Source organism: Methylomicrobium sp. Wu6, assembly GCF_035916875.1.
Classification (GTDB): Bacteria; Pseudomonadota; Gammaproteobacteria; order Methylococcales; family Methylomonadaceae; genus Methylomicrobium.
This window is the reverse complement of sequence record NZ_JAXUHN010000092.1, coordinates 114,404-172,074: the sequence shown is the minus strand read 5'-3', so window position 1 is coordinate 172,074 and position 57,671 is coordinate 114,404. Positions and strand designations below refer to the sequence as shown.

Genomic DNA, 57,671 nt, shown 5'->3' with positions numbered 1-57,671 from the left:
AGCTTGCCATCGCGGGACAACGTTACGTTAGTCGTATCGGCTTCTTTGGTCACGCCGCCGGCGCGGCTGATGGCTTCCGCAATTGTTAAAGGCGTCTCATTCATGGACTGGATTCCCGGGTGTTCGACTTGGCCGACGACGGCGGCTCGATGGCTCTGGAAAGACAGCACACGGACATCGAGCTTGACTTTCTTGAAGTATTTGGAAAGCCCCGCGGTCAATAACTCCCGAACCTCATCGACGGTTTTCCCTCCCACCGGGACGTTGCCCACGTAGGGGTAATAAAGCGTACCGTCGTCTTGAACCATCTTGCCCGCCAAATCGGGGTTGATTTTCTCACCGCCCGGATCGTTTAGCTCTGGATGCTCCCACACCGTGATCTGCAGCCTATCGTGCGGGCCGATCTTATATGAAGTCATTGGATCATTATCAGCCGGAAGATTGCTGCCTCCCTGCTGTTTGGAATTTTCCCGATCGATAATCAAATCCGCGGTAATCGGGATGATCTTGGCTTTTTCCTTGACCAACTTGCCGTCCCTCATCGTGGGAACCTCTATATGCGACAACGGGCTGTTGGTCTTCATCTCCATGCCCGGCACCAAGGCGCACGCCGACAACAGTAAAACCGGTATCAGAGAAATTGATCTAAACATGGCAAGAGTTTCCTTAATAGGCGTTTTTATTGATAAAACCGGTTAAAACGGTTCGCAGTGCAATTTCAAGGTCGAACCAAACCGACCAATGCTGAATGTAATACAAATCGTGTTCGATGCGTCGATTCAGATCGGTGTCGCCGCGCCAGCCGTTCACTTGTGCCCAGCCGGTAATGCCGGCCTTGACCATGTGTTTTTTCATGTAGTTCGGCACCTGGTCCTTGAACACTTCGACAAAATCCGGACGTTCGGGGCGCGGCCCCACCAAGGACATGTCGCCCTTCAGCACATTGATCAGCTGCGGCAACTCGTCCAGGCTGGTTTTCCGCAAGAAACCGCCAAATCGGGTCGCCCGATTCTCGCCAGGCTTAGCCCAAACCGCGCCGGTTTTGGCTTCGGCATTCACCGGCATCGAGCGGAACTTCAACATCGTGAACTTGCGGTTATTCCAACCGACGCGTTCCTGACGATAAAACACCGGTCCGCGCGAACTCAGTTTGACGCCGATGGCGATCAACATCATCAACGGAGTGATCAACAGAAGCAGGATGAATGCCAACAATCTATCCTCAATCTCCTTGATATAACGGTTAATGCCATGCAGCGGCGAAACCGAGACATCCAGAGTCGGTATGCCGGCAACCGTGTTCAGGCTGAGGAACTTGCTTTGCTTGAAGGCAAAACAGTCTATGACCAACCGGATACTGACCGGCAAATGCCGCAGTTCATATTGAGCGCGTTCAGCCAGCGATTCGCCGGGGAACGCAACCCAGACTTCATCAATCGCTTCCTTGCTGACGATAGCGGCAAGGTCTTCCACTTTTCCAAGCCGCGGCAGCGAAAAATCGCTATCCTTAACCCTCGCCTCAGTCCGATCATCGACATATCCGATCACGTGCAGACCCGCCCAGGATGAATGGCTTAACTGGCGGCTGACCGCAACCGCCATGTGGTTTAACCCGACCAGAACAATGCGGCCTTGGGACCAGCCGTGCGCGCGCATCCATTGCAGCACGCGGGAAAGCAAGCTCCGGGCAGCCAGGACGGACACCAGTCCCAGCACCCACCAGGTGATAATCCAGCGATAACTGGAGCCAAACCAGAAATGCAGACGAATCAGGGCGACAATGGAAATTACCGATAAGATGGCGGATACCCAGGCTCTGACGATACGAGGGATTTCTCCACGCATCGCATCATTGCGCCAGGGTCGGTAAACCTGGCCGATTTCGAAAAAGATAATGGCCGCCAACACGCCCAGCGCTATCACAATCCGATAGTCCTGATCGATGACGAACTCTCTAAGCCAAAAATAATGAGAAACCCAAGCGGCGCCAATTAACATGGCTATGTCGATAAACCGCAGCAATAGGATCACCGTGTGTCCATATTGCTTGAAGAGTCCGTTGAAGATGTTACCTAAACCGAGCGGCATATTCCCTACTCCCCTATTCTGTCTGTATTCAATGATGTCCGGTAAAGCCATTGACTCTCAAAACCATCGCGACCGGCGTTACGCATAAGTCACTTCGATGGCGTCAAGCATACAGAGGCAACATGAGAGGAAACCGCAAGGTTTGATTAAAATTGGATGAAGCTTGAATTAATTTTGGATGAGGATTTATGGCGAACCCTCACGCCCGGCGTGAATATTTCGCTCAGGGAGCTGCCTAACGCGGCAGACAGACCACCTAAGGTCGTCATGCCGAAAATTGACTGGAAACTCGTTATCGATCGAGACTGCCGGGATAACCCGGCAATCTCGTGTTAATGATTGTTAATCTGATAGAACCGCAATGCGCCGGCAAAGGCGCATTGCGCACGCAACCGGGCGTTGATGCGCTGCCTGCCTATCCGCCCGTCAACCGCTCATAGTCGGCACGTGCCAACACATAAACGGGGCTGGCGGAGACGGGGATGTTCGCGTAACCCGAGGCGTCAACCCGAAGATCTTGGCGCTGTCCCACGACGTTCACCAGCACCCAGCGTTTACCGGGATCAAGCCGTAACGGCCAATCGCCGCTCGTCTCATCAGACCGCCATATCATCAAGGTTTCGCCGAAGTAGGCCGCCTGGACATCGGCGTTCTTGGTATCAACAGCTCGATAAGGCAAACCGTCGATCAAGGCGCTCGCCGTATACAGTGCTGCCTCGCCGGGCTTGTGGCCCATCGAATAATCCCAGATCCGGCCATAAGCCAAGTCGTATTCGTGGCCTATACAGAACGCCAATCCCAGATAGTCGCTGCGGCTATTGACCCAGGCGATTATTTTCGCGACCTGTTCGGCCTGCCAGCGGCGTCCGGTCAGGCCATGCATGGTCTTTGCGCCGGTCTCGCCCAACCAGAAAGGCAGCTTGTTTTTCCTGCCCAGGCTCGCGTAAGCGGCCAGCACGCCGCGCTCATCCTCGCTTTCCCCATTACCGATGGAGCCGCCGAAACGCGGCGCTTGTTGCGGGTAGGCATGCACATCCCAAGCGTCCTGATAACGATCCAGGCCCAATTGCAACACCTGTTTGAACCACGCGTCCCCGCCCGGCCGCACTAGACTGCCGCCGACATAATGGGCATCGCTGCGCGCCTTGTGCGCCTGCTCAAATTCCCACTTGGCCCGTTCCACCCAATGCGAGGGTTCGCGCAGCTTTTGCCATTCCCCCTCACGACGAATGTCGATTTCGTTGGTCGACTTGAAGAAGCGGGTAAATTCTGCAGCGGCGTTAATGAATTTTTGTCCGTCCGCAGGATTGTCGTTCAACCAAAAGCTATCGCCCGACGCATCGGCAAACAACCGCAAGTCGCGCTGCTTCGCCCGCTCCCACTGTGGCCGATACTGCGGATCGAACCCCGGATAGCTGCCGTAGCTTTGGTAAATCCCCATCCGTTCCAGCCAGGTAAAATAGCCGCCCTGTCGACGAAAGCTCTTGTCGCCTTCGGCCAGGGCGTAATAGTCGTTGTTCCAGAGTTTTTTGCGATCCAAACGCCGTTTTTGCTCGGCCGCTCCCCGAACTACCGAAAAACCGTCCGCAGGATAGTTCATAATCAACTGGCCGGCGGACGTATACAAGGACGGATAAACCGCGTAATAACCGGATTCTTTAATCTTGCCGAAATCCACTTCGACTTGCCCTGGAAACAGACCGCCAACTTCCTTTACCTCCACCTCGTTGCCGCCGTAATCCACCAGACGCAAGCGCAGTTTAGCCTGAAAACGCGGTAAAGGCGCCGGCAAACTCGTTTCCTCCAGAATCGGATGCCAGCGCATGTCCACGCCCAGTTTGAGCGAATCGCCCGGATACGGGAGATTCGCCGGAGCATCCACGAAGATCAGCGGCCGCAACCTGGCGGCGATGCTGTTAAGCTTCGGATCGGCCGAGGGATCGGTCAGTTGCGTCTTGAGCGAATCCAGCGGCCGGCCGGAGGCATCGGTAAACTTTGCGGCGAAATAAAACCTTTGCCCCTGATCATGCTGCATGACCAGCTTAACCAGCAGGCTATGCCAGCCTGGCGACAGATTCAGCGTCGCGGCTTGCGGCGCTTCGGGGCGATCCGACAACGCCGTTTCCGCCAAACCTTCGGTGGTCAGTCCGTGCAGCAGGGTTTTTAGGTGCTCCACCGCAGATGAAAATCCGGCTGGCGGATGCGGATCATCATTCAATTCGAAAGGCCGGCCATCCAGCCAACCCGTAGTTCTGATGCCGGACTGTTTGAGATGCAGCAGCGCCTGCGAGGCTTGATCGGCATGCAGGTAGAGCTGCGCATAGCCGCTGCCGCGTGACCAGCCGTAGGCATGGTCGGTGCTGGCAGCGATGTCGGCGCTGCCGTCGGCTTGTGTAGCTGCCGCCTGCCAGGCCAGCATTTTGCCGCCCATCATTTGCAGGCTGAGGTAGGGCTGGCCGGGATTCGGCCGCAACACGGTTTCGCTATCCAGCCCGACCGTCGAAAGACCTGCCAAGCCATCCTGCAATCCCCCCACCAGCCAAGTTTCCGGGATGCCGGCCTTAAGCGGTTTAGGAACATCGGCCGCGGCCGCGGTCGGTGCAGGCATCAGGCCGACTTTTTCCGGATCGGCAAGAAACCTGGCCACCTCCGCTTCGCTGCCGGGCCTCGCCAGCACCCCTAGCACAGCGTAATGATCGTCGGTCATCACCGCGGCAGGCAATGCCGGCAGGTTCAAGTCGCGGACCAGCGCATCGGCGTCCGGCCCCATCAGATACGCGACCGACAGTTTTTCATAGCGCGCGCGCACGGCATCGGCCGCCAGCCCCCGAAACAGGATGTCATTCTGTTCGCCTTGGCCGTCAAGCAGATACAGGCGGCGCTCGGCATTCGGCAAAGGCTTGGTCAAGGCCAGAAAGCGGTTTCTGGCCTGAGCTTGGTCGGCGGTCATCCAGTCGCCCAACGGCGTTTCCAGTTTCAGCAAGAAAGCGTCAAAGACCTTGGCTCTGTCGGCCTTGCCGGTGTTGTGGATTGTCAGCCAACGATCGCCTGGTAATACGGTTACGGTGACTGAAGCTTCCAACCACTGATAGTCCCAGGGCGTCGTATTGGTCAGCACGAAATCGCCGCGAATCGCCAATTGTTCGGGCTGCGCCCCTGCCCTGACGGTAAAGTTTTGTGCCACCTGGGAGACCTCGCCGCCGCTTTTGTAACGGGCGAAAATACGGTACTGCCCCGGCGTAATCGCCGGATCGAGGGCGAAACGAAAATCGGCATCCCAACTGCCGAACCCCTGGTGAAAAACCTGAACCTCATCCTTCTCGGTCAATACCGACTCGGCGCCGGAGCCCGCAGTGGCCTCGCCATGCCGAACTTGCAGCGAATTATTTTTTTCGTCAGCGGCAAAGGCGGGCGACTTGCCCAGATCCAACAGTATCAAGGGTTTATCCGCCGTGCCGCTGGCCGGCAGCACCGCTAATGGCGAAGCCAGGATAAAGGCGTCGAAAACCTTGGCGTCATGCCCCGCGCCGCTATCCGTGACCTCAATGACCGCGTCATCTGCCTTCAGGGTGATCGGCGTCTCGGCTGCTATCCAGGCGTAATCCCAACCCTTGGGTCTCATGGACAGCGTGCCGCGCAATTCCAGCCTGGAGGTATCCGGTCCGGCCCGAACTTCGAAGGTTTGCACACAGACAGCAGGGTCTCCGCCCTGCCGCCAGCGAGCCCAAAAAGTGTACGGTCCGGCCGGAAAGCCGGATCCGGACTTGAAGCGAAAACCCACTTTCCAGCTGCCGAAGCCGGGATGCAAAGAGCTGATTTCATCCTTGTCAGTGTGAATCGAAGTGTCGCCTTCATGGCCTGAGATTTCCCCGGCGAACACTCTCGTGGTCTTATCGTCAACGCCCGCCGACGGCGGCCCATTGCCCAGCTCAAGCAACAGAACGGGCCTCTCGGCGCTGCCTTGTACCGGCAATCCCGCGATGACGCCGGCATGACCAAGAGACGAGCAGGCCAGCGCAAAGAGCACCGCTTGTGCGATCAGAATAAATACGGTTAATGGCTTCATAACTTAGAAAAATTTGGATATGGAACAAACCGATACGCTCGCAAGAGGGTGAGCGCTGCGATACAAAGCGTGTATAATAGTGGATATTCTGTCGGGTTAGCCAGCAAATGCGGCTGATGAACATATGGATTTTTCGATGCCGAAATCGAATTTTCATCCAGCGCGCCATCCCAAATAGATTGTTGGAAAGGGACTTTTGACGATCAAACATGTCAAATTATGAAAGAACTGATTACCAACTTTGTTCGGGATATGTTCAGAAAGCCGGATTCGTCGAAACTTTTATCGGCATTGTCGGGGCGACTGAGTTCCCTTTTCGGCCGGATCAAATTCAAAAACAGCTTATCATTAAAATCCCTCATCCTTCTAGGATTTGTCATCGCCGTTATCCCTCTGTTTCTAGCCGTGCTGTACGCGGCTTTCGGCATGCGCGAGACCTCGGCTTTGGGCAGAACCATTAACTCGCAGATCTTCGAACAAACTAAAACCGTACGCCTGGTTTTGCAAAAGACTGCCGATATTGAACGCAAAGCCAGACTATTCATTTTGCTGTCGGACCCGGCCCTACGCCAGCCGTATGAACGGCAATCGTATGAAACGGCGCGGGCATCGTTCAAACAAGCCTTGGACGCCCTGCTCAAGCTCAATGTGGCAAACAAAATCGCTCTGCTGGTCAACGAATTAGCCGAAAAAGAAAAACTGATTTATCAGCAGATCATCGGCTCGATGATCGACAGTAACCCTCCCTTGCCGGTCGATGAGGCGTTCCAGGGGCTGCGCGAGGCTTCCAACACCCTGTCACGCGAATTCGAGAGTCACGTCGATCATGAGTTCACCGAATTGCGTCTGCAGTCGGAATCCCTGGAACAGGGTCTGTTAACCAAGGCCGCGGTCCTGTTATTCATCTCATTCGTTTTCATCGCAGCGCTGCTGGTCGTCCTGTCGCGCTCCCTGCGCCAACTGGATGCATCTATCCGTCAGTTAGGATCAGGAGAACTCGAACACCCGATCAGCGTAACTGGCCCTGCGGATCTGCGCTATCTGGGCGACCGTCTGGAATGGCTGCGCACGCATTTAAAAGAACTGGAGGTTTCGAAACAACAGTTCATGCAAAACGTGGCCCGCGAAATCGAACTGCCGTTAGCGAGTATACGCGAAGGCGCCGAACACCTCGTGAACGAGGCGGATAAAGAAGCCGATAGCGCACAACAGACTCTCGCACTGAATCTGAGCACCAATGTTGAAAAGCTGAAAACGGTGTCCGACGAATTGCTTCGTTACAGTCAAATCAGCATAAAACCGGAAATGAACCGCAAGCAAACCATCAATATGAAGGACTTGCTTGAATCGGTCATCAAAGATTTTGAAATGTCGCTTCAAGCCAAATCGATTACGCTGAAAAAACTGGTCAGGCCAGTCGAAATTTCCGGCATTCACGAACAGTTGCGAAACATTATCGAAGAGTTGATGTCGAATGCGGTGAAATATTCACCCCCGGGCGGCGAAATACGCATCATGCTTCGCGATGCAGGCACCCAGATGGAATTGGAAATCGAAGATGAGGGCCCGGGTATTGAACCCGACGAACGTTCGCAGGTATTCGAACCTTTTTTCCGCGGCAAGGACGCCGAAGGCGGCGATCATGCCGAGGGAACCGGCCTGGGGCTGGCTATCGTCAAAGAATATGTCGCCAACCACCAGGGTAAAGTCGAGGTGATCGACTCAAGACAAGATCAACAGGGAGCCCGCATCCGCGTTCAAATACCGCTGACCGGAGAAGCCTGAACAATACGGAACCACTATCTCTATGTTTTCATTATTTTCTATTCGCCGCATCAACTTAATACTCAGCCTATTGCTGCTGACCGGATGCTATCATTATAATTCCAGCTGGAACGCTTTTTCACCCACCTATTACAACGACCCCTATTCACAGCCGGACTTTGATGAACTGCTCGGTTTCGGAGCGACCCTGGCCAACATCCCCCCCTCTTCACGTGCCGAGACATGCCGCACGTTATTGAAACGCCAAAAAGATTCTCGCTATCCCGAACCGGGAATTCAGTTGCACCTGATGGCAGGCCGCTTGCTTTCCGATGCCTGTGGCGACATTCCGAGAATTCTGAATGCCGTTGGCGCTATCCCACCGCGACAGTTGTCCGATGATCGGACACGGAAACTTGTCGCCATTTACACCGAAGCCTTAAAACGTTTGAACAACCAGTCGAGAAGACTCGGCTCCGTGGAACGCATACATAAAACGGTGCCGAACGGACTCGAACCGAAAGAAACAACCGGATCAAAGACCGATGAAAACCGTCTTTTGAGAGAAAAACTGGAAGCCATCCGCTCTATGGAAAAACAAATGGATCAGAGCAGCGGTACAAACTAGAACGCATGTTTCGTTTCCGTTTGGCGATTGCGATCGCCGTTTCTTTCGGCTTTGTTTTGTTTTTAGGAGTCGCACTGTATTGGGGATCAAACCAGGTTGCCCGCCATTTTCAGCGCAGCCAAACAGCCTATGAAGCCTTTGACCATTATGAGCGCTTGTCCCAGGAAGCCTATCGCCATTTCAAACAACGCATGGACAGACTGATCACCGCAAATCCGAGCGCTGAAGCCGGCGTGGCATCTTCCAGGCAGCGGCTCTACGAAGCGATGCAGGTGCTTAGAAACACCGCGGTAATGACGACAAATGCTGACAGTCAGGTTGTCAATGAACCGGCCCAAACCGCCGAACTGGGAAGAGTTGCCCATTTCACCGCCTTTCTGGATGCCAGCGAATACCGCTTCGACGAAGTCGAACGCCTGCGTCAGCAGGGTAAGCTCGAAATAGCGGTTCAGGCACTTTCGAAATTCTCGGAAGAAGAAATCGACGGAAAATTCCAGCCACTAATCGATGCCGCGATCGGCGCGGAACGTGAAAAGGCTGGCAAGGCAAAGCGGGAACTGGAAAATCTGGTGGCGCAGTCGCGTTGGATCGCCATTCTGGCATCGTTGCTTGCAGCGCTTTTCAGCCTTACGTCCGGCGTATTACTGCTTCGCGGCGTCAGGAAGCCTATTGAAGCATTGATGAAGGGTACCGGCGAAATCGCTGCCGGCAATCTTGATTATCGCATCGATCTCGATAGCCGCGATGAATTCGCCTATCTTGCCAGCCACTTCAATCAAATGGCGCAAGAACTGAAAGTTCAGCAAGATAAACTCCGTGAGGGGCGTGCCGTGCTGGAAAAAAGAGTGGCCGAACGGACCTTCGAACTCAATCGCCTGAATGAAGAATTAAAAAGCATGGATATTGCGCGGCGGGAGTTTTTAGCCGACATCAGCCACGAGTTGCGCACGCCGATTACTGTGATACGCGGGGAAGCCGAAGTGACCCTGCGCGGACAGGAACGCGAGGCTGACGAGTATAAAGACGCTTTACAACGCATCGTCGAACTGTCGATGCAATTGGGGAAATACGTCAACGACCTAATGTTTCTGGCCCGTACCGAAACCGCCAACCTCCAATTTGAATGGGATAGCGTGGACCTGTCCGAACTCGTGGCCAGCGTCGTCGAGGATTTTCAGGTGATGGCCGAGGAAAAGACGATTTCGGTTGCTCTGGAGGCCCCCACCGGCCCCGTCAGGGTGCGCGGCGACAAACAACGGCTTCGACAGGTGCTCTTCATTTTAGGCGACAATGCCTGCCGCTATTCGAATCCTGGAGGACACATTACTGTCGCCTTAGGGATGTGCGAAAACGAAGCCAGTTTCAGCCTCACGGATCAGGGCATAGGCATCCCCGCCCAAGATTTGGAGCGAATTTTCAATCGCCACTTCCGTAGCCAGAATGCCCTCCGTTCACGGGAGGATGGCACGGGCCTGGGCTTACCGATGGCCAAGTCAATCCTAAAGGCTCACGGCGGACGCATCACAGTAACCAGCGTAGAACACGCCGGCTCAACATTTACTGTAACTCTACCCCTGTTTTCGCCCGGGCCGGATGACTATCCAGTCAATGCGTCATAACTTAATTCCAACCATTTTATAGGTATCGCCTACATGCGAGTTCTGCTAGCAGAAGACGATGAGCGAATTGTCGATTTTATTCAGCGCGGGCTGAAAGCCGAAGGCTATGCCATAGAGGTGGCCCATAGCGGGCCGGAAGCCATAGCGCTGGGTACCAAGGGTCAGTTTCAGGTCATCATTCTGGATTTGGGCTTGCCCGTCCTCAATGGCCGACAGATTTGCGAGCACTTGCGCAGCAATGGCGTCGACACCCCAATTCTGATGTTGACGGCCAGAGATACTGTGCAGGATAAGGTGGCCGGCTTGCGCTCCGGCGCCGATGATTATATGACCAAACCCTTCGCATTTGAGGAACTGTTGGCCAGAATCGAGGCACTGATGCGTCGCCGGGGCGGCGAGATCAAAACAGAAATCAAGGAATTGCGGATAGCCGACCTGGTATTGAACGGGGAAACGCACGAAGTGAGGCGGGGCGACACAGTTATCGATCTAACGCCGAAGGAATTTGCTTTATTGGAATGCCTGATGCGTATGCAGGGCAAGGTGTTGAGCCGTACCCGAATTATTGAACAAGTCTGGGGCTATAGCGCCGATCCCTTGACTAATGTGGTGGATGTCTATATTCGCCAGCTGAGACGAAAAATCGATGATGATTTTGATCTAAAATTGCTCAAAACTGTACGTGGATTCGGCTACAAACTGGATGCCTCCTAGGTTCTGCCGACATTTTGTAATCATCCTACAACTTTGCTGTCGATTTTGGACGAAGATGCGTTATAAACCGAGTTGAACTACACTTCGGCGGAGATACTGTACGCCCTGCTGCCGGATCAAGGCCGGGTCCAGATTGGGCCAAAAGAAAAATGTCGCGTTTTACTGAACTCTGCGTACCGGATTTTGCGATATGCGGTGCGCGATGGCGTATATTGCCGACTCCATTGCGCAAATGGAATTCTGTTTTTAAACGCTTCTCCGCGCCGGCGCCATTCAAACCTTGCTCGGCGCTGCCAGGCTTAATGGTCTAAACCCCGCTGTTCGGATAACCGAGTCGCAGGAACATTGTCGGCCTCGCCCACTGAACAGCTTACACGGTAGCGTTGGACGCTTGTGATGGTACCCGCGGCGGACTCAATCCAGAATCTTCAGCTTGAGCAACTGCACGCGCCGGGTATCGGCCCTGACCACCTCAAAGCGCATATTATCGACGGTCAGATTTTCGCCCTTCTTCGGCATATGTTCGAGTTCGTTGACGATAAAGCCGCCGACAGTGTCGTACTCATCGGTCGCCAGATGCGTATTGAAATACTCGTCAAATTCCTCGATCGGCGTCAGCGCCTTGACCATGAACTCTTTTTCATTGCGCTGCAGGATGTAGCTTTCGTCTTCTTGCTCGTCGTGCTCGTCCTCGATCTCGCCAACGATCTGTTCCAGCACGTCCTCGATCGTGACCAAGCCCGCCGCCTGGCCGTATTCATCGACCACGATCGCCATGTGGTTGCCCTTGGTGCGAAGTTCTTTCAACAGTACATTCAAGCGCTTGCTTTCCGGCACCAGAATGACCGGACGCATGATTTGCTCGACTTTCAGCTGCTTGTTTTCGAGTGAATGCGCAAACAGATCCTTAACCAACAAGACGCCGACCACTTTGCTGCGATCTTCTTCGATAACCGGGTAGCGCGAATGGCCGAATTGGGTAACCAATGGAAACAAGGTATCGAGCTCCGCATCCTTCGGTACCACGACCATCTGTATGCGCGGAATCATGATATCCCTGACCCGCAGTTGCGATACCTGCAATGCGCCTTCGATCATGCTCAAGGCGTCGGTATCGAGTAAGTGATTTTCCCTGGCATCGCGGAGAATTTCCAACAGATCATCCAGGTCCTGAGGCTCCCCGCTCAGCAGCTGGCCGATTTTTTCGATCCAGCTTTTCTGCGAGGAGTGCCTACTCGGGGGTTGCCCTTCACTCATTCGTGTATGACCTCTATATAAGGGTTTTCTATATGCAATTTTTTTAGAATCGCGATTTCTTTCGTTTCCATTTCTTCGGCTTCACTCTCTTCGATATGATCATAGCCCAATAAATGCAAAAGGCCGTGAATGATCATATGCGCCCAGTGATCCAAAAGCGGTTTGTGCTGTTCCAAGGCTTCCCTCTCGACCACCGGGGCGCAGACGACCAGATCGCCGAGCAGAGCGGCTTCCCCGCTTTCGGCCTCGTCCAGACCTTCCGGCCATTCGAACGGAAAGCTCAGTACATTAGTCGGGCCTTGCTTGTGCCGGTATTGCAAATTCAGTTCGGCGCTTTCCTGTTCACCGACGATACGAATCACGCAGGCACAACTCTGGCCGCTTTCTTCCAAGGCCGTATCGATCCACTTGACAACCTGCCGACGGTCGGGCTGGCCCGGCGATTTGAATACGCGCTGAATGTCGACGTTATGACTTGGGCGCTTTGGCGGTTTTATCATAGGCTTCATAGGCGGAAACAATGCGCTGCACCAAAGGATGCCTGACCACATCGCGAACGCCGAAATAAGTAAAGCTTATGCCTTCGACATCTTTCAACACGTCCAGTACTTGCCGTAAACCGGACATTTTTTCGGAAGGCAAATCGATCTGCGTTAAATCGCCGGTCACCACCGCGGTCGAACCGAAGCCGACCCGGGTCAAAAACATCTTGATCTGTTCGGTGGTGGTGTTTTGCGCTTCGTCGAGGATGATGAACGCATCGTTCAAGGTCCGTCCGCGCATGAACGCGAGCGGCGCCACCTCGATGATGCCGCGCTCCATCATTTTCTCGACGCGCTCGAAGCCGAGCATTTCGTACAATGCATCATACAACGGACGCAGATAGGGATCGACTTTTTGCGCCATGTCGCCCGGCAGAAAACCGAGTTTTTCACCCGCTTCGACCGCCGGACGCACCAGGATTATCTTACTGACCTTTTCGTTCTGCAACGCCTCGATCGCGCAGGCGACCGCCAGATAAGTCTTGCCGGTGCCGGCGGGGCCGACGCCGAAATTGATGTCATGGCTGACGATCTTCCGGAGGTAATCCTGCTGGTTGACGCCCCGCCCCCGAATCAGACCGCGTTTAGTCTTGATCGCGATGATCGGCTGGCTCGGTTCCTCAGGCGCCGACAGGATCGCATCAATCGACGCATCCTGCATCGCCAGATGGATCGCTTCGGAGGTCAGAATTTCCTTTTCGGTTGTTTCAAACAGTTTGTGCATTAGCGCACAGGCGGCCTTGACCGATGTATCGACGCCGGTCACTTTGAATTGATTGCCGCGATTCGAAATTTCGACTTGCAGACGCGCCTCGATCTGACGCAAATGTTGATCGAGTTGCCCGCATAAATTGGCTAGCCGGACATTGTCGTCCGGCATCAGGAGCAGTTCCTGGACTGTCATGGATACTAAATCAGCTGTTGGCGACGATTTTATCGATACTGGAATCAACGATCCGGCCTCTAAGCGAATTCGGTAGCGCCTCGGTAATCAGCACATCGACAAACTGTCCGGCCAGCCGCGGATGCCCGATAAAATTGACGACCCGGTTGTTTTCGGTGCGACCCTGCATCTGCAAGGGGTTCTTTTTCGATTTGCCTTCGACCAGCACGGTCTGTACGGTGTTGATCATGCTAAGCGCAATCGCGGCCGCATTTTGATTGATGCGGTTCTGGAATCGCTCCAGACGTTGTTTTTTGACTTCCATCGGCACATCATCGGGCAAATCGGCCGCCGGCGTGCCGGGGCGCGCGCTATAGATGAAGCTGAACGACAGATCGAAGCCGATCTCATCGACCAGCGCCAGCGTATCAGCGAAATCCTGCTCGCTTTCGCCAGGAAAACCGATGATAAAATCGGAAGACAAATAAATGTTCGGACGCACCTCTCTGAGCTTCCGAATCTTTTCGATATAGTCTGCACGCGTATGTCCACGCTTCATCATTTTCAGAATATGATCGCTGCCTGATTGTACCGGCAGATGCAGATGATCGACCAGCGCCGGAATTTCGGCAAACGCTTCGATCAGGCTGTCTGTAAATTCGACCGGGTGCGAGGTAGTAAAACGAATCCGGTCGATGCCGTCGATAGCGGCCACGTGATGCAGCAGCAACGCGAAATCGGCAATATCGCCATCATCCATTTGGCCGCGGTAGGCATTCACGTTTTGGCCGAGCAGATTGACTTCGCGCACGCCTTGTTTGGCCAAGGTAGCGATTTCGGCAATCACGTCGTTAAGCGGACGGCTGATTTCCTCGCCGCGGGTATAAGGCACCACACAAAAGGTACAGTATTTGCTGCATCCTTCCATCACCGAGACAAACGCCTTCGGCCCTTCGGCGCGCGGTTCGGGAAGCGCATCGAATTTTTCGATTTCGGGGAAAGAAATATCGACAACCGGTTTGTGTTTATTGCGAACCTGATCGAGCAATTGCGGTAAACGGTGCAGAGTTTGCGGGCCGAACACGATATCGACAAACGGCGCGCGCTTTTGAATCGCGTCGCCTTCCTGACTTGCCACGCAGCCGCCGACACCGATCACGACTTCGGGACGTTTTTCTTTCAGGATGCGCCACTGACCCAGCGCGGAAAACACCTTTTCCTGAGCCCTTTCGCGGATCGAGCAGGTATTCAACAACAGGACGTCTGCCTGTTTAGGGTCGTCCGTCAATTCAAAACCATGTGAAGCGTGCAGCACATCCCGCATTTTGTCGGAATCGTACTCGTTCATCTGGCAACCGTTGGTTTGAATATAAAGCTTTTGCGTCATATTGTTGAAATCATTTAACATCGCTAAGACTATGTTCTCAAAAGAAATAACCCGCGAGATGAAATAATGCTCAAAGCCTCCAATGTATCAATGACTATGCTCAGGGCGATTATCGAGAACCCTATGGGGTTGATATTATACCCTGAATCCCGGCTAAACAAAGAATCGACCGGCAATTTTCTTTTTTATTTTCAAGGAATTTTTGCGGTTTCTATTGCTTGGATGCGGATATTGCCTGATCAACGCCACTTTAAATAGGTTAAAATAGCGGGCTTTCCTTAGGATACAACATGCGCAGCCCTACCCACTTTGGCATACCATTACAATAACAAAATCAACGTGCAAAAGCCTTCTCCCCAATATCTCGTCGGCATCGATCTCGGCACGACCCATACCGTGGTCGCTTACGCGAAAATCGGCGAAACGCCCGCCCCAATTCAGATCTTCGAAATCGAACAATTAACTGCTCCGGGACAGGTTGCGGCTAGAAGCTTGTTGCCCTCGGTGCGGTATCATCCGGCCGACGGCGAACTGGCCTTGGCGGATATCGTATTCACCGCCGAAGCAGACAGCGCGGTAATCGGAGAAGCCGCTCGCATGCTTGGGGCCAAAACCAAGGGCCGCTTGGTCGCGAGCGCAAAAAGCTGGTTGTCGCATCCCTCTGTCGACCACAACGCCGACATTCTGCCCTGGGGCGGCGGAGAAGATGTAAACAAGGTGTCGCCTATCAGCGCAAGCGCGAGCTATCTGGCGCATGTCCGTAAGGTTTGGGGCCATCGCTTTCCGGAGGCTCCGCTCAAGGATCAAGACATTGTAGTTACGGTGCCGGCCTCGTTCGACGAAGCTGCGCGCTCCTTGACGCTGGAGGCGGCGCGTCGCGCCGGCCTGCCGCAGATCCGTCTGCTCGAAGAACCGCAGGCAGTCTGCTATGACTGGCTGCGGCGCAATGCCGGCAACATCGGCGGCTTGCTCGCCGACGTACATTTGTTACTGGTCTGCGATGTCGGCGGCGGCACCACCGACCTGACTCTGATCAAGGTCGAACACGGAGGCCCGGAACCGAAGCTGACCCGGATCGGCGTCGGCGACCACCTGATGCTCGGCGGCGACAATATCGACTTGGCGCTCGCGCATCTGGCCGAAAGCCGTCTGCTAGGCGGCGAACAGCGCCTGTCCGCGGCCGAATTGTCGCAATTGCTCGAACAATGCCGAATCGCCAAAGAACGCCTGCTGGCTGACGACGCGCCCGAACAGGTCAATGTAACGCTGCTCGGCGGCGGCTCGAAACTGATCGGCGGTTCGCGCGTCGCCACCCTAAGCCGCGAGGAAGTGAGGACGATCGCGCTGGACGGTTTTTTTCCGTTATCCGGACGCGACGACCTGCCCGACCGCAAACGCAGCGGTGTCGTCGAATTCGGCCTGCCCTATGCAGCCGAACCTGCGGTCAGCAAACATATCGCCGCATTCTTGAAGCTTCATGAAAGCGCCGCGCGCGAAGCCACGCGCGGCCAGGGCAGCGCGCCCGACGCGCTGCTGGTAAACGGCGGCGTGTTCCGCAGCCAGACCTTGAGCCGGCGCATCGAGGAATTGTGCAAATCCTGGAACGCCGGCAAACTGACCGTACTCGAAAACCGCCACCCCGAACTCGCGGTCGCCTTCGGCGCGGTCAGTTACGCACTGGCCCGGCGGGAGAAAAAACTCAAAATCGGCGGTGGCGCCGCACGCAGCTATTTCCTGCTGATCGACACCGGATCGAAGGCAGAGCAGCAGCAAGGCGTCTGCATCCTGCCGAAAGGCAGCGAGGAAGGCGACGAAGTGATCCTGAAAGACCGCCGCTTCGCGCTGCGCCTTGGCATGCCGGTGCGCTTCCATCTGTGTTCGATGTCCGGCGATACACCCTATAAGCCCGGCGATATTGCCGACATCACCGAGCACTTTCATTCCCTGCCGCCGCTCGCCGCCGCCTTCGAGAGCGAAGACAGCGGGCATGGCGGCGAGGTTGTCGTGGAGTTAGCGGTCACCCAGACCGAGATCGGCACCTTAAAAATCGAATGCGTCTCGGTGGATGACAGCAGCCGGCGCTGGAATGTTGAATTCCAGATTCGCGCCCGCAGCCAATCGTCCCTAGCCGCGGATACTTCGCTGCCGCCGCAATTCGGCAAGGCGATCGAGCAAATCCAGGTCGTGTTCGGCTCGAAATCGAAAGCGGTCGACCCGAAAGCGGTCAAAAACCTGCGCGCCGATCTGGAAAAAACCCTCGGAGAAACGCGCGACGAATGGCAAACTCCGCTGCTCCGCTCCCTGTTTGCCGAATTGCTCGAAGGCGCCAAATTTCGCCGGCGTTCGGAACACCATGAACGGGTCTGGCTCAGCCTGACCGGCTTCTGCCTGCGCCCCGGCTTCGGCTTTGCGCTGGACGACTGGCGCGTCGAGCAGCTGTGGAAGCTGTATCCGCACGGCATCCAGTTCGTCAACGAAATCCAGAACTGGGCCGAATGGTGGACCTTGTGGCGGCGCATCGCCGGCGGCCTGAACGAAGCCGCGCAGGAACAGATTTTTGAGGACATCGCCAAGTACATCAATCCGGCCGCCGCGCGGCAGGCCGGCGTCGCCAAGCAGTTGAAGGCGCGCAGCTTCGATGACATCGTGCGCCTCGCGGCCGTGCTCGAGCGCCTGCCGGTCGCAAAAAAAATCCAGCTCGGCGACTGGCTGCTGAATCGCCTGCAAAAACCCGGCGAATCGAACCAGACCTGGTGGGCGGTCGGCCGCATCGGCGCCCGCATGCCGTTCCACGGCAGCAGCCATAATGTGATTCCGCCTGAAACCGCGGGCCTGTGGCTGCGGCAAATCGCGGAGGCCGACTGGAAAAAAATCCCGCAGGCCGGCTTCGCGGCGACCCTGATCTCAAGGATGAGCGGCGACCGCGCCCGCGATGTCGAGGACGAGGCGCGCCGTCAGGTCGTCGAAAAACTCAGGCTCACGAAGGCGCCGGCCGCCTGGATCGACCTGGTAGAAAACTACAAGGAACTCGATGAAAAAGAAGAACGGCAGATATTCGGCGAAGCGCTGCCGCCGGGCCTGAAATTGATCAACAAAAATTAGGGAAAACACCGCACTATGAAACTGATCGGCTTTATTTTATTTATTGGACTGATCCTGCTTTACTTTCTGGCCGCCGCATTCAAACTGGACATGCTGACGCTGGAAATGCTGAGTCATATCGCCATCCGTTTTTTGATTGGCTTCATGATCCTCGGCATCGGCGTGCTCTATGAGCATGTTATCCGCTTCAAAAGCTCGGTGTTCATCATTCTGACGCTGGTATTGGGCGATGATATTTTCGACTACTATCGGAACGTGAACAGCTTTACCCCTGAAGTGATCCTGCTCGGCATTTATATGCTGCTGTGGGGAGCATTGACGGGTTATGTCGCGATGCGGCTGATAAAAAATCGTCAATCGGAATGAAAGCTGCCCGATTGATCATTGCAGGTAAAATCCGCCCGCCCAGTCAAACGACTCGCCTCTGATCCACGCGCCCGCGCATGCTATTTAATTCCTATGTTTTCATTTTCGCCTATCTCCCGATTGTCTTTTTCGGCTATTTCAGCCTAGGGCGCTACAGCCACAAACTTGCGGCCGCATGGCTGGCGTTGGCATCGATTTTTTTTTACGGCTGGTGGGACGCACGTTTTACCGCTTTGCTGCTGGGTTCGATCGCGGTGAATTACAGTGCCGGCTATGCGATTGCCCAGCGGTTGTTTATTCGCCCCAAATTGCTGCTGATCCTGGCCGTCTCGTTCAATTTGCTGTTGCTCGGTTATTTTAAATATTTCAATTTTTTTATCGACAATCTGAATCAACTGGCCGGCGCGGGTTTTGAAAACACGCCGATACTGTTGCCGCTGGGCATTTCGTTTTTCACCTTCACCCAAATCGCTTTTCTGGTCGACAGCTACCAAGGCAAGGCCCATGAATACAACCTTATCCATTACACGCTGTTCGTGACCTACTTTCCACACCTGATCGCAGGTCCCGTCCTGCACCACAAGGAAATGATGCCGCAGTTCGCCGAGAGCTCCAGCGGCAAAATCGATGCCGGCAATGTCGCGATCGGCACCAGCATCTTCATCATCGCGCTGGCTAAAAAAATATTACTCGCCGACTCGCTCGCGGAGTTCGCCACGCCGATATTCGCCGCAGTTCATGCGGGCGGACATCCGATGCTGATCGAGGCCTGGATAGCCGCCCTGTCCTACACGCTGCAACTCTATTTCGACTTTTCGGCTTATTCCGAGATGGCGATCGGGCTCTCGTTAATGTTCAACGTCCGCCTGCCGATCAATTTCGATTCGCCCTACAAGTCCACCAGCATCATCGAATTCTGGCGGCGCTGGCACATGACCTTGTCGCGCTTCCTGCGCGACTATCTCTATATCCCATTGGGCGGAAACCGCAAAGGCACGATACGCCGGCATGCGAATCTGATCGCCACCATGCTGCTGGGCGGACTCTGGCACGGTGCGGGCTGGCCTTTTGTGATCTGGGGAGGATTACACGGCTGTTACCTGATGATCAATCATGTCTGGCTTGAGTTCAAAAAACGCAGGGGCTGGACAAAGGGTGGAAAAATCGCACAATTTTTGGCGGGGTTGCTGACTTTTACCGCGGTGGTCGTCGGCTGGGTCTTTTTCCGGGCGGAAACCTTACACGATGCGATCGACATGCTGCGCGGCATGGCCGGCATGAACGGCTGCGCGCTGTCCAGAAAATTGGCCGATTCCACTATGGAGAGCCTGTTGAGACCGCTCGACATACATTTCATCGGCACTTTACCGTTGACCGAACTGGATTCCGGGAATGCATTCAAAATCGTGCTCCCTTCTCTGCTGATCATCTTTTACTTGCCCAATCTGCAGCAATCCTTCGCGGCATACCGGCCGGCACTGCCGATCACCGATGCGCCGGCCGAACAAGAAAAACTCCCGCCAAGCGGACGCCTCGCATCGATTTGCCGTTGGCGGCCCATGCCAGCCCATGCCTGGGGCCTCGGGCTGTTATTCGTTTACACGCTGTTGCACTTTACGAAAGTCAGCGAATTCCTTTATTTCAGGTTTTGACGTGCCGCGATATTTAACCCATTTAGCCGCGTCAAGCTTACTGGCACTGGTCGCCGCGGTAGCCATTAACTGGCTGGCCGATCCTTATGCGATTTTTGGCACGCCTTCGATTCCCGATTTCAACGCCGCAAAGCCTGCGATCGCAACCAACGGCAGGATCTTTAAAATGGCGGGTTATCTCCATCGCCCGATGGAGGCGCTGATCTTGGGAACCTCCCGCGCATTGAACATCAGTCCAAAACATGAGGCATTTAGCGGCCTGCGCACCTTGAATCTCGCGATGGCGGCACAGCCGAATGCCGAAACCGCATTAATCTTCAAATATGTCGCCGAACACAATCGGTTACAGACCGCCGTCATTGGCCTGGATTTTTTTGCCTCGAATGCCTATCTTCCGTTTCCGGCCGACTTCAGCGAAGAAAATTTCTCTGCCGACAGAAAGTTAAAATTGCTGCTGTCATTCGATACATTGAAGGCCAGCAAAAACACCTTGTTCCGGCACGGCCCGGCGCCGATCGCGCCGGACGCGGCCAAGTTGAATGTCAAAAAGAAGTTCAGCAAACAAGCTTTTACCGCTTCCGAGAGAAGCTACATGTGGGGAGGCACCTATCTTCCCGCCCCCAAGTGCCGATACGCATTAGAAGCGGGAAAAGGCGAAACCGGCAAGGTCCAGAAAACCCCGCCGCTGGAACAAATCCGCGCCCTGATCGCCCTGGCCCATCGGCGCCAGGTCAAACTCTTCTTGTTTATTTCTCCTGCGCACGCACGGCAATGGGAAACGCTGGCCGCGTTGGGGCTTTGGCAGAAATGGGAGGAATGGAAACGGAAACTCGTCAGGATCAATGAAGAAGAAGGGCTACGCGCCGATCAGCACGCCTTTCCGCTATGGGATTTTAGCGGCTACACCCGTATTACCAGCGAAAACCTGCCGGGCGGGAACGACCCGAATGCCGAAATGTTCGGCTATATCGAGTCATCGCATTACAAACCGAATATCGGTAACTTAATCTTGGACAGACTGTTTGGCCTGAGCGTTCCGGAAAGACCGCTTCCGAAGGATTTTGGCGTCCGGCTTTCTTCCGCGAACATCGCGTCGCATCTGGCGAACGTCCGTTCGGCGAGGCTTCGCTATCGGCAAAACCACCCGCAAGACATTGCCGAAATCACCGCATTGGAGCGTCAGGTCAAGGCCGAAAGCCGATGTATTGCACGAGATGGAAATTGAACCCGGCCTCAAGCCAATATCATTTGACTAAGCTTAACAACACACCGGCCGCGACCGCGGAACCGATCACGCCGGCCACATTCGGCCCCATCGCATGCATCAGCAGAAAGTTATGCGGGTTGCTTTCCAGGCCCAGCTTATTCGCGACACGCGCGGCCATCGGTACGGCCGAAACGCCGGCCGCGCCGATTAACGGATTGATCTGAGTACTGCTGAAGCGATTCATGATCTTCGCCATGACCACGCCGCCCGCAGTGCCGATCGCAAATGCGACCGCTCCCAGCGCCAGAATGCCGAGTGTCTTGAATTGTAAAAAGGCTTCGGCGCTCAATTTCGAACCGACCGACAAGCCTAAAAAGATCGTCACGATATTGATCAGCTCGTTTTGTGCGGTCTGACTCAAGCGTTCGACCACGCCGCACGCATTCATCAGATTGCCCAACGCGAACATGCCAACCAATGGCGCGGCCGACGGCAACATCAGAATGCATAGCAACAACAGCATCAGGGGGAAAACGATTTTTTCGGTCTTGCTGACCGCGCGCAATTGTTGCATCTCGATTTTACGCTCGTCTTCGGTAGTCAACGCGCGCATAATCGGCGGCTGGATCAACGGCACCAACGCCATGTAGGAATAGGCGGCGACCGCGATCGCGCCAAGCAAATCCGGCGCGAGCCGGGAGGCGACATAAATCGCGGTCGGGCCGTCCGCGCCGCCAATGATGCCAATCGCGGCAGCATCCCTCAGCGAAAACTCGAGACCCGGCACCATATTCAACGCCAACGCGCCGAGCAATGAAGCAAAAATGCCCAACTGCGCGGCCGCGCCAAGCAACAAGGTCTTCGGATTCGCGATCATCGGCCCGAAATCGGTCATCGCGCCGACGCCCATGAAAATCAGCAACGGAAAAACCCCGGTCTTGATACCGAAATACAAGTAATGCAAAATGCCGCCCTCTTCCGCAATGCCGGCGACAGGAATATTGCTGAGTACCGCGCCAAAGCCGATCGGCAGCAACAGCAAGGGTTCGAAGCCTTTTTTGATCGCCAGATACAACAGTACGAAACCGACCAGCATCATGAAGGCCTGGCCGCTGCTCATGTTATAAAGGCCGGTGCTCTGCCAAAGTGAAATTACATTTTCCATGAATGATCGTTTGAAGAATTTATGTTATAGCAAGTGTCCGTTTGCCCGCGGAAAAAACACCCCTGAGCCGCGCCTGTCTGCCTTTTGGCTGGCTCCAGGCGTTATAAAGTTATCAGCGCATCGCCTCCAGCGACGCCGCTGCCTTCCTTCACATGAACGGCGCTGACGACGCCCGCGAATTTGGAGCGCACTTCGGTCTCCATTTTCATCGCTTCCATGATCACGACGATCTCGCCGGCGGCTACCACACTGCCCGGACTGACCAGAATTTTCAGGATGTTGCCGGCCATCGGCGCTTCAACTATGGCACCGCTGCTGCCCGGCTGTGGCACCACGATAGGCTGGGCGGCTGGTTCGATCGTCAATCCGATACCGCCGGGCCCCACGGCCACATTGAAGTTTCTGCCGTCCACATTGACCACATAAGATTCGACCGCCTGCGCTGCCTTGCCTTGACCTTTTGCCGCAGCCGGCTCATTGCCGGTCTCGCCGATCGGCGCGGCTTCGAACGCGGAAGAATTACCGCGGTTGACCAGAAATTTCCAGCCGACCTGATTGAACATCGCATTGATCAAGGCGTCTTCTTCGACATTCTTGGCCAACTTGACGCCTTCTTTCTTGGCCTTTTCCCTCAACTCGGCAACCAATTTGTCCATTTCCGGCGCGATCAGATCGGCCGGGCGGCAGGTGACAGGAGCGCCGCCTTCGAGCACGCGTTCCTGCAACTGTTTGTTAACCGGCGCCGGCGTCGCACCGTACTCGCCTTTCAAGAGCCCTGCGGTTTCCTTGGTGATCGTTTTATAGCGTTCGCCACTGATCACATTCAACACTGCTTGCGTGCCGACGATCTGCGACGTCGGCGTGACCAGCGGGATGAAGCCCAAATCCTCGCGCACGCGCGGAATTTCATGCATTACCTCGTCAAACTTGTCGGCGGCGCCCTGCTCTTTCAATTGGCTTTCCATATTGGTCAGCATGCCGCCCGGCACTTGCGCGATCAAAATACGACTATCGACACCTTTCAGGCTGCCCTCAAATTGTGCGTATTTCTTGCGAATGCCCCGGAAATAGGCGGCGATTTCTTCGAGCCTGGTCAAATCCAGGCCGGTCGCGCGTTCAGTTCCTTCGAGGCTGGCTACGAGCGTTTCAGTCGGGCTATGGCTGTACGTCATGCTAAGGGGTGAAATCGCCGTATCGACCATATCGACTCCGGCTTCGGCCGCCTTGAGCAGACTCGACGCGCTCAAGCCGGTCGTCGCATGGCAATGCAGATGGATCGGCAGCGATGTGCTTTTTTTGAGGCGCGAAACCAGTTCGAACGCTTCGTACGGCTTCAATAGCCCGGCCATGTCCTTGATGCAAATCGAATGCGCACCCATGTCCTCGATCTTTTTACCGAGATCGACCCACGAATCCAGTGTATGCACCGGGCTCGTCGTATAAGAAATAGTGCCCTGCGCATGCGCATCGGTCCTCAGCACTGCCTTGACTGCATGTTCGATATTGCGCATGTCATTCATCGCATCGAAGATGCGAAACACATCAATGCCGTTGATGGCGCTGCGTTCGATGAACTTGTCGACCACATCGTCAGCAAAATGCCGATAGCCGAGCAAATTCTGTCCGCGCAGCAACATTTGCTGGCGCGTATTCGGCATGGCGGCTTTCAGCAAACGCAATCTTTCCCACGGATCTTCGCCGAGGTATCGAATGCAGGCATCGAAAGTGGCGCCGCCCCAGGACTCGACCGACCAATAGCCCACCTGATCAAGTTTTTCGCAAATCGGCAGCATGTCCTCGATACGCATCCGAGTCGCAAAAAGCGACTGATGCGCATCGCGCAACGCGACTTCGGTGATCGACAAAGGCTTGATCTTCTCATTCGCCATTCTTAAATTTTCTCCGGTATCCTTAAAAGTTGGGTTGGCGGCCTCAGCGGGTCACCAGCTAATTAATTGGGCAAATTTCGTTCCATTCTACCTGTTTTTGCTCCGGTATTGATGCACCGCCGCCGAAATCGCCGCGACGGTTGCCTTATCCGTTTCAATTTTGACAACTTTCGCGGCTTTAGGCTGTTCCGGAAAAAAACGCTGGATTAGGAACGACATCACATTGATCGCAACGACCAACAACGCCAAAAAAAAATAAACGATGCCCATTCCGACAATCATCAATTCAACACCGCTGCTAATCAGTTCTGCCATAATGCGTTACCCTGTTCAAAAACTTTAGCCATTTGGATTGCATTATCCCTAAAACACTGTCGGTAAACAAACTAAAGATGCCCCAATCCTTAAAAAATTAATAGCGGGGGCGCACGCTTAACACGCAAAATCTTCACATTGCCGGCGGTCAAGCGTTAATTTTTGATGCCGACCCCTTTGCGCAGCAAATACAGACTGAACAAGGCCATCAAGACGATAAACCCGCCGGTCATTCGATAAGCCAGACCAATGTCCACGTCGCTCACGCCGATCATTCCGTAACGTAAGGCGTTAACCATGTACAAAATCGGATTGCCCATCGCAATCGTTCGCCAGATGCCGTCCAGCATTTCGACCGAAAAAAACACGCCCCCGAGATAGCTAAGCGGAGTCAGGATAAAGTTCGGAATGATCGAAATATCGTCGAAGCTTTCCGCGAACACCGCATTGATAAAGCCCGCCAACGAGAACAACGTCGCGGTCAGCACCACGACAGACAGGCAGATCATCACATTGTATACGTTGATTTGCGCGAATATCAGCGAAATTAGCGCGACCACGATGCCTACCGACAATCCGCGCACGATGCCTCCGGACACATAGCCGCCCAGAATTACCCAATTCGGCACCGGCGCAACCAGGAGTTCCTCGATATTGCGTTGAAATTTGGTCGAATAAAACGATGACACCACGTTCGCATAGGAATGGCTGATCACCGACATCAGAATGACGCCGGGGACGATATAGTCGATGTAGCTGGCGCCGCTGACCGTGCCGATCCTGGCGCCGATCAACTTGCCGAAAATCAGAAAATACAACGCGGTGGTAATCGCCGGCGGCAGCAAGGTCTGCGGCCAAATGCGGAAAAAGCGTTGGACTTCCTTGACCGCGATCGTGCGAAAGGCAATGCCGTAATTCATCGTTCGTCTCCTGGCGTATTAGCATTGATCAAATCCAGAAACAGCTGCTCGAGCCGATTCGATTTATTCTTCAGACTGATCACCTTGATCCCCCGCTCGCTGAGCCGGCTAAACAGTTGATTCAGACCGAACGTTTTCGGCACACCGACATTCAGCACCCGCTCGGAAACCCGCTCGATCTGCACGCCGTCGATCTTCGGCGCGGCGTCGATCGGCGCCTCCAGATCGAGCAGGAAATGATCGATATTCAGCCGCGCCAAGAGGCCAGCCATGTCGGAATGTTCGACGATGCGGCCCTGATCGATAATCGCGATATTCCGGCACAGGCTTTCCGCTTCTTCCAGATAATGCGTGGTCAAGATGATCGTGGTGCCCTGCGCGTTGACTTCGCGCATCAGCTTCCACATCGACCGTCGGATTTCGATATCGACGCCGGCGGTCGGCTCATCGAGAATCAACAGTTTAGGATCATGCACCATGGCGCGCGCTATCATCACCCGGCGTTTCATCCCGCCGGACAAACGCCGCGACACGGAGTCGCGCTTATCCCAAAGTTCCATCTGCTTCAGGCATAGTTCGGTTCGGTGAAGCGCCAGTTTACGCGGCACGCCATAATAACCTGCCTGATTCAGTACGATATTTTTGACCGTTTCAAACTGATTGAAATTGACTTCCTGGGGTACCAGACCGATACAATTTTTGGCTTTGTCGCGTTCCCGCTGTAAATCGTGCCCGAAGATGCTGACCGACCCGCTGGTCGCATTGACCAACGAACTGATGATGCCGATCGCGGTCGATTTGCCCGCCCCGTTCGGCCCCAGCAACGCAAAAAAATCGCCCGCCGCGACATCCAGATCGATGCCTTTCAAAGCTTCGAAGCCATTACTATAGGTTTTGCGGAGGTTACGTAGGGATAATGCATTCATAAGCAAACTATTACTTAACGAAATCCTTCAAATCAGTTAAATTAGGCACCGGTGGAATTCAATCACGATAAAAAAACAAGCAAAAACCGTCCAATTCTATCAGATTTGCAACCATTCTGTTGACTTAACCGGATAGACCGTGCCAAAAAAATTGCCCGAAGTTGTTGCCGCCGTTGATCTCGGCTCGAACAGCTTTCACATGATTGTTTGCAGCCTCAAGGACGGCAAACTGCAAATCCAGGACCGGATACGCGAAATGGTCAGACTGGCCTCCGGCCTGGACAAAAACGATGCTCTCGATAGCGAAACCCAGGCCAGAGCGCTGGCCTGCCTGGAAAAATTCGGCCAGCGGGTACGTAATTTTCCGCCCGGCAGCGTGCGCGCGGTCGGCACGAACACCTTGCGGATAGCAACCAATGCGCAGGAATTCCTGAGCAAGGCCGAACAGGCACTCAATCACCCGATCGACATCATTTCGGGCATCGAGGAAGCGCGTATGATTTATTTGGGCGTCGCCTACAGCCTGGGCGGCAACGGCGGCACCCGGCTGGTGATGGACATCGGCGGCGGCAGCACCGAATATATCCTGGGCACGGGCTACTCGCCGCGCGAGAAGGAAAGCCTGCACATGGGCTGCGTGACACTCAGCAACCAGTTTTTCAAAAGCGGCAAGCTCTCCAAAAGCGCCTTCGCGCAAGCGGTGTTATTCGCCGAGCAGCAACTGGAGCCGTTCCAGCAGGTATTCCGCCGTGGTAAATGGAATAAAGCGATCGGCGCCTCCGGCTCTCTACGCGCGATCGACAAAGTTCTTAAAGCCAAGGGCTGGAGCAATAACGGCATTACGTTGGAAGGCCTGGAGCAACTGGCCGCACACATCGGCCAATGCGGCCATGTCAACGAGCTGAAACTGCCCGATTTAAACCCGGACCGCCTGCCGATATTTCCGGGCGGCGTCGCGATCGTTTATGCGACCTTCAAAATCCTCGGCATCGAACAAATGACCGTCTCCGACGGCGCCTTGCGCGAAGGCTTGATCCAGGACCTGATGGGCCGGATATTCGATCACGACATCCGCTCCGCAACCGTGCGCAACTGGGCGGAGCGCTTTCATACCGACAAGCCGCATGCCGCTCGTGTCAAACAAACGATTGCATACATGCTGCCGCAATTGCGCAATGACAACACGCCGATCGACAACGACACGATCACCCAATTCCTTAACTGGGCCGCCGATCTGCATGAAATCGGCCGCGACATAGCGCACAGCGGCTATCACAAACACAGCGCCTATATCATCGAGAACGGCGATCTAGCCGGCTTTTCGAGACAGGATCAAACCCTGTTGGCGACCCTCATCAGAACGCACCGGCGCAAGTTCGTGCGCTCGTTGTTCGCCGGCCTGCCGGCGCCCTGGAACGAGGTGGCGCCTTATCTGAGCATCATTTTGCGGCTCGCCGTGCTGCTGCGCCGCAATCGTTTTGATGCCGACTTGCCAAAATTCGGGATTGCGATCGAAAAATCGAAGATTCGCCTGAGTTTCCCGGAAAACTGGTTAAACGCATCGCCGTTGACCCATGCCGATTTGCTGCTGGAAGCCGACTATCTCAAACAGGGCGGCTTCAAGCTGGATTTTTGCTGATTCGCCAATGAAGCTGCTATTACGCCTGTCGAGCTACACTCTGTTAACGGTCCTGGCGCTGAGCGTCACGATCGTTTTATTCGGAGTCGGTAATAAACCCGAAGTGATAGGCCTCGGCTGGGAACTGACCCACGACGACATCGCCCGCGCGAAGAAGATTCTGCACGAAGGCGCGCAAATCAAACCGTATGAGCTCGGCACGATCGAACTGACCGAAAACGACCTGAATCTGGCCGGCAATTATCTGTTGAACCGCTACTGGAAAAGCGCGGTATATATTCAACTGATAAACAACAAGCTACGCTTCAATGTGACGATCACGTTGCCGGACAATATTCTCGGAAAATATCTGAACATCAGCTTCCGACTCGGCAACGACTCGATCTACGAACTGCCCGGCATCACCAAGTTCAAGGTCGGGAAACTGCTATTGCCGGCAAGGCTCGCAGCCTGGGTTATGCAGCGCATCATCCATAATACCTCGCTACGCGACTATTACATTTTGGCGACTCAACCGATCAAAGCGGTTATTATCGATCAGGAACAACTCACGATCACCTATTATTCAAGCGCCGAGTCTTTACAGCAGGCGCGAGAGTTTCTTGCCGACAGCAGCGCCAACCCGGCACAAGCTGTTTATCAAAAAAGACTGGCCGAAATCGTCGCCGGCCACGATCCCGAATGGCGTCTGTCGCTGGCGGAGTTATTGCAGCCAATGTTTCAACTGGCCCTGCAGCGCTCTGCGCCGGACTCGGCGATAGAAGAAAACCGGTTGGCGATCCTGACCGTCAACGACTATGTGAACCAACAGCAAATTCCCAAGCTATTGGACGTTCCGAACGCGAAACCGGCCCAGAATACCCAATATTCCGCCTTTATGTATAAGCGCATCGATCTGGCTCAACATTTCATCGGCGCAGCCGCATTGACCGCCACAATGAATGGACAGTTGGCCAAAGTGATGGGGGAACAAAAAGAGCTGAGCGACGCGGAGAACGGCGGCAGCGGCTTCAGCTTCATCGATCTGGCCGCCGACAAAGCCGGCACGAAATTCGGCGAAATCGCGACTTCGACGCCGGAAAATGCGCGGAGCATCCAAAAAGCGATGTCCGCTATCCGAAGCTACAGCGAATTCATGCCTGACCCCAGGGACCTTCCGGAAAAAATGGATGCGGCAGAATTTCATGAACGCTTCGGATCGATAAACAGCGAGGAATATCTAAAGATATCAAAGGAAATCGACATGCGTATCGCAGCTTTGTCGATTTATCGGCGTCAAACCGAGAAGTAATACTCACAAAGCGTATAGGATGGTTACGACTTGCATGATTGCAGGAGCAGTTGCCGAGAAAGCAGGCGAAAACCCACAAAGGCCTCCGCCAGTCTGATCAGTCGTGCCGATTATGCGCCCCTTACTGCAACACAAATTTAAAGCCGATCAGCAACAACACTGTCGCCAGTACCGGGCGAAGAAAACGTTCGGGAATCTTCGCGCTCAAATGGCTGCCGATCCAGATGCCCGGCAAGGAGCCGATCAATAAGCTGGACAGTAAAATCCCATCGACATTGCCGATGCTCAAATGACCGAGGCCTGCCACCGCGGTCAACGGAATCGCGTGCGCGAGATCGGTGCCAACCACTTTCAATGTGGTCATCCTCGGATACAGAAACAACAATGCCACCGTTCCCAAAGCGCCCGCGCCTACCGAAGACAGCGTGACCAGCACGCCGAGAATCATGCCGATCAAAATGGTGGCTGGCGCATGAAAACGCCGAAAGCGCGCGGCATTGTCTTCGTTGCTATGATCGTCGTCGAGCTGACCAACTTTTTGCGCTTTATTCATCAACACGCTGCGCACCAGCAAGGAACAGGCGGTCAAAATCAGCGCGATGCCCAGCGAATAAGTGATCATGCTGCCGATTTCCTTTCCGGTTTCGTGGAGTTGCTTTAATACATAAAGCGTCCCCAGCGCGCAAGGCAGACTGCCCAGCGCCAACAAACCGACGATTTTCCATTCGACCGAATTATGTTTGCCGTGATGCACCCAGACGCCGCCGGTCTTGGTGATCGCCGCGAACAACAGATCGGTGCCGACCGCAACCGCCGGCTTGAAACCAAATAAAAACACCAATAAAGGGGTCATCAGCGAACCGCCGCCGACGCCGGTCACGCCGACCAGCAAACCGACCGAAAATCCCGAAACTATATATGCCGTGCTGAACAAAGCACACTCCTTATCAAACTTCGTAAAAAGATGCGCACTATACCAGTTTATGATTGCTTATTTAACAATATGTTATCCTATGGCGCCGCCATTGGACCCTATCGCTGCCTGCGAAGCACGATGAAACCGGAGCTATTGCACTCGGCAGCATCGCCGAGCAGGCGCCGGGCACGTCAATACCGCGCATCAGCCCGACAAAACGGCCTGCGAATCTATCTGGGGCGATCCGATCGGCGACGGCTTTCTAAACAGGCCGGTTTAGGCTTATCATGTGCGTTTTGTTCGGTCCCGGCTTGACTGCTTACTTTTTATTGACGACCATGAAGTTTCACCCCAATTGCCTTTACTTGCTAACGGTGTTAGGGCTTGCCGGTTGCGGCCAGTCCGGTCCATTGTATCTACCCTCTAAACCGCCGCCCGGCGTTAAGGCGGATGGCGATCAGCCCACACCGATTCCCGAACGTGAAATCAATCAGGCGGCGCCGCCGATCGATGCTGCGCAGCCGAAACCGGCCAAGCAAAACCCCAAAGAAGAAGACTACCCTCCAACCGAATACACGCAATAACGATGGATTATTTCAATTACCGGAACGATGAACTCTTTGCCGAAGACGTGCCTGTCGAGCACATCGTCAAGCAGTATGGCACACCTTGCTATGTCTATTCGCGCGCCACGCTCGAACGGCATTGGCGCGCATTCGATAGCGCTTTTGGCGAGCATCCGCATCTGATCTGCTACGCGGTCAAGGCCAATTCGAATATCGCCTTACTGAATTTATTAGCCCGTCTCGGCTCCGGTTTCGATATCGTCTCGCTCGGCGAACTGCAACGGGTCATCGCCGCCGGCGGCGCGCCCGACAAGATCGTCTTCTCCGGCGTCGGTAAGCGCGAGGACGAAATCATAGCCGCCCTAAAGATCGGCATCCGCTGTTTCAATATCGAAGTCAGCGGCGAACTCGACCGCATCAACCATCTGGCCGACCAACTCGGCGTGATCGCGCCGGTATCGTTCCGGGTCAATCCCGATGTCGATGCAAATACCCACCCTTATATCTCGACCGGCCTGAAAGAAAACAAATTCGGTATCGCTTTCGATCAGGCATTGAGCGAATACCGACGTGCCGCCCAAATGCCGAACATCAAAATCATCGGCATCGATTGCCATATCGGCTCGCAACTCACTGACACCCGGCCGTTTCTAGATGCGCTGGACCGTATTCTCGAACTGGTCTCCGCGTTGAAAGCGGCAGGCATCGACTTGCATCATCTGGATCTCGGCGGCGGCCTCGGCATTCGCTACAAGGACGAGCAACCGCCTGAGCCGGCCGACTATATTCAGGCCGTATTGGAACGGCTCGGAGATACCGATTTCGAAATTCTGCTGGAACCCGGACGCGCGATTGTCGGCAATGCGGGCATTTTGGTCACCCGCGTCGAATACCTGAAAGCGACCGACCATAAAAACTTCGCTATCGTCGATGCGGCGATGAACGATCTGGTACGTCCGTCGCTGTACAGCGCCTGGCAGAACATCATCCAAGTGAAGTTGCAAAGCCGGGCCGAAGAGCAAACCTGGGATATTGTCGGCCCGGTCTGCGAAACCGGCGACTTTTTAGGCAAGGGGCGTCCGCTCAGCTTAAATGAAAACGATTTACTGGCGATCCGCTCATCCGGCGCCTACGGTTTCAGCATGAGCTCGAATTACAATTCGCGCCCACGCGCGGCCGAAGTGCTGGTTGATGGCAAGTACATGCATCTGATCCGGGCGCGGGAAGCGATCGAACAATTATGGGCGGGGGAGCGGTTGATTCATTGAGGAATCGCTGCTAAAGTCATTTAAGATAATTTTTCGAGCGCACTTCAATTCAATGCTTCGTTTCACCAAAATGCACGGACTCGGCAATGACTTTGTCGTCATTGACGCGATTCACCAAACGCCACGACTGGAGGCCGAGTCGATCAAGAAACTTGCTGACCGTCATTTCGGCATCGGTTTCGATCAATTGTTGCTGGTCGAAAAACCCGTCAGCGCGAATGCCGATTTCAAATACCGGATTTTTAACGCGGACGGCGGCGAGGTCAGCCAATGCGGCAACGGCGCCCGCTGTTTCGCCCGCTTCGTGCGCGACAAGGGCTTGTCTTCGAAGGATGAAGTCCGCGTCGACACCGACGCGGGACAGTTGCTGCTGAAATTTGACGACGACGGTCAGATCACCGTAAACATGGGCATTCCTCGGCATCAGCCGGCCGAGATTCCGTTGCTGGCCGATCACGAAGCCAGCGCGTATCAAGTGATTGCCGATGGCGAGACCTATACTTTCGGCGCCGTATCGATGGGCAACCCTCATGCGGTTCTCCAAGTGCCGGATGTCGACAACGCGCCAGTGGCATCGGCCGGAAGCCTGCTGGAATCGCATACGATCTTTCCGGCGCGAGCGAATATCGGTTTCATGCAGATCGTAAACCGAACGCAGATCAAATTGCGCGTTTACGAGCGCGGCGCGGCTGAGACGTTGGCCTGCGGCAGCGGCGCCTGCGCGGCAGCGGTGATCGCGATCGATCGCGATCTTGTCGACAATACCGTTCAGGTTGAATTACCGGGCGGATCGTTAATAATTAGTTGGGTAGGCCGCGGCGAACCGGTGCTGATGACAGGCCCTGCCATTTCCGTTTTCGAGGGGACGATTAATCTATGAACGAGCAACAAAACGCGTTGACTTCAGACCAGGTTGCGGATTATTTACGCGCAAACCCGGAATTCTTCAACGATCATTTGGATCTCCTGGAAGATCTGAGCATACCGCATCCGAGCGGGAATGCCGTATCGCTGATCACAAAACAGCTCGAAATTCTGCGCAACCGCAACCAGGAAATGGAAACGCAATTGGGCGGCCTGATCGAGATTGCCAAAAGCAACGATACGTCGTTCAACCGAATGCACAAGCTGACTCTGGCTCTGCTCGAAACCTCGACGCTCGAAGAAACGGTCGCCAGTCTCGAAGAGGTTCTGTCCGGTTATTTCATGACCGACTTCATTGCGGTCCGGATCATCACCAGTAAGCCGGATGCGGCTTTACCGCACCTGTTTCTCGCACAGGACAGCGCCGAACTCGAGCCGTTTCTGCCTATACTCGCCACCGATCAACCCAAATGCGGCCGCCCGACCTTGGCCCAGGCCAAAGTCTTATTCGGCGCCGCGGCGCTCGAAGTCCAGTCCGCCGCGATCATTCCGATGAAATTCGCCGACATGAGCGGCGTGCTCGCGATCGGCAGCCTCAACAACGACCGTTTTCACTACAGCATGGGCAGTTTCTTTCTGACCCACATGAGTGAAATCATCAGCGCGCGCTTTCTGTCTTTGCTCTCGCAAAAAAAATATGCATAGCGACGCCCGGCAATGGCTGGATGATTATCTCCACGAACTGGAAGTCGAAAAGCGCGCATCCAGGCATACGATCAGCAGTTACCGGCGAGACCTCGAACAATTGGCCGGTTTTTGCGACGAGAAATCGATCCGGCAATGGTCCCTTGTCGGACAACAGCATATCCGCGCGCATATCGCCGCACGCCATCGGCAGGGGATTGGCAGCAAAAGCCTGCAACGCGAATTGTCCGCTCTGCGCGGCTTTTTTCAGTTTTTGTTGAAAAAACGCCGGGTTGAAATCAATCCGGCCGAGCATGTCAAGGCCCCCAAACAGCCGCGCAAACTGCCGAAAACGCTCGATGTCGATCAAATTACGGGGCTCCTGGAAGCCGGGGCGCATTCGGATCTGGAATGCCGTGATTTGGCGATGTTCGAATTGTTCTATTCGAGCGGCCTGCGTTTGAGCGAACTGGTCGCGCTGAATCTGACCGACGTCGATCTGGACGATCAGTCGCTGCTCGTCAAATCCGGCAAGGGCGGTAAAGACCGCGTGCTACCGATCGGCGGCAAGGCGATCAGTGCGATCCGCAACTGGCTTCCGATCCGGAACAACACCGCGGACATCGAGGAAATCGCTTTATTCACCTCGGCGAAAGGTTTCCGGCTCGGCGCGCGCAGCGTGCAATTGCGGCTAGAGCGCTGGCGTGTCGCGAAAGGCATCGCGGAACACATTCATCCACACATGCTCAGGCATTCCTTCGCAAGCCATTTACTCGAATCAAGCAGGGATCTGCGCGCGGTACAGGAGTTGCTCGGCCACAGTAATATCGGCACCACACAAATCTATACACATCTGGATTTTCAGCATCTCGCCGAAATTTATGATCAGACGCATCCTCGGGCAAAAAAAATGCCCGAACCCTAATTGCAGGCGGAAAAAAAATCCAAAATCTGCTACCATGCAAGCTCTTTTCACCCAAAGTAATCTGTTGTCTGCAACAATGACAATTCAAACAGGATTCCAGTAATGGCGGCAAACGAATTTGAAGATAGTAAATCGAAAGGGGTACTCTGGGGCTTTGGCGTTCTGGTACTTGCTACGCTTGTAATTGTTTTTATTTTGGGTGCATGGTGGGGAAGTGAACCGGATCAATTCAATGTCCAAGAAGAGGCGATGGAACGCGCCAAAATTACCAATACCACCGATATTCCTTTGGGTTATACCTATACCAACGCGTTGGCCCATATCGCCGAAGTCCTGCTGCATAAATCAGGCGGCTATATCACCAACGATGTGGCACCCCCGGGGTTGTTTCTGGACAACATCTCGAACTTTGAATACGGATCGCTGGTGATGCTGCGCGATGCCGTGTCGGCGCTCAGAAACCACTTTGCTCGCGATCAGTCGCAGTCCGACGAAGACCCTGACCTGAAAATCGCCGAACCCTATTTTTATTACGAAAATGATTCCTGGGCGCTGCCGTCGACCGAAGCCGAATACCAAAAGGGCGTGGATGCGCTGCACAATTACATGACGCGTCTGCAAAAATGGGGCGGTAATGTGAAGCGGGGGCAGTTTTATGCGCGCGCTGACAACTTGTGGCAATATACCGAAGTGGTGATCAAACGCCTGGGCAATCTTTCGACCCGGCTCAGCGCCAGCACCGCGGGGGCCGTGATCAGTCCCGAATTTGCGGTGGTAGCCCCCGAAACCGACATTTCGAGCCGTAACCCCAAAGCCGGGACGCTTCCTGAAACTCCTTGGCTTGAAATCGACGACGTTTTCTACGAGGCGCGCGGCTCAAGTTGGGCGCTGCTGCATATTCTGAAAGCGGTCAAATATGACTTCCATGACATTCTGCTCGACAAGCGCGCGATGAACACGGTCGACATCATGATCAAATCGCTCGAAAACGCGATGGCGCCGATTCTGAGCCCGATGATTCTGAACGGTAGCGGCTACGGCCTGTTCGCCAACTATTCTTTAACGATGGCGACTTATATCGCCCGCGCGAATGCATCCGCGTTGGACTTGCGCGACATCATGAACCGAGGCTAAACAATGGACGAACAAATCAACTACAACCTGACCAACATCGATACCTGGAAAAGAATCTTCTTCATGCTGATTTTTGCGGCGATCGGCGGCCTGGTCAGAATGCTGCTGTGGGCGGTGATCCTCCTGCAGGTTGCATCGACCTTGCTGACCGGCAAGGCGAATAAGAATATCCTGAATCTCGGCCGCAGTTTGTCGGTTTATACTTACCACATCCTGCTGTTCATGACTTTCAATACCGAAGCCCTGCCCTTCCCGTTTTCGGACTGGAATCAGAGTGCGGAATTGAAAATGCCAGAGAAATAACTGCCGGCAGCGAAAGGGATGAGGCTCGCTCCTTTGCCCATCCATGCATGTTTTTCCGGGACAACCCTGCCCGGGAAAGCAAAAGTCTAGCGCTCATCCCGATCTTCGTCAAACACATCCTCGTCGTCGGCTTCCGCCTCATCTTCTTCCGGCGACAGGTAATCGCTCTGCAATAATTCCTTCAGATAACGATACAGCATCCGTGCAGACTTGGGCGGCTTCGCGGCCGCGATTTCCTTTTGCGCATTGCGGATCAACTGCCGCAACTGCTGGCTGTCGGCCTCCGGATAATCATCCAGCAATTCGGTCACCGCCTCGTTGCCTTCGGCGATCAGTCGATCGCGCCACTGCTCGGCCAGATGATGCTCCCTGACCGCATGCGCGCTTTTGTTCTGGATTCGCGCCATTTTTTCGATGATCGGCGCCACATCGATCAGATGCAACTGACCCGCGATATATTTCAACAAGCGCTTGCGCGCGCCTTTATGCGGCATGCCGGAAACTTCGCGTACCGCTTGCAGAATCTTTTCCGGCAGCGGCAGCGTATTCAACTGATCGGGCGACAGATTCGACATTTCCTCGCCTAACGCAAATAACGCGGCGATCTCCTTTTTTATTTGGGTCTTGTTCGGTCGTACCGCGTAATATTCGACGTCCTCATCATAGCCGTCGTAATCTTCTTCATTCATCTTACAGCGCTTTTTTCCTGTGATTTAATTGGATCAACCCTCCGGCTCGGCCGTCATATATTGCCTGATCTCCTGCCAAGCCTCCAGCTTTTGGGTCAGGCTGAGAGCCGCGTTGGTCGGACTGGTCGAAGGCAGTCTATGATACACCAGATAGCCGAATCGTTCCGGCAAAGTCGGCAAGATGTATTTACGGTAAACTTTTTCCGCCGTCATGCCGTTGAAAAACACATGACGAATCTGTTCGTGGCGACTGAAGAAGTCATTGAAATCGTTGATCACGATCGAATCCAATTCAATATCCGCGTCCAGACTGCCGAGCCTTTGGCAGGTTTTCAAGACATCCCAGACCGCCACGCGATGCGTCATCAGAATGCCTTTGCGCAGCCCGTAACATAAATCCGGCTCCGCACCGAATAGTTGACCCATGATCGCCCAGAACCCATTTTTATTATGGCCGTAATACTGATCCTTCGCTTTCGACACTTTGCTGGGCATTGAGCCCAGAATCAACACCCGCGCATCCGGCGCGGCAATCGGGTCAAATCCGCTTATCTCCTGCATCCTCTTTTCCTCAAAAAATTACTCACAAGCGAGCCTGTCAAATTTGCGATAATATCCGGCTCATTGTAATTATAGGATACCCCTCAAATCATGTGGTTCAAGAATCTGACTATTTTTCGCCTGACCGAAGCTTTCGCGTTGACACCAAGCGAACTCGAACAAAAACTGCAAGCGCTTGTCTTTCGCCCCTGCGGACCCCATGAAGAATTCAGCTTCGGCTGGACACCACCAATCGGGAAATCGTCCGATCCCTTAGTGCATGCCGCCAACGGCTTTATGATGCTGTGCGGAAAAAAAGAAGAAAAAGTGTTGCCGACCGCGGTTGTCAATGAAATGTTGCAGGAAAAAATTAGCGAAATCGAAGACCGCGAAGCGCGCAAATTAGCCAAAAAAGAACGCACAGCGCTGAAAGACGAACTGATCTTCGAACTGCTGCCGAAAGCATTCCGCTTCTCCCGCAAAACTTACGCCTATATCGATCCGAAAGGCGGCTGGCTACTGGTCGATTCGGCATCTGCCAAAAGCGCCGAGGACCTGCTCAGCAACCTGCGCAAATGCCTCGGATCGCTGCCTGCGGTGCCGCTGAATACGCTCGACAAGCCAAGCGTGAATATGACCCAATGGCTGCTGACGCAAGAGGCGCCGGACGATCTGACGATCGAGGATGAATGTGAACTGCGTTCATTGGAAGAAGAAGGCGGCATTATCCGTTGCAAGAAACACGATCTGAGCGTACCGGAAATCAAAAATCATCTGGATACCGGCAAGCAGGCGATCAAGCTGGCCGTAAACTGGGCCGGCCGTATCGCGTTCGTCCTGGACGAACACCTCGCCTTGAAGCGCCTGCGCTTTCTCGACATGGTTCAGGATCAGGCCGCCGACATCGACGCCGGCAGCGCCGCGGAACGTTTCGATGCGGATTTCTCGATCATGACGCTTGAACTGGCCGAATTGCTGCCGCGCCTGACCGCCTGGTTCGGCGGCGAAAACCGGTCTTGAGCCGAGAAAGCGCCCGGTCTTTAAGCTCGGGCGCGTTGCAAAATCAGTAGGCATAAAAAAAGCCCGGAAGCATGGAACCCCGGGCTTTTTTTATGATTTAAGTCGTAAGACTTATTTCATCATGGTTTTATGGAACATTCTGTCCAGTTTGTCGTTGGTTGCTTGAGCAGCATCAGCAGCGCGGTTAGCAGCGGCTTCAGCGGCAGCAGCGCGAGAAGCAGCGTCGTTAGCAGCAGTCATTGCGCTGGAAGCGTCAGAAGAAGCTTTCGCTACATCAGTTTTCAAACCATCGATTTGGCCTTGCAGATTTTCGATATCACCGTTGGTGGCGCAACCTACAACCAAGCTGGCAGCCAATGCAATCATTGATAATTTAACAAGCTTTCTCATTTTCTTTTCCTTTAAAAAAAGTTACGACTACAAAAACAAATTAACCGAAGAATATCATATCACAAAACAAATGTATTGCTAACTTATTTTATCTTTACAACCATCCCCGGTTCCACGTACCGGCTCAAATGGTCGATCTGATTATTGGTCATGGCGATACAACCATGCGTCCAATTCATGCTGCGGTGGATTGTTTCATCCGCCGCTCCCAGTCCGTGTATGCCGATTTGCCCGCCTAAGGGGGTATTCTGCGGCGGAATCTGATTACTCTCAATCGCTTCCACGATCCGTTCGTAAGTTTGCATATTGATGATCCCTTTGATCAAGGCAGTACGCGCATCCTGGGCATTAGGATAAGTCAGTCCGAAAAACCGACGGAAATTGCTTCTTTCGCCGACCCAGCCGATCCGATAATCGCCGAAAGGCGTGACATCGTCGCCACGATGGGTTTTATAGCCGGCGCCGCCCCGGCCAATCGCAATATCGCTGATCGTGTCTACTGTACGCTCGCCTTTTTTGACCTCAATCTTAAGAGCGGTCGTATCGACCAGAAGCCAAACATCGCTATCGGCACCCGCGACGCCTGTATACAAACTATAAAACAATAACAAACAAATTCGCAACATACCCTACTACACTCAACAGGAATTTTGGTGTATTTTAACCTCTCCGGTCAATCGTCGCACTTAGGATTCATTATGCAGATAAATACAATAACAACTCAACCTTACAACGATCAAAATCCTGGTACATCCGGACTTAGAAAAAAAGTTAGAGTCTTTCAAGAGCAAGGTTACCTCGAAAACTTCGTGCAGTCAATTTTCGACTCGCTCGATGACATTGTCGGCAAAACCTTGGTTCTCGGCGGCGATGGCCGCTATTTCAATCGGCAAGCGATCCAAACGATCATCAAAATGGCGGCGGCGAACGGCTTTGCTGAACTGATTATAGGCCAAGGCGGCCTGTTGTCCACCCCTGCGGCCTCGCACATCATTCGAAAATACGGTGCCTATGGCGGCCTGATCCTATCAGCCAGCCACAATCCGGGCGGACCGGACGAAGATTTCGGCATCAAATACAATGTCGGCAATGGCGGCCCGGCGCCCGAAAAGTACACCAGCGCGTTTTACCAGCGCAGCCTGACCATCGACAGCTATAAAATCGCCGACATCGCCGACCTCGATCTCGACACGGTCGGCAGCACCCAGATCGATGGATTGAAAATTAGGATCATCGATCCGGTCAGCGATTATGCGGAATTAATGCAATCGATTTTCGATTTCAATCTGCTGAAACAAAGCATCGGCTCCGGCTACATCACTCTGCGCTTCGATGCGATGCATGCAATTACCGGCCCTTACGCCAAACGCATTCTAGTTGACATGCTTGGCGCGCCAGCCGATTCGGTGATCAATGCGACGCCTCTGGAAGACTTCGGCGGCGGCCATCCCGATCCGAATCTCGCGCATGCGCATGAACTGGCCGTACTGATGTTCGGCCCGAATGCGCCAACCTTCGGCGCCGCTTCGGACGGCGACGGCGACCGCAACATGATCACCGGCAGCAATATCTTTGTCACCCCAAGCGACAGTTTGGCGATCATGGCGGCAAATGCACGGATGATTCCGGCTTATGCCAAGGGACTCAGCGGCGTCGCGCGCTCGATGCCGACCAGCCAGGCGGTGGACAGGGTCGCGGCCGCCTACAAAATGCCTTGTTTCGAAACACCGACCGGTTGGAAGTTTTTCGGCAACCTGCTCGATGCCGGCAAAATTACGCTCTGCGGCGAAGAAAGTTTCGGCACCGGCTCCGATCATGTCCGCGAAAAAGACGGCCTGTGGGCGGTTTTATTCTGGCTGAATCTGATAGCGCGCAAACGCCAGTCGGTTGCGGACATCGTACACGAACACTGGCAAAAATTCGGCAGGGATATTTATTGCCGGCACGATTACGAAGCGGTCGAAATCGGCATCGCGAACGGCATCGTCGAGCATTTGCGCAATCAACTGCCAAGCCTGCCAGGCCAAACGTTCGGCGCATTTACGGTCAAATTCGCCGATGAATTCAGTTATGTCGATCCGATCGACGGCAGCGTCAGCAAAAATCAGGGCGTCCGGGTGGGCTTTACCGACGGATCTCGGATCGTGTTCCGCCTTTCCGGCACCGGTACGGTCGGCGCGACGCTCAGAATCTATCTGGAAAAATTCGAAGCGGATGCATCAAAACATGATCAGGACGCTCAGGACGCCCTGGCAGAACTGATCACGCTGGCCGAACAATTATGCGAAATCAAAAAGCGCACTGGCAGAACGTCGCCGGATGTGATGACTTAATAGAGCGGACAAAAGCGCACGGCGAAAATCAAAAGTCTTTCGCCGTGCTTCTACACTTCAAAACTGTGCGCGAAGCCGTGCATGGCGCAGATCAACAACACGCCGGCCGCGATCAACGCGATCTGCTCCAGCGAAGCTTTTAATTCGGTCTTTTTATGTAAGGTCGGTATTAAATCGGCCACCGCGACATAGATGAAGCTCGATGCCGCCAGCGCCAGGATATAAGGCAGCATATGATGCAAATCTTCCAGGCTGAAATAGGCCAGAATGCCGCCCAAAACCGTCCCCAGGCTGGACAGGATGTTATAGAAGAGCGCCTTGGCCCTGTCATAGCCGCTCTCCAGCAGAATAGCGAAATCTCCGACTTCCTGCGGGATTTCGTGCGCCGCGACCGCTAGGCTGGTCACGATGCCGAGTTTCGCGTCGGTCAAAAAGGCCGCCGCGATCAGGATACCGTCAACGAAGTTATGAATGCTGTCGCCGAGAATGATCAGCGCGCCGGCCGAATGACGATGCCCCAGTCCGTGGCTGTGCGCATGATGGCCATGCTCGTGTTGATGCGGCTCCTCGCCATGCGCCTCGCAGGTATTGAAATGGCAATGCCGCCAGATCATCAGTTTTTCGAGCACGAAAAAAATCAGAATGCCGGCCAGAATCGTCGCGGACAACGCCCGGAACTGCTCGGGTTTGACTTCCTCGAAGGCATGCGGAATCAACCCCCAAAACGCAACGGCCAATAACGCGCCGATCGCAAAACTGATGCCGTGCGGCAGCACATGGCTTCTCTGCTTGTCCGGCAACAGCAGAAACAGCGCGGCTGCCAAGACGCTCAACACCCCACCGAGGGTTGTAAAGATGATAATCAACAACAATAAATTCACGCGTTCAATCTCTCCAGATCAATGTCGCCATTCGTCCTGTAACCGTGTCCCGGCGATAGGAATAAAACCGATCCGGCTCGGTGACCGTGCAAAACCGGCCGCCATATATGTTCGTCACACCCAGCATATTTAGCTCGATTCGCGCCAACCGATAAATATCGGCCAACCATTTGCCGCCCGCTTGCGGCTTGAAAGCATTGTCGAATGCCGGTGATTTATGCGCGAATGCGATGCGCACTTCCTCCCCGACTTCAAAAGAGCCGGGGCCTATGGCAGGTCCCAACCAACCCAACAGTTCACACTCGCCCAGCGCCGCGACCGCATTGCCGATTACGCCATTCAACAAACCGCGCCAGCCGGCATGGATCGCCGCAATTCGCAAACCGTCAACCGAACAAAGCAGAAGCGGCAAACAATCGGCGGTCATCACCGCACACACCACGCCTGGCTCGTCTGTGTAACTCGCATCCGCTTGCGGCAGGCCAACCACATCCCCCGCCTTCACGACTTGGCTACTGTGAATCTGCTCCAACCAAACCGGCTCGGACGGCAGTGCCAGCCTTTCGCGGATAAAACGACGATTGTGCATAACCGACTCGGTATCATCGCCGACATGCAAAGCGGAATTCAAGCTGTTATAAGGTCCGGCGCTGACTCCGCCGGTCCTGAGTGTTGTCGCGGCATGCACGCCGGTGGGCGCGGGCCAATCCGGAAACAGGAAAGGTTCAGCGCCGCTCATTGTCTTCCAAGGCCTCCAGCAAGCGAGCCATATCTTCCGGCAACGGCTGCTCCCATTCCAGATATTCGTCGGTGACAGGATGCAGCAGACCCAGCTTCGCCGCATGCAGCGCCTGGCGCTTGAAATTGCGCAATTCGGCTTCGAGCCGCTCGCCGCAGTTCGGCGGCATTTGAAAACGGCCGCCATACACCGGATCGCCGAGCAACGGATAGCGGATATGCGCCATGTGTACCCGGATCTGATGTGTACGCCCGGTTTCGAGCATCACCTGAATGAAAGTATGATGCGCAAAACGCTTGAGCACCCGGTAATGCGTCACCGCATGTTTTCCGGATTCCTTGACCGCATAGCGCTTGCGGTCGGTCGGATGCCGGCCGATCGGCTCATCGATCGTGCCGCCGGCGGTCATCCGGCCGCGCGCGATCGCCAGATATTCGCGGGTAATCTCGCGCTCCTGCAATTGCTGGGTCAGGCTGTTATGCGCCTGCAGCGTCTTCGCAATCATCAGGAGCCCGCTGGTTTCCTTGTCGATACGGTGCACGATGCCGGCGCGAGGCAAGGTTTCGAGATGTGGATCATGATGCAGCAAGGCATTCAGCAAAGTGCCGTCCCAGTTGCCGACCGCCGGATGCACGACAAGGCCGGCCGGTTTGTTCACCACCAGCAGACTGTCGTCTTCGTGGATGATGTCGAGCGGGATGTTTTGCGGTTCGGACTCGACCACGACCTCATCTTCCGCGTCCAGCGCGATCTCTTCGCCGCCGTCCAGTTTATCCTTCGCCTTCAACGCCCGTCCATTCACCGTCACCCGGCCCGATTTGACCCAAGCCTGCAAACGGGTCCTTGAATAATCGGCAAACACCTCGGCCAATACCTGATCCAGGCGCATTCCCGCCAATTCATATGGCACTACGGCCGTCAATCTTTCCATCACAAGCTCTTCTGATTCGCCCTGCGTTAAGTTATACTCGTTTAGTTAAGCCGGTTTGCATAGCTCAGCGTCGTTCTGAAACTTGCCTTTCTCCCTCAACATGAGAGACATGTCAATTTCAATCTTTGAGTTTAAACACTCTCACCGCAATTTTCTCCCTTTAAAAAGGGAGAAAATGTCAAGCAAGGGAATCGATAAACCGGCACGAAACCGCTCATATTACTACGTGTCGATAGCACTATGCGATTAATTTTGTTAAAAAGTTTACTTATTTGCTGGCTGGGTCTGTCGCTGACCGGCTGCGAATCGCTGAAAAATTTCTCATTCAGCAAGGATTCCGAGACAGAAGACGAATACAAAGACTGGAACGTCGAAAAATTTCGTAAGGAAGCGCAAACCGCCATCGATGCCGGCAATTACGAAAAAGCGGTCAAAATTTATGAGGCACTGGAGGCGCGCTATCCGTTCGGAGAAACGTCCGCGCAAACCCAGCTCGACGTGGCGTATGCCTATTACAAGAGTAACGATCCCGACGCCGCACTCGCGGCCGCCGACCGCTTCATCAAGGTCAATCCACGTAATCCGAGCGTCGATTATGCCTATTATCTGAAAGGGCTGGTCAACTACAACAGGGGCTTCGGCTTTGCGGACCGCTTCCTGCCGACCGACTCTTCGCAACGCGACACCACAACGGCCAAGGAAGCCTATGAGAATTTTTCGGAGCTGGTCAAACGTTTCCCGAACAGCAAATATGTACCGGACTCTAAACAACGGATGATCGCACTAAAGAACAACATGGCGATGCATGAGGTACATGTCGCCCGCTATTACATCAAACGCAGGGCTTATGTAGCCGCAGTAAACCGGGCATCGGAAGTGATCGAAAAGTACCAACGGACGACGGCGGTGCCTTTTGCCCTAGAAGTGCTGAAAGAAGCCTACGAAAAACTGGACATGCCCGACCAGGCCAACACTATTGACCGGATTTACCGGCAAAATTACCCGAGTGGCCCGCCGGTTCCGGAGCACAAGAATGCGACGTTTTCGCACAAGGTTTGGGATTTTATCGGCTTGGAAAAATAATGGGATTTGAAACTGGCGAGGAAAGATGGCTTTAGAAATGCTACGCTGCGCGGAAGCGGTGCAACCGGTGTTCCCGCGCAACACGCGGGAACACGAACGCTCGGGAAAAAAATCTAGATTTAGCCGCCCTTGACCCTCTTCTCCAGCTCTTCCCGGCTCAAATGCCGCACCGCCTCGCCCTTGACCATATAGATCAGATGCTCGCAGATATAGCAGGCATGGTCGCCGATCCGCTCCATCGCACGCACTGTCCATAACACATTGATCGTACGGGTAATATTGCGCGGGTCTTCCATCATGTGCGTGATCAGCTGGCGGATAATGCTCGCATATTCGCGATCGACATTGTCATCCAGACCGGTAATTGTCGGCACATCCTCAATACTCATACGCGCGAACGCATCGAGCGCCCGGTGCAGCATATCCTTGACCAGATTCGACATGTGCTGGATTTCATAATACTGATCGATCTTGCCGTCGCTGTCGGCCGACTGAATAGCCAATTTCGCGATTCGTTCAGCCAGATCGCCGACGATTTCGAGCTCGTTGATCACCTTGATCACGGTCAGGAGTAGCCGCAGGTCGAATGCGGCCGGCTGCCTGAGCGCCAATATTTGCGTGCATTCTCGATCGATCGAGACTTCCAGCGCATCGACCTGATTATCCTGTTTGATTACCAGTTCGGCCATTTCGATGTCGCCCGTGGAAAAGGCCTGCATCGCCAGCTCCACTTGCTGCTCGACCAGACCGCCCATCGTCAGCACTTTGTTGCGGATGTCTTCGAGTTCCTTGTTGAACTGCCCGGAAATATGGTGCCCGATTTTATTGCTGTCCATTGTCGACTCCTTTAACCGTAACGGCCGGTGATGTAATCTTCTGTCTGTTTCTTTCTGGGGTTCGTGAACAGTTCGCTGGTGGTACCCATTTCGATCAGTTCGCCCATATACATGAAGGCGGTGTAATCGGACACGCGCGCCGCCTGCTGCATGTTGTGCGTCACGATAACGATAGTATAATGCTCTTTGAGTTCGTTGATCAGTTCCTCGATTTTTAGAGTCGAGATCGGATCCAGCGCCGAAGCCGGTTCGTCGAGCAATAACACTTCCGGCTCGATCGCAATCGCGCGCGCGATCACCAGACGCTGCTGCTGACCGCCGGACATGCCGAGCGCATTGTCGTTCAGACGGTCTTTCATTTCATCCCACAGCGCCGCGCCGCGCAGCGCCTTTTCGACTGTTTCCTCGAGCGTTCTTTTGTCGTTGATGCCCTGGATCCGGAGGCCGTAAGCAACATTCTCGAAAATCGTTTTCGGAAACGGATTCGGTTTCTGGAACACCATACCGACGCGCCGGCGCAGCGACGCGACATTGACCGATTTGTCATAGATGTTCTCTTCATCCAGCAATATCCGGCCTTCGATGCGCGCGCTGTCAACCAGATCGTTCATGCGGTTGATGCAGCGCAACAGCGTCGACTTTCCGCAACCGCTCGGTCCGATGTAGGCGGTCACCTTTTGCTTCGGAATATCCATGTTGATGTTGTGCAAGGCCTGTTTCTCTCCATAAAACAGGTTCAGATTTTCGACCTTGATGCAGACTTCGGAATTCTCTTCCTGATCCCTTGGACCGCGCAGAATCGATTTCATGTCGATCGCATGGGTGCGTGCTTGCTGTGTTGTCATAATGATTAACCTTCAAGAGCTCTATATTTTTCCCTTAGATGATTGCGGATCAGGATCGCGGACAAATTGAGTCCGATAATCACCACGACCAACAACAACGATGTCGCATAAACCAAGGGCCTTGCCGCCTCGACATTCGGGCTTTGGAAGCCGACGTCATAGATATGGAAGCCGAGGTGCATGAATTTTCTTTCCAGATGCAAAAACGGGAAGTTGCCGTCTAGAGGCAGCGAAGGCGCCAGTTTGACCACGCCGACCAGCATCAACGGCGCCACCTCGCCGGCCGCCCGGGCAACCGCCAGAATCAAACCGGTCATCATTGCCGGGCTTGCCATCGGCAGCACCGTACGCCAAAGCGTTTCAAATTTGGTCGCGCCGAGCGCCAGGCTGCCTTCGCGAATCGATTTCGGAATCCGCGCCAAGCCTTCTTCGGTTGACACGATCACGACCGGCAGCGTCAATAACGCCAGCGTGATCGAAGCCCACATCAGGCCCGGCGTGCCGAACACCGGCGAGGGAGCGGCTTCCGGATAAAACAGACGATCGATTTTGCCGCCCAGAATGTAGACAAAAAACCCCAGTCCGAACACCCCGTAAACCACCGACGGCACCCCGGCCAGATTGTTCACCGCGATCCGGATCAGCCGGGTCATGAAGCCCTGTTTCGCATATTCGCGGAGGTAAACTGCAGCGATCACACCGAACGGCGTCACGATAATCGACATGATAACCACCATAAGAATGGTGCCGTAAATCGCCGGGAAAATGCCGCCTTCGGTATTCGCCTCGCGCGGGTCGTCGGTCAGAAACTCGACGAATTTGTTCAGGTAATGGCCGATTTTGCCGAATACGCTCATCTTGTTCGGCTCGTAAACCCTGACCACCTTGGCCAGCGCAATCTCGTGCTCGCTGCCGTCATCGGCCGCCGCAACAAAACTGCCCTTGCGGATGTCCTGATACAACGCGACCAATTGCCCCTGGAATTTCTTATATTCGCCATCTAAAGCCGCTTTTTCGGCGGCGATGCGCTTTTGCGCCTCCGCATCCCAGCGTTTTTCGAGTTCCAGCCTGCGCTGCTCGAGCCGCAGCCTTTCCAGACCGTAGTTGACCGCGCCGATCTGCTTTTTTTCGAGATGAGAGATCTGCTCGTAAAGGCTCAGCGCTGCCTTCAGCCGTTCCTGCAAGACCGGCATTGCATCCGGACCTTCGGCAATCACCTTGCCGCCGTCCTTGACCGCGACCAGGCGTCCGTAAAAATTGCCCCATTCGCGGCGTTCGACCGCGATCAACTCGGACGGATTGCTCTGCTGCTTGACCCGGCGTTCCTGTATCCAGCGAAAGTCCGCGCCGCTGACGTCACGGTTGCCGGTTTTGACCTGATATTGAACCAGCACGTCCTCGTCGGCGCTCATCTTAAAGCCGGTCGCTTTCGCCATTGCCGCCGGCGTGATGCTGGTATCGATCAATTCGCCGACAATGTCGCGCACTTGGCCGCTGTCTTCCTGATAGCTGAACTGTATTAGTTCGCTCGGCCAGAAGTGGCCGATGCCGCGCGCCATGATCAATCCCAATACACCCAACACCATGATCAGGCAGGCGCTGACCGCCGAAGCCGTAAACCATATCCACGGGCTGCCGCTTTTAAACCATAATTTGATCATAACGAACTGTATCTTTCGCGTAAACGCTGACGGATGATTTCGGCCAGCGTATTAAAAATGAAAGTGAACATGAACAATACCAGCGCCGCCAGAAATAACACCCGATAGTGCGTGCTGTCGACTTCCGCTTCCGGCATTTCAACAGCGATGTTCGCGGCCAGCGTTCGAAGCCCCTGAAACACGCTGAAATCCATTACCGGCGTATTGCCGGTCGCCATTAACACGATCATCGTCTCGCCGATCGCCCGGCCGAGGCCGATCATCACCGCCGAAAAAATCCCCGGACTCGCTGTCAACAGCACCACCTTAGTCACCGTCTGCCAAGACGTCGCTCCCAAGGCCAAAGAACCGACCGTCAAATGCTTCGGTACGCTGAAAACAGCATCTTCGGCAATCGAGAAAATGGTCGGCACCACCGCAAACCCCATCGCGACGCCGACGACCAGCGCATTGCGCTGGTCGTAACCGATGCCCCATTCGCGACTGAACCACTCGCGCAAGGATCCGCCAAATAAGGCCGACTCTAGCGGCACGCTGACCCAAAACGAAAACCAGCCGGTAAATAGCAGCACCGGAATCAATAACGCGCCTTCCCAACCATCGGGAATCTTATGCCGGATCGCCTTCGGGGTGAATTGCCAGACCAACCCGAACAAAAACACCCCGACCGGCAGCAGAATCAGCGTCGAAAAGATGCCGGCCAAATGTTTTTCGATGAAAGGCGCGAGCCACAAGCCCGCCAGAAAACCCAGAATGACCGACGGCAAAGCGCCCATCAGTTCGATGGTCGGCTTGACCAATTGGCGCATGGAGGGGGCCATGAAATAAGCGGTGTAAATCGCGCCCAACAAAGACAACGGCATCGCAACCAGCATCGCATAAAACGCCGCCTTCAACGTACCGAAAACCAGCGGCGTCAGACTGTATTTCGGCTCGAAATCATTCGCAGCCGAAGATGACTGCCAGATATAGTCTGGCTTTTGGTAGCTTTCGTACCAGACTTTTCCCCAAATCGATCCAAGAGAGACTTCGGGATGTTCGTTGCTGACCTTCCAAAAATGTATTTGCCCATCGCCAGACTGCATCAAAAACGTGTTTGCCCGCGGCGACAAAGCGGCCGCTACCGGCTTCACCGCAAAATTTTCCTGAAGCAAACGTCTTTCCGCGGTCGAACTGAAGATGCCCATGTTACCGCCGGCATCAAAGGTCAAGAAACCCTTGCGCCGCTGCTCGGATTCGATCGCGACGACCGGCTTATCGGAAACCTTGAACAGCCTGATTTTCTTCAGCACCACATTATTCAATTCATCCTTGCCTTTGCTCCACTGTGCAACTTGCCCCGAGGAATCGCCGACCATCAGCGACAAATCGCCGTTCAAAAACGCTAGACTGGTAATTTTGAGGCCGGCTTCGACCACGTTTTGGCGTTGCCTGAGCAGCGGCGCGCTTTTATCGGCGATATTGAAAAAACTGATACTGCCATCGCCTCCTGCCAGAAACAGATTCTCGCCGCCCTTGTCGATCAACATTTCGGTGATGTCTTCCGCCTGAATATCCAGCACCGCATCGGTACGTTGCAACGCAGCCTCTTCCGCGAACAGCGACTGCTCCTTTTCAAAATTGGCTAAATGAATCTTGCCGCCGGTTTTCGCGGTGATGACCGTCGCACCGTCTTCCCATTTGACCGCAACCTTGTCGAGAGGCATTCCCGCCTCGCCGATCATCAACGGCGCCTCGCCGAGAGGATAGTTGAGCGCAGGCGCTATCTTGCGGACATCGCGCTCGTAGGTCACCTTATATTGATCCTTGACCACGACCGCACCGCCATTCGAGAGTCCGTAAATAAAGACGCCCGCATCCGCCGGGGTGCCCGGCGCAAAACTGGTAATCGAGACGCCTTCGGGCACTGCGATAGCCTGGGTCAGCACGGTTTTGCCGGTGGCCGCTTCGAAAAACACCACCTGACCAGTGTCGGTGAAACGAGCCGCAAGCTCATTCTGTTCCTCGATTTCGATAAACAGCGTTTTACCCAGCGACTGTTCCGGCGTCGCATACTGGCTTACCCGCGTCGCCGAGGCTTCGATAAACAGTGGATAGACTACATAGAGTAGATAGAAGAAAATCAGAATGATCGCGACAAGAATTCCGAGCCCTCCGATAATGACGCCATAGCGCGCCAATGTATCCTTGATTAAACGCCAGCGCTGATAATAACCGGCAGCCGACTGTTGAATAGAACCCGGTGCGTTTCTAAGGTTGTTTATTTCAGACATGCTAAGATGCTAGCTTTTAAAAGTGACAATGATATAACAACATCGAAAAAAAACGGCCAAGATTCATTGAATAAATCTTGGCCGTCCGATCGAACCGTTGTGATCAGGGCTGGAGATGCCGACACACATTGCCGGTACTTCACTAGCTCATTTCCTTATCCCGGATTTGGGAGGAAATGCTGCGAAGTTCCAGTTATTTGAGTGCCTTCAAATACTTTTCGACTACTTGTGCAGGCAGCGGAATGTAACCGTCCTTGATCACGACTTCCTGACCTTCCTTCGATAACACCATTTTCATGAATTCATTTTCAAGCGGCGGCAATGGCTGATTAGGTTTCTTGTTCACATAGACGAACAAGTAGCGGGTCAACGGATAAGTACCGTTCAGCGCATTTTCAGGAGTCGCTTCGACATAAGCTTTGCTGCCTTTTTTGGCCAAAGGCACCATTCTGATGCCGGAGGTCGAATAACCCATGCCTGAGTAGCCGATACCGTTGGTCGAAGAAGTGACCGATTGCACGACCGACGCGGACCCCGGCTGTTCGTTTACATTGCTCTTGAAGTCGCCCTTACAAAGCGCGTGCTCTTTGAAGTAGCCATAGGTGCCGGAAACCGAGTTACGGCCATACAATTGGATGCTTTTCGAACCCCAGGCCGGAACACCCGCGTCACCCCAAGTTTCGATCTCTTTGCTGCCGCCGCATTTCAGCGTTGATGAAAAGATTGCGTCAACCTGATCCATCGACAGACCCTTGATCGGATTGTCCTTGTTCACCATTACCGCCAGCGCGTCGACGGCGACCGGAATCGCGGTCGGCTTGTAGCCGTATTTATCTTCGAAAGCCTCGATTTCGTCGTCTTTCATTTCCCGGCTCATCGGACCCAGATTCGAGGTGCCTTCAGTCAAAGCCGGCGGCGCGGTCGAAGAACCGGCGGCCTGGATCTGAATATTTACATTCGGATAAAAACGGTTGAAAGTCTCGGCCCACAAAGTCATCAGATTGGCCAAAGTATCGGAACCGACGCTAGACAGGTTGCCTGAAATCCCGCTGGCGGTCTGATAGGCGGAAAGACTCGGATCAACCACCAATTTCGCGGCCGCTTCGCTGCTCAGGGGTGCGAATGACATAGCACCCAGAGCCAAAGCCAGCGATGTTTTTTTAAACGATAATTTCATATCAACTCTCGAAAAATAGATAGGTAGATGGATTCGTTGGAATTTGTCCCGCATAGGTTAGCCATTGTATATGACAGAATTATGACAGCATCGGCGTTTTGCTCGCAAGATGCTGCTTAGCGGTATTCGGCGAGGCGCAGCCACGATACCCACCACAGTAGATTACGCCCTCGCCTCGGAGTAAAATAGCACTTTACTTGGTTTTTAAGACTGCCGCGCCCACCGATGCGAAACGGCGCCACCACCCGCGCACCGCACACCCAAGTCTATTCCATCACATAAGAGCTCAACCCCATGCCCGGTTTTTTCTCCAAGCAACGCATTACCGCCTCCCGAGGTTATAACCGCTGGATGGTGCCGCCCGCCGCTTTGTCGGTGCATCTCTGCATCGGCCAGGCTTATGCATTCAGCGTGTTCAACGACCCGTTGAGCAAGGTGATCGGCATCACCGAATCCACCCCCGACGACTGGAAACTGACCACGCTGGGCTGGACTTTCAGTCTCGCGATCGTGTTTCTGGGCTTGTCGGCAGCATTCGGCGGCAAATGGCTCGAAAAAGTCGGCCCCCGCTTGACGATGGCGGTCGCGGCCTGCTGTTTCGGCGGCGGTTTCTGGATTGCAGCGCTCGGCGTGTATCTGCATCAAATCTGGCTGATCTATGTCGGCTACGGCGTGATCGGCGGTATCGGCCTGGGTCTCGGCTATGTCTCGCCGGTTTCTACGCTGATCAAATGGTTTCCGGACCGGCGCGGCATGGCGACCGGCATGGCAATCATGGGTTTCGGCGGCGGCGCGATGATCGGTGCGCCACTGGCGGTTTTGCTGATGGATCATTTCAAATCGGCGACCTCGGTCGGCGTGCTCGAAACCTTCATGGTGATGGGCAGCGTGTATTTCATGTCGATGCTGATCGGTGCGCTGACGATACGGATCCCGCCGAACGACTGGAAACCCGAAGGCTGGACGCCGCCGGCCGTCGAAAACAAGATGATCACAAAGGATCATGTGCATATCGACCGGGCTCTGCTGACGCCGCAGTTTTATCTGCTTTGGCTGGTGTTATGTTTGAATGTGACCGCCGGCATCGGCGTTCTGGGTCAGGCGTCGGTGATGATTCAGGAAATGTTCAAGGGTGCGGTCACGCCGGCCGCGGCCGCCGGCTTCGTCGGTTTGCTCAGTCTGTTCAACATGGGAGGCCGCTTTTTTTGGTCGTCGGCCTCGGATTTTCTGGGCCGCAAGAACACCTACATCATCTTCTTCGCGCTCGGCGCGGTGCTTTATGCGGCCGTGCCGACGTTGGGCAAACTTGGCAATATCGGCCCGTTCATCCTGTTGTATGCGATCATCATGAGCATGTACGGCGGCGGTTTCTCGACGATTCCGGCCTATTTGGCCGACATCTTCGGCACTCGCTATGTCGGCGGCATCCATGGCCGCCTATTGACCGCCTGGTCTATAGCAGGCGTCGCGGGCCCGGTACTGGTCAACTATATCCGCGAGTTTCAGATCGAACAGGGCGTCGCGAAGGCGGATGCCTATAATGTGACGATGTATATCATGGCGTGCATCCTGGCAGTCGGCTTCATCTGCAACATCCTGATCCGGCCGGTGCATGAGAAACACCACATGCGCCATGACGAATTCGATGAACTCGACGGCATTTTTCCACACAGCGCGGCGTCCGACGCACACTAAATTAATCTCGCTTATTCAAAGAGACGGATGATGAAAAATTCCGACAAACCGAAATCCACTCCACTGGCACTGGTGATGCTGTTTTGGCTGTATGTCGCCGCACCGTTGACCTGGGGCATCTGGTCCACATTGAAAAAGGCGATGGCGCTGTTTAATTGACTTTTGTAAGGTAGGCACTGCCTACCTTACAAAATCAACAAGGTGCCCAATACCCTCTGGGGCATAAATGCGCACCCTTCTCCGTTACGGCAGCGGCACCGGATGCGTAAACACCGAATCGTTGCCTTTGACTTGGTCATGGCAGGCCAGGCACTCCTGTACAAATGACGCATCAGTACCATAAGGCTTCTGCTCCATCCCGAGCCAGCGCGCAAACCCCCATCCGCCGGTCTTTGCAAATTTCGCGGAATCCTTGATCATGAATTCGGCATGCACGAATTCACCGGGCACGGTCGCCGCCGCCCATTTCGGATGAATTTGATCCTTCCAGGCCAGCTTACCGAGAATGCTGCCTTCAGGCCAAGGGTTGGTGTTGCCGGCTCTTGCCGCATTGACCGCCGTGTCGTTGCCGACAATCACCCGCAATGACTCTTTGTCCTGCCGGTGCGACACACCGATCACCCGCCAATTTTTGTAATAGGCGGGCAATTCGATGCCGTTCGGCGCCGGCGCGGGCTTCTCGGCGGCCAAGACGGCGCCGGCGGCAAGCAAGACGCCGCCAAAAGTTAAAGTGCTGATCAATTTCATTGGTTTCTCCTCTAATATTATTGGCAATCGGGATTTTCGATGTGCTAATCCGGTTCTATTGACAGATTGTCGCCCCCCAAAGTTTTGTACCTTAAGCGCTCGCTAGCACGGGCGCCGCCGCCAGCAGTTTACGGGTATAATCGTGGCGCGGATCGGTCAGAACCTGCTTTACATCGCCATGCTCAACGATCCTGCCTTGGTACATCACCGCGACCTCATCGGCGATTTCGGCAACGATCGCCAGATCGTGCGTGATGAACAGATAACTGACATTGCTTTCGCGCTGTAAAGTTTTCAACAGATCGATGATCTGCGCCTGCACCGAAACATCGAGCGCGCTGGTCGGTTCGTCGCAGACGATCAGCTTCGGGTTCACCGCCAGGGCCCGCGCGATGCAGATGCGTTGGCGCTGGCCGCCCGAGAATTCATGCGGATAGCGCAGCGCCGCATCGGCCGGAAGGCCCACCTGTTCGAGCAGCTGGCTGACCTTTTCCTTCCGGGCGTCGCTGCCGATGTCCGGATGCAGGGCGCGAAGGCCTTCCGCGACGATGTCGCCGACCAGCATGCGCGGATTCATCGACGAAAACGGGTCCTGAAACACGATCTGCATGTCCGCGCGCTTCTGCCGCAGCGCCTCCCCACTCAATTGCACCAGCTCGAAGCCGTCGAGCTTGACCTGCCCGGCGCCGCCCGGAATCAGATTCAACAACGCCTTGCCGAGCGTGGTCTTGCCGCAACCGGACTCGCCGACCAAGGCTAACGTTTTGCCGCGCGGAATCGTAAAACTGACGCCGTCAACCGCGCGCACATGATCGACAACGCGTTTGAACAAGCCTTTGCGTATCGGATAGTAACAGCGGAAGTCGACGACTTGCAGCAACGGCGGCGCTTCCCGCGCCTGATGCGCAAGACAGCTCTGCATCGACGGCAAGGCCTGCAACAGCTTTTGCGTGTAGGGATGTTTCGGCTGGTGAAAAAAATCCGGCAGCGCCCCGGTCTCGACGATCTTGCCCCGCTGCATCACCGCGACCCGGTCCGCCATCGTCGAAACCAGCGCCAGATCGTGGCTGATCAACCACAGAGCCATACCGGTGTGCTGTTGAATGCTTTTGAGTAGCGCCAGGATTTGCGCCTGGATCGTCACGTCCAATGATGTGGTCGGCTCGTCCGCGATCAACAAATCCGGCTTGCCCGCCAGCGCGATCGCGATCATCACGCGCTGTCTTTGTCCGCCCGAGAGTTGGTGCGGATAATCGTTGACCCGCTGCTCCGGATGCGGTATCTCGACCTGCTGCAGCAATTCCAGCACGCGCGCCCGCACGGCGGCCTTGGGCAGCGAAAAATGGCTTTCGATCACTTCCGCGACCTGGCTGCCTATCGTCATGACCGGATTCAGCGACGACATCGGGTCCTGAAAGATCAGCCCGATGCGGCGGCCGCGAACCTTGCACAATTCGAGTTCCGAATGTTCGAGCAGATTGTCGCCGTTCAGGGTGACCGCTTCGGCTTCGATGCTGGCGTTATCCGGCAGCAAGCGCAGCACCGACAACGCGGTCATCGACTTGCCGGAGCCCGATTCGCCGACCAGCGCGAAGGTTTCGCCAGGATAGATCGTGAAGCTGATGCAGTCGACGACCTTTTGATGGCGATTGAAGGCGACGCTAAGGTTTTGAACAAACAATAGCGGATTAATCATGCCAGTTTTGATATTTTTCTTTTCCATAGCCAACTTTATCAGCATTGTGTGCGCTTTCTGAAGTGAGCATGATACCCTGGACATCTGAATTGGATAATGCGGCGTTTTCATCGTCTTGCTCGTCGCTCTTGATGTTGAGCTTATTAGACGCCATCGCTACGACTCCTCCGCGGATCAAAAGCATCCTGCACCACATCCGCAAACAGATTGGCCGCCAGAACCAGGATGAACATGAACACAAAGGCGGCGGTCAACGACCACCAGACGACCGGTTCGCGGGCCATTTCCAGACGCGCTCCGTTGATCATGTTGCCCCAGCTGTAGGTCGTCGGATCGACGCCGATGTTGATGTAGGACAACACCGCCTCGGCCAAGACCAAGGCGCTGAAATCGAGCACGACCGAGATCAAGACAATGTGCATCACGTTCGGCAGTATGTGCCGCGCCAGAATCGCGCCCTGCTTGACGCCCAAAGCCCTGGCCGCCTGCACATATTCCATCTCGCGCAGCTTCAGCGTTTCGGCGCGCAATAGCCGGCAAAGACCGGTCCAACTGGTCACGCCGAGAATCATGCACAGAAACAGCAAGCGCATGTCGGCGCGTAAGACCACACTGGTGAAGGCTTCCTCGTGAGTCGCCATGTACACTTGTACCATCAGGATCGAGGCCGCAATCAGCAAGACGCTGGGGATGGAGTTTAACGTGGTGTAGAGGTACTGAATCAGATCGTCGATCCAACCCTGAAAAAAACCTGCCAGGATACCGAACAAAATCGCCATCGGCAGCATGATCAGGGTCGTCAACGTGCCGATCACGAGGCCGGTGCGAATGCTTTTGATTGTCTGATAAAATACATCCTCACCGACCTTGTCGGTGCCCAATATGTGATAATAAGCCGACAAATAACACAACGCATAAACGATCGTCACGATCGCAAAACCGACCGCCAGGGCGCTTTTGCCCGGGGCCGAACCTTTCAGGAAACGCTGTTGCTGCGCGGCAAAAATCCCCCAGAGCATGAGCCAAAAAAACGTGCACAGACTCGCACCCTGAAATAGGCCGTACAATCCCTTTTTCAGAATATCGGCCGTAAGCTCTCGCTCGGGATCGCTCAAATGCGCGCCGCCGTATTTCAAGCGCGGATAATCCCAATGCGCGGTACCGTCGTCCAGCGTGACCATTTCCTTACCGTAGCCGAATGCCGCAAACGGTGCCGAATAGGTTTTTTCGCCATGTTGGCGCAAGGGCGCGGCCCAATAATCCAGCACACTGATCACGTCGTTGCCGTCATCGCCGGACGCCTTGAAATGAATCGAATCGATGAGCCCTATCAATACAAAGAACACCAACACGGTCAGCGAGATCATGCCGTTTTTGCTGGCGGTAATTTGCCGAAGAGGCCGTCTGAAATGTTCCTTGCCGCGAACATAGACTCCCATGCTGATCGTCATGACGATCAGCAAAAAAATCAAGGCGTCGGTCCATAAAACGATCATGTAAACAACCTACGGTGTGGTAATGAAAAGCGATGGCTGCCTGCTATTTTCCCATAATTTCAGGCCGCTCGCGGCATTTTGATAAAGCCGGGATATTTTTCGGTTATATGATAAAATCGACAGGATTCATTCCGGCGAACTGCGCCAGACTCAACGAATGGTGCGGCTCCGGATGGGTATGACGACACACAGGCATCGTCTTGCCCGCGCATTTTTATCCATCACATCATTATTATAAGAAAGCACATGAACAAACCTAAAAAAGTTGCAATTTTGACCGCTGGCGGTCTGGCCCCCTGTTTAAATTCAGCGATCGGCAGCCTGATCGAGCGTTACAATGAGATCGATCCGTCGATCGAAATCATCTGCTATCGCAGCGGCTACAAAGGCTTGCTGCTCGGCGATTATTACCAAGTCACCCAAGCGGTGCGCGACAATGCCGGCCTGCTGCAGAAGTTCGGCGGTTCGGTGATCGGCAACAGCCGCGTCAAACTGACCAACGTCAAGGATTGCGTAAAACGAGGTCTGGTTCAGGAAGGCCAGGACCCCCAAAAAGTCG

Annotated in this window: 51 protein-coding genes and 1 pseudogene (2 of these 52 running past the window's edge); 23 read left to right on the top strand and 29 right to left on the bottom strand. The window is 54.5% G+C overall.

The window, feature by feature from the left end; all coding sequences use genetic code 11:
• The 3 genes from U2W12_RS17815 to U2W12_RS17805 all read right to left on the bottom strand — a co-directional run.
• On the bottom strand, positions 1 to 653 hold the 5' portion of the coding sequence (locus U2W12_RS17815; protein ID WP_326502038.1) for a polysaccharide biosynthesis/export family protein. 451 nt of this gene lie to the left of the window's left edge; the window shows 653 of its 1,104 coding nt (coding positions 1-653); the start codon lies at positions 651 to 653; the stop codon falls past the left edge of the window.
• 13 nt (positions 654 to 666) lie between these two features.
• Positions 667 to 2,088, bottom strand: a complete 1,422-nt coding sequence (locus tag U2W12_RS17810; protein ID WP_326502037.1) for an undecaprenyl-phosphate glucose phosphotransferase — start codon at positions 2,086 to 2,088, stop codon at positions 667 to 669.
• Between the two features lie 415 nt (positions 2,089 to 2,503).
• Complete coding sequence (locus U2W12_RS17805; protein ID WP_326502036.1) at positions 2,504 to 6,154, bottom strand: hypothetical protein; 3,651 nt, start codon at positions 6,152 to 6,154, stop codon at positions 2,504 to 2,506.
• Positions 6,155 to 6,373: 219 nt separating this feature from the next.
• Here U2W12_RS17805 and U2W12_RS17800 point away from each other — a divergent pair, with 219 nt between their 5' ends.
• From U2W12_RS17800 to U2W12_RS17785, 4 genes are read left to right on the top strand one after another with little or no spacing between them, the layout of a single operon-like run.
• Entirely contained in the window at positions 6,374 to 7,939 is a 1,566-nt protein-coding gene (locus U2W12_RS17800; protein ID WP_326502035.1) for a HAMP domain-containing sensor histidine kinase, read from the top strand.
• 22 nt (positions 7,940 to 7,961) lie between these two features.
• Positions 7,962 to 8,546, top strand: coding sequence for a hypothetical protein (locus U2W12_RS17795; protein WP_326502034.1), 585 nt, complete (start codon positions 7,962 to 7,964; stop codon positions 8,544 to 8,546).
• Between the two features lie 5 nt (positions 8,547 to 8,551).
• Positions 8,552 to 10,165 carry an ATP-binding protein gene (locus tag U2W12_RS17790; RefSeq protein ID WP_326502033.1) on the top strand — a complete coding sequence of 538 codons (1,614 nt, stop codon included), beginning with the start codon at positions 8,552 to 8,554 and terminating at the stop codon, positions 10,163 to 10,165.
• 33 nt (positions 10,166 to 10,198) lie between these two features.
• On the top strand, positions 10,199 to 10,879 hold the full coding sequence (locus U2W12_RS17785; RefSeq protein ID WP_326502032.1) for a response regulator transcription factor: 681 nt from the start codon (positions 10,199 to 10,201) through the stop codon (positions 10,877 to 10,879).
• A gap of 414 nt (positions 10,880 to 11,293) precedes the next feature.
• Here the strand turns inward: U2W12_RS17785 and U2W12_RS17780 are convergent, their stop codons facing one another.
• The 4 genes from U2W12_RS17780 to miaB are packed head-to-tail and all read right to left on the bottom strand — an operon-like array spanning position 11,294 to position 14,948.
• Entirely contained in the window at positions 11,294 to 12,136 is an 843-nt protein-coding gene (locus tag U2W12_RS17780; protein WP_326502031.1) for a transporter associated domain-containing protein, read from the bottom strand.
• Positions 12,133 to 12,636: an rRNA maturation RNase YbeY gene (gene ybeY / locus U2W12_RS17775; RefSeq protein ID WP_326502030.1), complete on the bottom strand. Its 504-nt coding sequence runs from the start codon at positions 12,634 to 12,636 to the stop codon at positions 12,133 to 12,135. The genes U2W12_RS17780 and ybeY overlap by 4 nt, the downstream gene beginning before the upstream one ends.
• Positions 12,605 to 13,582 carry a PhoH family protein gene (locus U2W12_RS17770; protein WP_326502029.1) on the bottom strand — a complete coding sequence of 326 codons (978 nt, stop codon included), beginning with the start codon at positions 13,580 to 13,582 and terminating at the stop codon, positions 12,605 to 12,607. The genes ybeY and U2W12_RS17770 overlap by 32 nt, the downstream gene beginning before the upstream one ends.
• A gap of 10 nt (positions 13,583 to 13,592) precedes the next feature.
• Positions 13,593 to 14,948: a tRNA (N6-isopentenyl adenosine(37)-C2)-methylthiotransferase MiaB gene (miaB, locus tag U2W12_RS17765; protein WP_326502055.1), complete on the bottom strand. Its 1,356-nt coding sequence runs from the start codon at positions 14,946 to 14,948 to the stop codon at positions 13,593 to 13,595.
• Between the two features lie 339 nt (positions 14,949 to 15,287).
• Here miaB and U2W12_RS17760 point away from each other — a divergent pair, with 339 nt between their 5' ends.
• From U2W12_RS17760 to U2W12_RS17745, 4 genes are all read left to right on the top strand, one after another.
• A complete protein-coding gene (locus U2W12_RS17760) occupies positions 15,288 to 18,050 on the top strand; it encodes an Hsp70 family protein (RefSeq protein ID WP_326502054.1) in 2,763 nt (920 codons plus the stop codon).
• Between the two features lie 15 nt (positions 18,051 to 18,065).
• A complete protein-coding gene (locus U2W12_RS17755) occupies positions 18,066 to 18,416 on the top strand; it encodes a hypothetical protein (protein WP_326502028.1) in 351 nt (116 codons plus the stop codon).
• Between the two features lie 77 nt (positions 18,417 to 18,493).
• Positions 18,494 to 20,068: an MBOAT family protein gene (locus U2W12_RS17750; protein WP_326502027.1), complete on the top strand. Its 1,575-nt coding sequence runs from the start codon at positions 18,494 to 18,496 to the stop codon at positions 20,066 to 20,068.
• Between the two features lies 1 nt (position 20,069).
• Complete coding sequence (locus U2W12_RS17745; protein ID WP_326502026.1) at positions 20,070 to 21,293, top strand: hypothetical protein; 1,224 nt, start codon at positions 20,070 to 20,072, stop codon at positions 21,291 to 21,293.
• Positions 21,294 to 21,312: 19 nt separating this feature from the next.
• Here U2W12_RS17745 and U2W12_RS17740 read toward each other — a convergent pair whose 3' ends face one another.
• The 5 genes from U2W12_RS17740 to U2W12_RS17720 all read right to left on the bottom strand — a co-directional run bounded on the left by U2W12_RS17740 (position 21,313) and on the right by U2W12_RS17720 (position 26,490).
• A complete protein-coding gene (locus U2W12_RS17740) occupies positions 21,313 to 22,440 on the bottom strand; it encodes a sodium ion-translocating decarboxylase subunit beta (RefSeq protein WP_326502025.1) in 1,128 nt (375 codons plus the stop codon).
• Positions 22,441 to 22,541: 101 nt separating this feature from the next.
• Entirely contained in the window at positions 22,542 to 24,329 is a 1,788-nt protein-coding gene (oadA, locus tag U2W12_RS17735) for a sodium-extruding oxaloacetate decarboxylase subunit alpha (protein ID WP_326502024.1), read from the bottom strand.
• A gap of 87 nt (positions 24,330 to 24,416) precedes the next feature.
• Positions 24,417 to 24,644 (bottom strand): OadG family transporter subunit, encoded by a 228-nt coding sequence (locus U2W12_RS17730; protein ID WP_326502023.1) that lies wholly within the window; start codon positions 24,642 to 24,644, stop codon positions 24,417 to 24,419.
• Positions 24,645 to 24,799: 155 nt separating this feature from the next.
• Entirely contained in the window at positions 24,800 to 25,564 is a 765-nt protein-coding gene (locus tag U2W12_RS17725) for an ABC transporter permease (protein ID WP_326502022.1), read from the bottom strand.
• Positions 25,561 to 26,490, bottom strand: coding sequence for an ABC transporter ATP-binding protein (locus U2W12_RS17720; RefSeq protein ID WP_326502021.1), 930 nt, complete (start codon positions 26,488 to 26,490; stop codon positions 25,561 to 25,563). The genes U2W12_RS17725 and U2W12_RS17720 overlap by 4 nt, the downstream gene beginning before the upstream one ends.
• Positions 26,491 to 26,629: 139 nt before the next feature.
• On the opposite strand from U2W12_RS17720, the gene ppx reads away from it, so the two are divergent.
• On the top strand, positions 26,630 to 28,129 hold the full coding sequence (gene ppx, locus U2W12_RS17715; protein WP_326502020.1) for an exopolyphosphatase: 1,500 nt from the start codon (positions 26,630 to 26,632) through the stop codon (positions 28,127 to 28,129).
• Positions 28,130 to 28,136: 7 nt separating this feature from the next.
• A complete protein-coding gene (locus U2W12_RS17710; RefSeq protein WP_326502019.1) occupies positions 28,137 to 29,420 on the top strand; it encodes a hypothetical protein in 1,284 nt (427 codons plus the stop codon).
• Positions 29,421 to 29,541: 121 nt separating this feature from the next.
• On the opposite strand, the gene U2W12_RS17705 is transcribed toward U2W12_RS17710, so the two are convergent.
• Entirely contained in the window at positions 29,542 to 30,354 is an 813-nt protein-coding gene (locus tag U2W12_RS17705; RefSeq protein WP_326502018.1) for a sulfite exporter TauE/SafE family protein, read from the bottom strand.
• Positions 30,355 to 30,674: 320 nt separating this feature from the next.
• On the opposite strand from U2W12_RS17705, the pseudogene U2W12_RS17700 reads away from it, so the two are divergent.
• The 7 genes and pseudogenes from U2W12_RS17700 to U2W12_RS17670 form a co-directional block, all read left to right on the top strand.
• Positions 30,675 to 30,758 (top strand): annotated as a pseudogene (locus U2W12_RS17700) (lipoprotein); the annotation flags it as partial.
• A 164-nt stretch (positions 30,759 to 30,922) separates the two neighbouring features.
• Positions 30,923 to 32,170 (top strand): diaminopimelate decarboxylase, encoded by a 1,248-nt coding sequence (gene lysA / locus U2W12_RS17695; protein ID WP_326502017.1) that lies wholly within the window; start codon positions 30,923 to 30,925, stop codon positions 32,168 to 32,170.
• A gap of 52 nt (positions 32,171 to 32,222) precedes the next feature.
• Positions 32,223 to 33,050, top strand: coding sequence for a diaminopimelate epimerase (dapF, locus tag U2W12_RS17690; protein WP_326502016.1), 828 nt, complete (start codon positions 32,223 to 32,225; stop codon positions 33,048 to 33,050).
• On the top strand, positions 33,047 to 33,739 hold the full coding sequence (locus U2W12_RS17685; RefSeq protein WP_326502015.1) for a DUF484 family protein: 693 nt from the start codon (positions 33,047 to 33,049) through the stop codon (positions 33,737 to 33,739). The genes dapF and U2W12_RS17685 overlap by 4 nt, the downstream gene beginning before the upstream one ends.
• A complete protein-coding gene (gene xerC / locus U2W12_RS17680) occupies positions 33,732 to 34,643 on the top strand; it encodes a tyrosine recombinase XerC (RefSeq protein ID WP_326502014.1) in 912 nt (303 codons plus the stop codon). The genes U2W12_RS17685 and xerC overlap by 8 nt, the downstream gene beginning before the upstream one ends.
• A gap of 102 nt (positions 34,644 to 34,745) precedes the next feature.
• Complete coding sequence (locus U2W12_RS17675; protein WP_326502013.1) at positions 34,746 to 35,777, top strand: DUF2333 family protein; 1,032 nt, start codon at positions 34,746 to 34,748, stop codon at positions 35,775 to 35,777.
• Between the two features lie 3 nt (positions 35,778 to 35,780).
• Entirely contained in the window at positions 35,781 to 36,080 is a 300-nt protein-coding gene (locus U2W12_RS17670; protein ID WP_326502012.1) for a DUF4389 domain-containing protein, read from the top strand.
• A gap of 86 nt (positions 36,081 to 36,166) precedes the next feature.
• On the opposite strand, the gene yjgA is transcribed toward U2W12_RS17670, so the two are convergent.
• Positions 36,167 to 36,769 carry a ribosome biogenesis factor YjgA gene (gene yjgA, locus U2W12_RS17665; protein ID WP_326502011.1) on the bottom strand — a complete coding sequence of 201 codons (603 nt, stop codon included), beginning with the start codon at positions 36,767 to 36,769 and terminating at the stop codon, positions 36,167 to 36,169.
• A 33-nt stretch (positions 36,770 to 36,802) separates the two neighbouring features.
• Positions 36,803 to 37,330 carry a DNA-deoxyinosine glycosylase gene (locus tag U2W12_RS17660; RefSeq protein ID WP_326502010.1) on the bottom strand — a complete coding sequence of 176 codons (528 nt, stop codon included), beginning with the start codon at positions 37,328 to 37,330 and terminating at the stop codon, positions 36,803 to 36,805.
• Between the two features lie 90 nt (positions 37,331 to 37,420).
• Here U2W12_RS17660 and rdgC point away from each other — a divergent pair, with 90 nt between their 5' ends.
• A complete protein-coding gene (rdgC, locus tag U2W12_RS17655) occupies positions 37,421 to 38,329 on the top strand; it encodes a recombination-associated protein RdgC (RefSeq protein ID WP_326502009.1) in 909 nt (302 codons plus the stop codon).
• Between the two features lie 111 nt (positions 38,330 to 38,440).
• Here the strand turns inward: rdgC and U2W12_RS17650 are convergent, their stop codons facing one another.
• Both U2W12_RS17650 and U2W12_RS17645 read right to left on the bottom strand, forming a co-directional pair.
• Positions 38,441 to 38,719: an Lpp/OprI family alanine-zipper lipoprotein gene (locus U2W12_RS17650; RefSeq protein WP_326502008.1), complete on the bottom strand. Its 279-nt coding sequence runs from the start codon at positions 38,717 to 38,719 to the stop codon at positions 38,441 to 38,443.
• A gap of 83 nt (positions 38,720 to 38,802) precedes the next feature.
• Complete coding sequence (locus U2W12_RS17645) at positions 38,803 to 39,345, bottom strand: L,D-transpeptidase (RefSeq protein WP_326502007.1); 543 nt, start codon at positions 39,343 to 39,345, stop codon at positions 38,803 to 38,805.
• Positions 39,346 to 39,417: 72 nt separating this feature from the next.
• On the opposite strand from U2W12_RS17645, the gene U2W12_RS17640 reads away from it, so the two are divergent.
• Positions 39,418 to 41,052 (top strand): alpha-D-glucose phosphate-specific phosphoglucomutase, encoded by a 1,635-nt coding sequence (locus tag U2W12_RS17640; protein WP_326502006.1) that lies wholly within the window; start codon positions 39,418 to 39,420, stop codon positions 41,050 to 41,052.
• 50 nt (positions 41,053 to 41,102) lie between these two features.
• Here the strand turns inward: U2W12_RS17640 and U2W12_RS17635 are convergent, their stop codons facing one another.
• The 3 genes from U2W12_RS17635 to rluD are packed head-to-tail and all read right to left on the bottom strand — an operon-like array spanning position 41,103 to position 43,603.
• On the bottom strand, positions 41,103 to 41,933 hold the full coding sequence (locus U2W12_RS17635; protein ID WP_326502005.1) for a ZIP family metal transporter: 831 nt from the start codon (positions 41,931 to 41,933) through the stop codon (positions 41,103 to 41,105).
• Between the two features lie 4 nt (positions 41,934 to 41,937).
• Positions 41,938 to 42,672 carry a peptidoglycan editing factor PgeF gene (pgeF, locus tag U2W12_RS17630; RefSeq protein ID WP_326502004.1) on the bottom strand — a complete coding sequence of 245 codons (735 nt, stop codon included), beginning with the start codon at positions 42,670 to 42,672 and terminating at the stop codon, positions 41,938 to 41,940.
• Positions 42,659 to 43,603 (bottom strand): 23S rRNA pseudouridine(1911/1915/1917) synthase RluD, encoded by a 945-nt coding sequence (gene rluD / locus U2W12_RS17625; protein ID WP_326502003.1) that lies wholly within the window; start codon positions 43,601 to 43,603, stop codon positions 42,659 to 42,661. Before rluD ends, pgeF begins: the two co-directional genes overlap by 14 nt.
• Before the next feature lie 240 nt (positions 43,604 to 43,843).
• Between rluD and U2W12_RS17620 the strand changes: the two genes are divergently transcribed.
• The gene (locus tag U2W12_RS17620; protein WP_326502002.1) at positions 43,844 to 44,686 is read left to right on the top strand and encodes an outer membrane protein assembly factor BamD; all 843 of its coding nucleotides are present in this window, start codon (positions 43,844 to 43,846) and stop codon (positions 44,684 to 44,686) included.
• 119 nt (positions 44,687 to 44,805) lie between these two features.
• Here the strand turns inward: U2W12_RS17620 and phoU are convergent, their stop codons facing one another.
• The 5 genes from phoU to U2W12_RS17595 all read right to left on the bottom strand — a co-directional run bounded on the left by phoU (position 44,806) and on the right by U2W12_RS17595 (position 51,478).
• Positions 44,806 to 45,522 carry a phosphate signaling complex protein PhoU gene (phoU, locus tag U2W12_RS17615; protein ID WP_326502001.1) on the bottom strand — a complete coding sequence of 239 codons (717 nt, stop codon included), beginning with the start codon at positions 45,520 to 45,522 and terminating at the stop codon, positions 44,806 to 44,808.
• Positions 45,523 to 45,533: 11 nt separating this feature from the next.
• Entirely contained in the window at positions 45,534 to 46,367 is an 834-nt protein-coding gene (gene pstB / locus U2W12_RS17610) for a phosphate ABC transporter ATP-binding protein PstB (protein ID WP_326502000.1), read from the bottom strand.
• 5 nt (positions 46,368 to 46,372) lie between these two features.
• Positions 46,373 to 48,028, bottom strand: a complete 1,656-nt coding sequence (pstA, locus tag U2W12_RS17605) for a phosphate ABC transporter permease PstA (protein ID WP_326501999.1) — start codon at positions 48,026 to 48,028, stop codon at positions 46,373 to 46,375.
• Positions 48,025 to 50,301 (bottom strand): ABC transporter permease subunit, encoded by a 2,277-nt coding sequence (locus U2W12_RS17600; protein WP_326501998.1) that lies wholly within the window; start codon positions 50,299 to 50,301, stop codon positions 48,025 to 48,027. Before U2W12_RS17600 ends, pstA begins: the two co-directional genes overlap by 4 nt.
• 193 nt (positions 50,302 to 50,494) lie before the next feature.
• Positions 50,495 to 51,478, bottom strand: coding sequence for a phosphate ABC transporter substrate-binding protein PstS family protein (locus U2W12_RS17595; protein ID WP_326501997.1), 984 nt, complete (start codon positions 51,476 to 51,478; stop codon positions 50,495 to 50,497).
• Between the two features lie 294 nt (positions 51,479 to 51,772).
• Here U2W12_RS17595 and U2W12_RS17590 point away from each other — a divergent pair, with 294 nt between their 5' ends.
• Together U2W12_RS17590 and U2W12_RS17585 are read left to right on the top strand one after the other, a co-directional pair.
• Positions 51,773 to 53,173, top strand: a complete 1,401-nt coding sequence (locus tag U2W12_RS17590) for an OFA family MFS transporter (RefSeq protein WP_326501996.1) — start codon at positions 51,773 to 51,775, stop codon at positions 53,171 to 53,173.
• Positions 53,174 to 53,203: 30 nt separating this feature from the next.
• Complete coding sequence (locus U2W12_RS17585) at positions 53,204 to 53,332, top strand: hypothetical protein (protein ID WP_326501995.1); 129 nt, start codon at positions 53,204 to 53,206, stop codon at positions 53,330 to 53,332.
• Between the two features lie 84 nt (positions 53,333 to 53,416).
• Here the strand turns inward: U2W12_RS17585 and U2W12_RS17580 are convergent, their stop codons facing one another.
• The 4 genes from U2W12_RS17580 to U2W12_RS17565 form a co-directional block, all read right to left on the bottom strand.
• Entirely contained in the window at positions 53,417 to 53,920 is a 504-nt protein-coding gene (locus U2W12_RS17580) for a cytochrome P460 family protein (RefSeq protein WP_326501994.1), read from the bottom strand.
• Positions 53,921 to 54,011: 91 nt separating this feature from the next.
• Entirely contained in the window at positions 54,012 to 55,616 is a 1,605-nt protein-coding gene (locus U2W12_RS17575) for a dipeptide ABC transporter ATP-binding protein (protein WP_326501993.1), read from the bottom strand.
• On the bottom strand, positions 55,609 to 55,770 hold the full coding sequence (locus tag U2W12_RS17570; protein ID WP_326501992.1) for a hypothetical protein: 162 nt from the start codon (positions 55,768 to 55,770) through the stop codon (positions 55,609 to 55,611). Before U2W12_RS17570 ends, U2W12_RS17575 begins: the two co-directional genes overlap by 8 nt.
• Complete coding sequence (locus U2W12_RS17565; RefSeq protein ID WP_326501991.1) at positions 55,760 to 57,112, bottom strand: ABC transporter permease; 1,353 nt, start codon at positions 57,110 to 57,112, stop codon at positions 55,760 to 55,762. Before U2W12_RS17565 ends, U2W12_RS17570 begins: the two co-directional genes overlap by 11 nt.
• A gap of 246 nt (positions 57,113 to 57,358) precedes the next feature.
• On the opposite strand from U2W12_RS17565, the gene U2W12_RS17560 reads away from it, so the two are divergent.
• Positions 57,359 to 57,671, top strand: the start of a protein-coding gene (locus U2W12_RS17560; RefSeq protein WP_326501990.1) for a pyrophosphate--fructose-6-phosphate 1-phosphotransferase. The gene runs 917 nt beyond the window's last position; 313 of the gene's 1,230 nt are visible here — the first part of the coding sequence; it begins with the start codon at positions 57,359 to 57,361; its stop codon lies beyond the right edge, outside the window.

Coding starts and splice junctions, on each gene's coding strand:
- U2W12_RS17730 (WP_326502023.1), bottom strand. CDS start 24,644: ATGGCAGAACTGATTAGCAGCGGTGTTGAATTGATGATTGTCGGAATG.
- lysA (WP_326502017.1), top strand. CDS start 30,923: ATGGATTATTTCAATTACCGGAACGATGAACTCTTTGCCGAAGACGTG.
- U2W12_RS17810 (WP_326502037.1), bottom strand. CDS start 2,088: ATGCCGCTCGGTTTAGGTAACATCTTCAACGGACTCTTCAAGCAATAT.
- U2W12_RS17600 (WP_326501998.1), bottom strand. CDS start 50,301: ATGTCTGAAATAAACAACCTTAGAAACGCACCGGGTTCTATTCAACAG.
- oadA (WP_326502024.1), bottom strand. CDS start 24,329: ATGGCGAATGAGAAGATCAAGCCTTTGTCGATCACCGAAGTCGCGTTG.
- U2W12_RS17650 (WP_326502008.1), bottom strand. CDS start 38,719: ATGAGAAAGCTTGTTAAATTATCAATGATTGCATTGGCTGCCAGCTTG.
- U2W12_RS17585 (WP_326501995.1), top strand. CDS start 53,204: ATGAAAAATTCCGACAAACCGAAATCCACTCCACTGGCACTGGTGATG.
- U2W12_RS17740 (WP_326502025.1), bottom strand. CDS start 22,440: ATGGAAAATGTAATTTCACTTTGGCAGAGCACCGGCCTTTATAACATG.
- U2W12_RS17570 (WP_326501992.1), bottom strand. CDS start 55,770: ATGGCGTCTAATAAGCTCAACATCAAGAGCGACGAGCAAGACGATGAA.
- U2W12_RS17675 (WP_326502013.1), top strand. CDS start 34,746: ATGGCGGCAAACGAATTTGAAGATAGTAAATCGAAAGGGGTACTCTGG.
- U2W12_RS17710 (WP_326502019.1), top strand. CDS start 28,137: ATGAAGCTGCTATTACGCCTGTCGAGCTACACTCTGTTAACGGTCCTG.
- ybeY (WP_326502030.1), bottom strand. CDS start 12,636: ATGATAAAACCGCCAAAGCGCCCAAGTCATAACGTCGACATTCAGCGC.
- U2W12_RS17785 (WP_326502032.1), top strand. CDS start 10,199: ATGCGAGTTCTGCTAGCAGAAGACGATGAGCGAATTGTCGATTTTATT.
- U2W12_RS17595 (WP_326501997.1), bottom strand. CDS start 51,478: ATGAAATTATCGTTTAAAAAAACATCGCTGGCTTTGGCTCTGGGTGCT.
- U2W12_RS17795 (WP_326502034.1), top strand. CDS start 7,962: ATGTTTTCATTATTTTCTATTCGCCGCATCAACTTAATACTCAGCCTA.
- xerC (WP_326502014.1), top strand. CDS start 33,732: ATGCATAGCGACGCCCGGCAATGGCTGGATGATTATCTCCACGAACTG.
- U2W12_RS17790 (WP_326502033.1), top strand. CDS start 8,552: ATGTTTCGTTTCCGTTTGGCGATTGCGATCGCCGTTTCTTTCGGCTTT.
- U2W12_RS17770 (WP_326502029.1), bottom strand. CDS start 13,582: ATGACAGTCCAGGAACTGCTCCTGATGCCGGACGACAATGTCCGGCTA.
- pstB (WP_326502000.1), bottom strand. CDS start 46,367: ATGACAACACAGCAAGCACGCACCCATGCGATCGACATGAAATCGATT.
- U2W12_RS17805 (WP_326502036.1), bottom strand. CDS start 6,154: ATGAAGCCATTAACCGTATTTATTCTGATCGCACAAGCGGTGCTCTTT.
- pstA (WP_326501999.1), bottom strand. CDS start 48,028: ATGATCAAATTATGGTTTAAAAGCGGCAGCCCGTGGATATGGTTTACG.
- U2W12_RS17670 (WP_326502012.1), top strand. CDS start 35,781: ATGGACGAACAAATCAACTACAACCTGACCAACATCGATACCTGGAAA.
- U2W12_RS17565 (WP_326501991.1), bottom strand. CDS start 57,112: ATGATCGTTTTATGGACCGACGCCTTGATTTTTTTGCTGATCGTCATG.
- U2W12_RS17620 (WP_326502002.1), top strand. CDS start 43,844: ATGCGATTAATTTTGTTAAAAAGTTTACTTATTTGCTGGCTGGGTCTG.
- U2W12_RS17645 (WP_326502007.1), bottom strand. CDS start 39,345: ATGTTGCGAATTTGTTTGTTATTGTTTTATAGTTTGTATACAGGCGTC.
- U2W12_RS17580 (WP_326501994.1), bottom strand. CDS start 53,920: ATGAAATTGATCAGCACTTTAACTTTTGGCGGCGTCTTGCTTGCCGCC.
- dapF (WP_326502016.1), top strand. CDS start 32,223: ATGCTTCGTTTCACCAAAATGCACGGACTCGGCAATGACTTTGTCGTC.
- yjgA (WP_326502011.1), bottom strand. CDS start 36,769: ATGAATGAAGAAGATTACGACGGCTATGATGAGGACGTCGAATATTAC.
- U2W12_RS17720 (WP_326502021.1), bottom strand. CDS start 26,490: ATGAATGCATTATCCCTACGTAACCTCCGCAAAACCTATAGTAATGGC.
- U2W12_RS17575 (WP_326501993.1), bottom strand. CDS start 55,616: ATGATTAATCCGCTATTGTTTGTTCAAAACCTTAGCGTCGCCTTCAAT.
- rluD (WP_326502003.1), bottom strand. CDS start 43,603: ATGGAAAGATTGACGGCCGTAGTGCCATATGAATTGGCGGGAATGCGC.
- U2W12_RS17780 (WP_326502031.1), bottom strand. CDS start 12,136: ATGAGTGAAGGGCAACCCCCGAGTAGGCACTCCTCGCAGAAAAGCTGG.
- U2W12_RS17590 (WP_326501996.1), top strand. CDS start 51,773: ATGCCCGGTTTTTTCTCCAAGCAACGCATTACCGCCTCCCGAGGTTAT.
- phoU (WP_326502001.1), bottom strand. CDS start 45,522: ATGGACAGCAATAAAATCGGGCACCATATTTCCGGGCAGTTCAACAAG.
- U2W12_RS17640 (WP_326502006.1), top strand. CDS start 39,418: ATGCAGATAAATACAATAACAACTCAACCTTACAACGATCAAAATCCT.
- U2W12_RS17800 (WP_326502035.1), top strand. CDS start 6,374: ATGAAAGAACTGATTACCAACTTTGTTCGGGATATGTTCAGAAAGCCG.
- pgeF (WP_326502004.1), bottom strand. CDS start 42,672: ATGAGCGGCGCTGAACCTTTCCTGTTTCCGGATTGGCCCGCGCCCACC.
- miaB (WP_326502055.1), bottom strand. CDS start 14,948: ATGACGCAAAAGCTTTATATTCAAACCAACGGTTGCCAGATGAACGAG.
- U2W12_RS17750 (WP_326502027.1), top strand. CDS start 18,494: ATGCTATTTAATTCCTATGTTTTCATTTTCGCCTATCTCCCGATTGTC.
- U2W12_RS17685 (WP_326502015.1), top strand. CDS start 33,047: ATGAACGAGCAACAAAACGCGTTGACTTCAGACCAGGTTGCGGATTAT.
- U2W12_RS17755 (WP_326502028.1), top strand. CDS start 18,066: ATGAAACTGATCGGCTTTATTTTATTTATTGGACTGATCCTGCTTTAC.
- U2W12_RS17725 (WP_326502022.1), bottom strand. CDS start 25,564: ATGAATTACGGCATTGCCTTTCGCACGATCGCGGTCAAGGAAGTCCAA.
- U2W12_RS17660 (WP_326502010.1), bottom strand. CDS start 37,330: ATGCAGGAGATAAGCGGATTTGACCCGATTGCCGCGCCGGATGCGCGG.
- rdgC (WP_326502009.1), top strand. CDS start 37,421: ATGTGGTTCAAGAATCTGACTATTTTTCGCCTGACCGAAGCTTTCGCG.